The following is a 57,671-nucleotide window of genomic DNA, read 5'->3' as shown; positions in this document are numbered from 1 at the left end:
ATAGGCCGCGCGCTCCCCGAGAAACTCGCGCGCATAGGTCACGAAGCTGCCGCTGGTCGGACGATACATGACCAGTTCGCCCAGGGCGCGCAGGATCAGGAACGAAAAGACGCCGCAGACCGCATAGATGATCGCAAGAGAGGGACCAGCCATCTGAAGGCGTGAACCCGCCCCAAGGAACAGTCCCGTACCGATGGCGCCACCAATGGCGATCATCTGGACGTGACGGCGGCCGAGATCCTTGTGATAGCCTTCCTCGCTGATGGCCCCTGCATGGTGGGTGGGGGTATGATCGGGAGCCGGGCTTGTCGTCATCTGCGCGTCCTGAAAAGTCGTCGGGAAAGGTGTCGGTGAGGCTGAAGGGGCGTGACGAGCGGCGGCGGGAAGGGCCTACGCTTCATGCGCGGCAGCTATGTGTCTCATGCATGGGAACATAAGCGAAAGTCGCCGCATTGCCAACGCGGATTGCTGGCATGGCCGAAACTGGCTGCCGACTGTGCCTTCAATGCCCCGGCGGAACGGCCATGCAGGCCATTCCCTGTCCGGAAAGAGTTGAACAGGCTTCCGCGGCTCCCACCCGGCTGATGCCCGTCAGACGCGCGCGCCAGACCGTGGTGCCGTGGCTCGGTGTGGGATGGACTTCGATTCGGGCAGACTGAAGCGGTGTGAAGGCTGCCTGCCGTGCCATGGTAGCGGCGAATTTGGCCTGTCCGATACTGCCAAACGCTCCCACCTGAACGGCCCAGGACCCATAGCTTCCCGGCCGGTGATAGCCCACGACCACTGTTCTCGATTCCGTAGGCTGAACCGGCAATGTATGCGGTGACGGCATGACTGGAGGGGGAGGAAGCGGTCGGGACGTGGCTGTGGCGGACGGGGGAGGAAGCTGTGATTCGCCCGCGGGCTGGACGGCGCAGGGCACGTCTGGATCGTAGGCGTCATCCGGATTGCAGGGCACGGCGCTGGGGGCGGCGATCGGTCCTGTAATCGGTGTCTGGGCGGCAGCACTCGTGACGTGTCGGCTGGCCCAGACCTGTCCGACACTGCGCGATGCCGTCATGACGGGCGCCGGAGCGGTCTGGGTTGCGGGCAGTCCGGCATAAGAGGCTCCGGACTGCGATGCATTCAGCTGATCGGCGCTGGCATAGGCGGCCAGAGGGCCTGTCAGGGCAATCTGCGTACCCAGATGGGGGGTGATGCTCGCAACGTAATTAACGGTTTCGTTGGGAAGCTGTCGCCCTTCGGAGAGATACTCTTCCAGTCGCTGCGGACCGGCATTGTAAGCCGCCAGAAAGGCCGGTGCGCCGTATTTCCGGGCAAGGATACTGATATAGCCGGTCCCTGCCATGATGTTGTCATGCGGCTCGTAAGGATCGGCCCGCAAGCCATACCGCGCGCGCATGTCAGCATAGGTCTGGGGCATGAGCTGCATCAGCCCCATCGCACCGGAATGGGAGGTGATGGGCCGCCCGTCCAGAAACTGGTGACCGCCCGATTCCTGATGGATGACAGCCCGGATCCAGTCCTGCGGAATCGAAAACCGGCTGGCGGCCTGCAGGATATAGGGCCGCCAGGGATCTCCGGCCGGGCCGGGTGCGCGGTAGGCCCCGCTTGAGGAATAATACCGGTTGTAGGGAGAACGCTGGGACGCACAGCCTGCAAGGGCCACGAGGCTCAGAAACATGGTTCCCGTCTGAAGGAAGACTTGCCTTTTCCTGAGCATCATAAACCCACTGTTAATCTTTTACGCAGATGATGAGCGCTGTCCGAAAGAGAAGGCAGACGAACGGTGACGACGGAGACTCCGGAAAACGAAACCCCGGTCGAGAAGGGGGGTAAGCGCAAGATCATCATCCTTGCAGTGCTGGCATGCCTGCTTCTGGCTGGCGGTGGAGCCTTTGCATGGAAGCATTTTCATCACGCGGCAACCCCGGCCACCAAGACTGCTGCCCAGCCCGTGAAATGGACGACCATCACCATCCCGACCATTCTCTCCAATCTTGATTCGGGGTCTGAGCGGACGCGATATGTCCGGATCGGCGCGCGGCTTGAAGTTGAAGACGGCAAAAACGCCGAGAATGTCGCCGCCCTGATGCCTCAGATCCAGGACGCTTTCCAGACCTGTCTGCACGGTATGCAGCCCTCCGAGCTTTCCGGAAGCGGCATTTACCGACTCAGGGAAACAATGCTGGCGCAGATCACCAACATCGTGGCGCCCCTCCGGGTCAGGGATCTCTTTTTCGTAGAGGTGCTGGTGCAGTGACCGACGACCGACAGGCCGACACCACGTTTGCGGATCAGGATACCGGCATGCCTGAGGCTGCCTTTCCGCTCGCCGGAAACGGTATGGCCGGTTTTGGGGCCGACAATGATCACGTCCTCAGCCAGGCCGAAATCGACAGCTTTTTTGGCAAGGATTCCGCAGTCAGCGGTCCTTCGAACAGCAGTGGTATCGAGCGCGTGGTCAGTACGTCTGGCATATCGTCCGAGCGGCTACCTATGCTCGAAGTGGTCTTTGACCGTTTCACCCGGATTCTGACGACGAGCCTGCGCAATTTTACCAGCGACAATGTTGAAGCGTCCATGGACCGGCTGGGTTCCCAGCGCTTTGGAGATTATCTCGAAAACGTTCCGGGCCAGGCCATGTTCGCGGTCTTCAAGGCGGAAGAATGGGACAATTACGGTATTCTCGTTCTGAGCTCTTCTCTGATCTACAGCATCGTCGACGCACTTCTCGGAGGCCACGTCCGCAGCGACGGTCCGACCGCTGCCCGACAGACAGGGCGGCACCACACCGCCATTGAACGCGCCCTGATCGAGCCTATGGTCAGGATCATTCTCGATGATCTGGAAACAAGCTTCAGCCCGCTCTGTGCGGTTAATTTTCATTTCGAGCGTCTCGAAATGAACTCGCGTTTCGCAATGATCTGTCGCGCTGGAAACGGCGTTGTTACCGCACGTTTTGGTATCGATATGGAAGGTCGGGGTGGGGACGTGGACGTTGTGCTGCCGCACGCCACGCTCGAGCCGGTCCGGGACATTCTGCTTCAGCAGTTCATGGGTGAGAAATTCGGCCATGACGGGATGTGGGAAAGCCACCTGGCACAGGAACTCTGGCGCACGGATCTGACCCTTGATGCCGTTCTGGAAGAGCAGACCGTGAACCTCAAAGAGATCATGAAGCTCGCCCCCGGCGATCAACTGGTCCTGCGTCGAAATCCGGATGCTCTCGTCACCCTGCGCTGTGGCGAACATGCCCTTTTCAAGGGACGTGTTGGACGAAAGCAGGGACAGGTGGCCGTCAAGATTGAAGAAGTCCTCAACCAGAAACCCGGCACGGATCGTGCCACATCCTATAGCTGACCGGAGCATATTTCATGGATAGATTTCAGCTTGGGATCGAGATTGCCCTTTCAGTCCTGCTCCTGGTGACCATTTTTTACAGCCTGTATCTGGGCCGCGCACTGTCCGTGCTGCGGCGGGACCGTGGGCAGCTCGATGCCCTGATCTCCAGCCTTCAGTCCAGCAGTGCCCAGGCTCAGTCCGGCATTGACCATCTGCGCCAGACGACGGAACTCGTAGGCCGTGCTCTGGGAAAGACGGTCGAATCCGGGAAAAGTCTGAAACGGGATCTGGCCATGCTGTGTGACCGCTCGGAGACCCTCGCCCAGCAGCTGGAATCGCTGCTGCCCGCTGGTCGCGTTGCAGCAAAGGCAGCGCCTCGGATTGAAGAAATACCTGAAGAAACGTCCTTCCGCTCGGCGCTTCGCCTGAAGCCGGATGAGGTGCGGACCATGAAGCCCAGTGGCAGCAAAAGCGCTGCCGAGCGTGAACTTCTCCGCGCGTTACGTCAGAAGCAGGGATAACCGGACATGTTTTTCCGTCTTCTGCATCTGGCCTGCGGCCTGATGATTGTTCTTCTCGGGGTCAAGGTCTACGCGATTGCGGGCGATCTTATGGGAGACACCGACAGCTCCTCGTCTGCTCTGACGGCTGTTGCCATGGCCCAGCCCCAACCCGTCGCACCGGTATCTGCGCCTACGCCGGTTGAACTTCCCAAAGCTGCTGACACCCCCTCTTCTGCGGTTGCGGCATCTCCGAAGGTTGACGATTTGTGTGCCAAAGGGGGATGCAAGGGGCCTGCACCCGCAAATGTGCCTGCCTTGGCTCAGCCTGCCGATCCTGCGCTTGCGGAACAACTCGCCTCGCGGGAGAAAGAACTGGATCGACGGGATACAGCGCTGAATGACCGCCAGCGTCTTGTTGATGCTGCGGAGGAAGAGTTGCAACGTCGCATGACTGCGCTTGAGAATTCCCGGACCGCACTTGAAAGCACCGAACAGCACACTGATCAGCTCCGGAACGATGATGCGGATCGCCTCGTCAAGATCTATCAGGCGATGCGACCGGAGGATGCAGCCGCGATCTTTAATATCCTAGACCTGCGTGTTGGAGTGGCGCTGCTGAACAGGATGAACCCGCGAAAGGCTTCGGCCATCATGGAAGCAATGTCGCCTCAGCGTGCCATCCTGGCGACCCAGCTTCTTGCGAACTCCCACGCGCGACCCGCTGCCCGGATCGGCGGCAACGGATGAAAAGGGTAATCCTGGCTGCAGTTCTGGGGCTGTCATCGCTTGGAACGGCGGTGGCCGCACAGACCAGGGCCTCCAGTGTAAAACCCGGAGGAGGAGGGGAAACCCATGCCGGACCGGCACCAGACGACAAGCTGCTGCCTGCTGGATGGTTGTTTCTGAACGATCCTGCGCCCCTTTTCCCGCATCCGGAAAAAGCTGTGCAGGAGAAACGGATTTCGGCGAATTCCGCTCCGGTGTCCGAACCTCGCCCGCAGGTTGTCAATGCGTCTCCCGCAACACCCATGCAGGTTCCCGACGCGACCGGGCTCTGGCTGCCGCTTGGAGAACTGACGCCTGTTGCAGCCTTTCGAAACGGGCAGAATATCGTGCTTGTAGCGGCCGGACGGCATGCTCTCGATACGGCAGGCCTGTCCGGGGTCGGGCCTTTCACGTCAGTGTCCAGCAGACTTCTTCCAGACGTAACGGTTATCACCATTGGGGTGTCTACTGATCGTGATCCGGTCCTGCGTCCGGTTGGAGCGGGATGGACGGTATCTGTCGCCCCCGATGTGAAGCCTCAGGCCGATATGCTTCTGGGGCAGGACGGAAACGCACTGACGTTCATGCCGCCTGTGCAGGAAGGACTGCCTCAGGTTGTTGCATTGGATGATCCGTCCTCGGGTCGGAGGCTTCTGCTTGGAATGACGCGCTCTGGACGCATCGGGCAGCCCATGCGCCGTCAGGGAACCGGATTTTCGGTTCGAAGCAGTCTGATGGGGGTGGTGGTGGCGGCCGATTCTGATGATATTGAACTGCGTCAGGCGGCAGGAAGGCTGGTTCTGGATACGATGGGGCCGGACAGTTTCCCCCTGATGGCTTCCAACCGGCTTCAGCCTTATGGATCGTCTCTAAGTGGTGTCAGTCTGGGAGGCGGAACCCCGCAAGAGCTTCGCGAGGCCCTCAGACGGAGTGTGGCTGCCGCAGCCCTGGCCCCATCGGCTGATCGGTTCGAGGCGCGCATGCGGGTTGCGCAGGCGGCGGCACGCGCCGGGAATGGACCGCTTCTGGGAGAGGTCATGCAGGTGGCCTTGGAGGACTGGCCTGAAGGCGCAGAAAAACCTGAGACGCGCCGCCTGCAACAGATATCGGCCGTGCTGAACCAGCGCGAAGTTTCATCCTATCTGACCGAGGACGGAGGCAGCACTCCTGAAGATCAGCTCTGGCGTGGAATGATGCGTATGCTTATGCCATCCGCCAGCCGGGTTGGGCAGAGCGCGTCCGGGTCTGTGGAAAGCGACCGTAATCATACGGCAGACCTGATTGCGACAGGGCTACCTGTTCTTCAGGCGTATGCAGCGCCTTTGCGGGACCGTCTTCTGCCGCCTGCAGCCCAGTGGGTCGCGCGTTATGGTAATGAAAGCGCGACGAAAATTCTCGGTCAGCTTCCTGAGGGACCGCAGGTGGCTCTGGCAAAAGCGCTTCTGGCGGCTCGTCGGGATGCGCCGGATGCAGAAGAGAAGCTGAAAGCGCTCTCACGTGAAACATCGCCGTTGGTCTGGCCGGTGGCAAGGGAAGCGCTTCTTCGGCAGGCGCTGGAGAAGAAAACGCTGTCCCCGCAGGCTGTCGCCGATCAGGTTGATGGCATCCTGCCGGCTCTTCGGATTGCAGGCAGGGAAAAAAGTGCCCGTCTTCTGCAGATCGAGGCACTGATGAGGGGGGGGAATCTCGCCGCTGCTGCGACGGCAGTTCAGGAATGGAACCGATTGTATCCTGAGGATATGACCGATGTTGAAGTGCAGAAGAAGGATATTATACGGCGGATGGCAGAGACTGTCTCTGCAGATGGGAGTCAGGCTCTGAATGAAGTGGCCTTTCTGAAGGACGCGCTGGCCGAAGCTTCAGGGAATGGGTCGTTACAGCGGGATATCTTCGACGGTCTGGCGCGTCGTTACGAAGCCATGGGGCTGCCGGATCAGGAGCGGGACGCTCTGAGGAAGCTTGTGGACATTCAGGGTGGCGCGCAGGGCATGGCTGTCCGCATCCGGCTGTCCAGGCTTGAGCTCGACATGGGAGATGCCAAAGCGGCCCGGCAGGATCTTTCGGCGTTTGCCGAAGGCTCTCCTGATGCTGCGCTGGCTCTGCCGGGAGGCAGCAGCAGCCAGTCCGTGGAGGTTGCGCTTCTGCGCGCGCAGATTGCGCTGGCCGATCATCGTTCGGATGAGGCCGCGGGAGAACTTGCCACCATTCGGGATCCGCGGGCCTGGACGCTGCGGGCCCAGATGGCGGAAAAGGCGGGAGAGTGGTCCCGGGCGGTGGAGGCACTGACCCCCATGCTGGACGCGCTTACGGGGAATGGCGAAACGGCGAAGGCGCCACTCTCTCCTGACCAGCAGGCTCTCATTCTCCGGGTAGGGGGAGATGCATCCAGGGCGCAGGATCAGCAGACGCTCAGAAGTCTTCAGGACCGGTTTGGGACGATGATGGCGGGGACACCGTCGGAGGGTGTTTTCAGGTTGCTGACGGGGAGCAGAGACGGTGCTGTGACGCCCCCTGTTTCTGCTGGTGGCTAGTGTCTGTTCAGGGGAGGGGTGACAGGGCGATGCCCTTCCAGAAAAACCCTGATGCCGTAAGCCATGAATTCTTCGAGCTTTTCTTTTGAACGGCTCGGTTTGCAATGTGTGAGGCGCCCCAGCGTCGGGCCGCCGAGCGTCATTCCGAAAAGAAGGTCCGACGCCTCCGTAATATCGGGAATGTCCAGTCTGCCTGCTTCGGACTGGATAGCCATCCAGTTCTGGATGGGCAGGACCCGTCCCGAGAGCTGAAACAGGTCTGCGACCAGTTGCCGGACTGCGGGATTGCGGCTCGTTTCCGTAATGACGGAGCGGAGCAGGCTCAAACGTTCATCACAGAACATGCAGGCAGCAATACTGGTCATCAGGCCCAGAAGCTGTTTTTCCATGGAATCCGTGGGGGCCGGCGTATAATTTATGGGGGCGAACAGGCGTTCGAGGATCAGTGTTTCGAACAGGACCTGTTTGGAGTCGAAAAACTGGTAGAGGGTTTTCTTGGACATTCCCGAGCAGGACGCGATGCTGTCCATCGACGTGGCGTGATAGCCATGGGTGATCAGGACCGAACTGGCAGCGTCGAGAATCCGGTTGCGTCTTTCCGCTTCGTCGAGCTGCGCTGGGCGGCCACAGCAGGACTGTTTCCGGTCTTCGGACTGGCTGCTCGACTGACTGGGCAAGATGAACTCCGATATTATTTCACAGACCGAATTGACGTCTGTCAAAGAAACCCGCTAGTTTCCGTCCTCGCGGGAAACTAGCGGGTTTCTGTATCACAGGATAGCGGCCGTATCATGCCTTCTTTTCAGAAAATATCGTTGAATTGTTCTGCTGCCCTGTCTCCGGTTGGTTCGTGGGGTGGGAGGGGCAGTTTTCTGGTGCCGCTTCTGGCACTCCCGCTGCTGGTGGCAGGGTGTCAGAAAAAAACGCCCCCTCCCCAGATGCCGCCCCAGCCTGTTGATGTGGTGACGCTGAAGACGCAGCCGGTCACGCTTGAGACGTCCCTGCCCGGACGGACGGATGCCTATGAGCAGGCGCAGATCCGTCCGCAGGTGAATGGTGTCATTGTCTCGCGTGATTTCGAACAGGGTGCGGACGTCAAGGCCGGACAGCAGCTTTTCCAGATCTACATCGCGCCGTATCAGGCAGCTTACGATCAGGCGAAAGCACAGCTTCTGAACGCACAGGCCGTGGCAGCGCGGGCGAACGGGCAGCTCAAGCGGTATCGTCCGCTGGTGGCGGCTCATGCCGTGAGTTCACAGGACTTCGACAATACGCTGGCAACGGCGCGTGAGGCCGAGGCCCAGGTGGCACAGGCGAAGGCAGCGCTGGAAGCGGCAGCCGTCAACCTGAATTACACCCATGTTCGTGCGCCCATCAGCGGGCGTATTGGCCGCACGCTTTATACCGCTGGTGCGCTTCTGACGGCGGGGCAGACCCAGCCGGTCGCAGTTGTGACACGGCTTGATCCGATTTACGTGGACGTCAATCTGGCTGCTACCGACATGCTGCGCCTGAAGCGTGAACTGGCAGACGGGCAGCTCGAGCGGAATGGCACGGATGCGGCGGCGGTAGGCCTGCGTCTTGAAGACAACACCGAATATCCGGTGCGTGGCAAGCTCCAGCTTTCCGAAGTCACGGTGGATCCGGCGACCGGAACGCTTGTCATGCGCGCCGTTTTCCCGAACCCGGATCATCTGCTGCTGCCGGGCATGTTTGTGAATGCCCATATTCAGGAAGGCATTGATCCGCACGGTATGCTGGTGCCGCAGGTTGCAGTTGCGCGGGATGCCAAGGGCAATCCCTACGTCATGGTCGTGGATGGCGAGAACAAGGTCAGCCAGCGTTCCATTCAGGTCCTGCGGACGGTCGGCGAGTCCTGGCTCGTCTCGGACGGGCTGAAGGAAGGCGAGAAGGTGATCGTAAGCGGTCTGCAGAAAGTGCAGCCGGGTGCAAAGGTGGCGCCGCATGAAGCGCCTCCTGCAGCTCCTGCGGGAAAGGCGGAGTAACCCCGCATGTCATTGTCCCGCTTCTTCATTGACCGGCCCATCTTTGCGTGGGTTATCGGTCTGATTATCATGCTCGTTGGCGGTGTTGCGATCACGCGCATGCCGATTGCGCAGTATCCGAACATTGCACCGCCCCAGATTGCCATTTCGGTCATGTATCCGGGTGCATCTGCCGAGACGGTGAACAATACGGTTGTCCGCCCGATCCTTCAGCAGATGTATGGTCTGGACCATCTCGAGTATCTGTCGGCTTCGTCTTATGCGAGCGGACAGATGGAGATCGACCTGACGTTCGAGCAGGGTACGAACCCTGACATCGCGCAGGTTCAGGTCCAGAACAAGCTCCAGCTGGCCCAGCCGCGTCTGCCGGCGGAAGTCACGGCGCAGGGGCTGAGCATCACGAAGGCGACCAAGAACTTCATGATGGTCGTGGCCTTCATTTCCGAAGATGGCAGCATGTCTGGGCAGGACATCTCGGATTATGTCGCGTCCAACATTTCCGACCCGCTGTCACGCGTTTCGGGCGTGGGCGATCATACGCTGTTCGGCTCAGAATATGCGATGCGCGTGTGGCTGGACCCGTCGAAGCTCTACAATTTCGGCCTGACGGTCGGCGATGTCCAGTCCGCCATTCAGGCGCAGAACATCCAGGTTTCTTCGGGTGAGCTTGGCGGTCTTCCGGCCAAAAAGGGCATCGGGTTCGATGCCACGATTATTGGTCCGACCCGTCTGAGCACGCCTGACCAGTTCAAGGAAATCCTGCTCAAGGTGCAGCAGGATGGCAGCCAGGTGCGTCTGAAGGACGTGGCGCGGGTCGAGCTGGGGGCGCAGAGTTATGCTCTGGGATCGTCTTACAACAACCATCCGGCCGCCGCGATGGCGCTCAAGCTGGCGCCAGGCGCGAACCAGCTCAAGACCGAGGCTGCCGTGCGTGCGCGTCTGGGTGAGCTGAGCCGTTATTTTCCCCAAGGCCTGAAGCTCGTTTATCCGCTTGATACCGAGCCATTTATCACGCTCTCCATTCATGAAGTGGTCGAGACGCTGATCGAGGCGATCGTCCTCGTATTCATCGTGATGCTGATCTTCCTGCAGAACTTCCGCGCCACGCTGATCCCGACGATCGCCGTGCCGGTGGTTCTTCTGGGAACGTTCGGGCTGATGTCCATTGTGGGCTACAGCATCAACACGCTGACCATGCTGGCCATGGTGCTGGCGGTCGGTCTGCTGGTCGATGACGCGATCGTGGTGGTCGAGAACGTCGAACGTGTGATGACGGACAAGGGACTGTCACCGAAAGAAGCGGCCCGTGTCTCCATGGACGAGATCTCGGGTGCGCTTGTGGGCATCGTGCTGGTGCTGACGGCGGTGTTCCTGCCGATGGCAGCGTTCGGCGGTTCCACGGGTGTGATCTATCGCCAGTTCTCTATCACGATCGTTGCGGCCATGTGGCTGTCGGTTCTGGTGGCGATGGTCATGACGCCGGCTCTCTGTGCGTCCATGCTCAAGCCGACCCACAAGGGGCATGATCGTGGACCCGCAGCCTGGTTCAACCGGACGTTCGATCGTATGACGAACGGTTATATCGGGGGCGTAAAATGGCTGATCCGCGTGCCGGTCGTCAGCATGCTCGGGTTCGTCCTGCTCACGGCGCTGGTCGGGTTCCTGTTCATGCGCGTGCCGGGGGGGTTCCTTCCTGACGAGGATCAGGGAATCATCTTCGGACAGGTCACAATGCGCAACGGGGCGACCGAAGCGCAGACGGCGGCCGTCAACCGCAAGATTACCGACTACGTTCTCAAGACCTACGGCCAGTATGTTGAATCCGTCTTCACCATGACGGGCTTCAGCTTCGCGGGTCAGGGGCAGAGTGCGGGTGCGTTCTTCATCCGTATGAAACCCTGGGACCAGCGTCCGGGCACTGCGCACACCACCATGACCGTGTCGCGCGAGATCATGATGCATTTCTGGATGGATCCGGAAGCGCAGATCTTTGCCGTCAATCCGCCTGCTGTGATGGAGCTGGGCAATGCGACCGGTTTTGATCTGGAGCTGGAAGACACCGGACATCTGGGTCATGAAGCGCTGCTGGCCGCGCGAAACCAGATCCTGAGCGAAGCAGCGAAAAATCCGCTTCTGATGGCTGTTCGCCCGCTGGGTATGGAGGATGCGCCGCAGTTCAAGCTTGATATCGACCGTGAGCGCGCCAACGCTTTCGGCCTGACGAATGCGGATATCAACACGACGATTGAAGGGGCGTTTGGCTCCATCTACGTCAACCAGTTCATGCGCAATGACCGCGTCAAGCAGGTCTATATCCAGGGCGAGCCCTGGGCGCGCATGACGCCGGAGGATCTGAACCGCTGGTATGTCCGCAATGCGACGGGAACGATGGTGCCGTTCAATGCCTTTGCTTCGGGGGTCTGGGTTAACGGTCCGCAGAAGGTCGAGGACTATAACGGTCTGAACTCCTACGAAATCCAGGGACAGCCGGCCGTGGGCGCAAGCTCGGGTCAGGCGATGACGGAAATGGAGAAGCTTCTGGCCAAGCTGCCGCGCGGCATCGGTTATGAGTGGACGGGTCTGTCGTTCGAGCAGCTTGCTTCGGGTGGATCGACCGGACCGCTTTATGCTCTGGCCGTTGTGGTCATCATGTTCTGTCTGGCGGCGCTTTATGAGAGCTGGGCCATTCCGTTCGCGGTGCTGCTCGTGCTTCCGCTCGGCGTGCTGGGTGCCATTGCGGCAACGCTGGGACGCGGGTTGGCCAACGACGTCTATTTCCAGGTCGGGCTGCTCACGACGGTGGGTCTGTCGGTGAAGAACGCGATCCTGATCGTGGAATTCGCCAAGGCCTTCTTCGAAAGTGGCGAAACTCTGGAAGACTCGGTTCTGGAAGCCGGGCGTGAGCGTCTGCGTCCGATCCTCATGACGTCGATCGCCTTTGTCTGTGGTGTGTTTCCGCTGGCGATCGCGACCGGGGCTGGCTCGGCAGCGCGCGTGGCGATCGGAACCTGTGTCGTGGGTGGCATGCTCTCGGCAACGCTGCTGGCGGTCTATTTCGTCCCGGTCTTCTTCGTGGTGGTGCTGCGTCTGTTCCGTGTGAGCCGGGTCAGGGACCGCAAGGACCCGTATGCCCATCTGGACAACAAGGCGGCGCCTGTCGCCGAAGGGGAGCACGGAGCATGAAGGCCCGTCTCGGACTGACTTCCGGATTTGCCGGAATGCTGATGCTTTCGGCCTGTAACATGGCGCCGGTTTACCACCGGCCCACGCAGGCCATCCAGAACAGCTACCCCGCGGATACGGCATCGAGGAACACGCCTGCGGCTCAGGCCGCGTCCAATCTCGGGTGGGAGGATTTCTTCACCGACCCGCGGCTGAAGGCGCTCGTGGCGCTGGCGTTGAAAAACAACCGCGACATCGCAGCGCAGCTTGATGCTGTGGGCGTGGCGCGCGGCCAGTACGAGATCCAGAATGCCTCGCTGTTTCCGATCATCTCGGCTGGCGGACAGGGGCTGTTCATGGCGCCATCCGATACGGCAGGTTTCTCCTTTGCGCCTGGCGTTGGCGAGCATATCTCGACCCTGCGTCTGTATCAGACGTCGATCGGATTTTCGTCTTACGAAATTGATCTGTGGGGCCGCATCCGCAACCTGACGCGTCAGCAGAAGGAAACGGTGCTGAACAACGTCGAGAACGCGCGGAACGTTCTCATCACGACGGTCTCGCAGATCGGGACGACCTACATCCAGTGGCTGGCTGATCGCGAGCAGCTCCGGGTGACGCGTGCCACGCTGGCGTCCGAGCGCGATACCCTGCGGCTGACCCAGCTTTCCTATGACAATGGCGAAACGGATGCGCTGACGCTGGCGCAGGTCAAGACACAGGTCGAGCAGGCTTCCGCCTATGAGGCGCAATATACGCGCGCTCTGGCGGATGACGAGCATGCGCTTCAGCTTCTCGTCGGCTCGCCGCTGCCCTCGACCTTGCCGGAACCGGCGCCCTTCGGATCGCAGACCATGATCACGGATCTGCCGGAGGGCCTTCCTTCGGATCTGCTGGAGCAGCGGCCGGACGTCCGTGCGGCAGAGCATACCCTGCTGGGGGCCAATGCCAATGTGGGTGCAGCGCGCGCGGCGTTCTTCCCCCGCTTTACGCTGACGGCTTCGGAAGGCACCAGTTCGCTTCAGTTCCGCAAGCTGTTCACGCCGGGTGCCGAAACCTGGAGCATCTCCCCGTCCATCAGCATTCCGCTGCTGACCTGGGGGCAGAGCGAAGGGAACCTGATGATGGCCAAGGCGCAGTCCCGTCAGAATGCGGCGCAGTATGAAAAGACCGTACAGTCGGCGTTCCGTGAAGTTTCGGATGCGTTGACGGCACGGGAAACCTATACGACCCAGCAGCGCCACATGGATGAGCTGGTGGCGCAGTCGCAGCAGGCATTCGATCTGGCCAACATGCGCTACAAGGCCGGTATCGACAGCTATCTGACCACCCTGACGCAGCAGCGCACCCTCTATCAGGCGCAGCAGAACGACATCATGGTCAAGGCCGCAAGGTTCCAGAATATTGTAACATTGTATCGCGCACTCGGGGGTGGCTGGAGCCAGAAGACAGTTTCGCCTAAGGTGCCCGCACAAACGCACTGACCGGAGAGCATCATGCGCAGGTTGATTGTCCCAGTACTGGCCGTTCTTGCCGTTTCAGGCGCGGCCCTTGGTACGGCCGTGGCGCAGGATGCGGATGACGGTCCCAAGAAGCCGAGCATGCACGACCTGTATCACAACTCGTCGCTGCCCAAGAGCCATGCCGATTTCAGCCGGTATCGGTATCGCCCGGCAGGGGACAAGGTGATCGAGCAGCCGGATGCCTTCCGGCTGCTGTTTCAGACGAAGGATGGTCAGCCGGACGGTTATGCCGAACGGCGGGGTACATCTGTTTTTTATTACGACCGCTACGGCAAGCTGCGTCAGATCCAGCCTCTGCCAGAGGATGAGCCGGCTGATTAATGTTCTGGTCTGAAAAAAGCCGCTCTGAAAATTCAGGGCGGCTTTTTTTTTGATGGAGATTCAGAGGGGGGACTGGATGCCGCTCAGCCAGAGGCTTCGGGTTTCCAGAGCCGGTATCCGTTGATCGCCAGTACGACAAAACCGGCATAAAGCAGGGCTGTCGGATAAAGACCGCGGCTGAGGAACAGGGTCACATAGGCGCTGTCCACCACGATCCATAACAGCCAGGTTTCACGATAGCGCATGGTGTCCCAGTATTGGGCGAGAATGCTGTAGGCCGTGAGGGTGGCGTCCGTGACGGGTGTGGGATCGTTGGTGAAGCGGGCAAGGATGAATGCCCAGACAGCGCTTCCTGCCGCGCCGCAGAGCAGCCCTTTCAGAAGTGTGGGGCGTGTCGGACGGCGGACGTGGATCCTACCATCCGGTTTCGCCATCTGGCGCCAGTGCTGCCAGCCGTAGACGACATACAGGCAGAATGCGATCTGAAGCCCGGCATCGGCATAAAGCCGGGCCTGAAGGAAAATCCAGGAATACAGCCCTGCCGCGGCCAGAGACACGGGCCAGCAGATCATGCTGCGCCGCGATGTCAGCCAGACGGCCAGCGCGCTGAGGACGGCGCCCAGAATTTCGATCAGGGACATGGCGCCGTCTGGAGAAGATGCGTCAGCTTGTGCAGGAACTGCTGGCCTGTGGGAGACGAGAACCAGTGGGCGTGGCCCAGAAGATAGTCCGTATAGGCGGCTTTCACTCCGGCCCTGTCATGAACCAGTGTCTCGTAATAGGCGACTTCGGACAGGGCATATTCGACGTGAACGAGCGGCAGGAAAAGGGGCACCAGACGGCTTTCTTCAGCCGAAAGGGCATAGTGTGTCTGATAGCCTGACAGGAAGGCTTCGAGGCGGTCGAGGCTGACAGGACAGTCGCTTTCGGGTTCGAGCCATGCGATGGCGGTGCGTTCGATGGCGACCGCGAGATCGTAGGCGGCGCAGGTGCGGTCCGACATGCCGAAATCGAGAATGCCGCAGACCTGCGCTTCCGGGTCGGTGCCGGTCCAGAACAGGTTTGACGGGTGCCAGTCGCCATGTCCCCAGCGCGGCTGGATTGTGCCGAGATGCGGCTTCAGCTTTTCATGAAAGGGCAGGAGGGCCTGCGGGAGATCGGCGCGCCAGCGGTGGTGTGTCAGGGCTTCGGTAAGCCCGGCCTGATGGGGGATCCAGCGTTCCAGCCCGGTCATCAGATCGGCAGATGTGATGATCTCGAAGGTGGAGAGAAGCGGGCGGCGGGCAGGGCGCGCAGGGGCGTCGAAGCTTCTTGACGCCTGGTGAAGCTGGCCCAGACGCTGGCCAGCGGAAAAGGCGTGGCGGGCGTTGTGGAACGGTTCCCAGGATTGCACGGTCTCGTACAGGTCATGTCCGGGCATGATGGAAAAGACTTCGTAGGCCGATCCATTCAGATCGAGTGCGGCTTCCCCGCTTTTTGTGTGCCACGTCTTGCCGACAGGAACCCCCTGTTCAGCCAGATGTGTGATGAAGCGGTGTTCTTCCGCAAGGGCTGTTGCATCGCGCAGGCAATGATCGTGGCGTTTGAGAAAAACGCGGCTGCTATCCTCCAGCAAAACGACGCCTGTTGAGGAAAAGGGGCGTCGTCCGTGCCAGATGACCTGCCGCGCGGGGGAAGGAAGCGGAAAACGGGAGAGAACATCGCGGGCTTCGGCGTCCGACAGGGCGGGCCAGTCCCGCCTGCTTTCGGGACCATTGACGCCGAATTGTCCGGAAGCCTCCGCCATGCTCAGAATCCCGTCGAAGCGGTGAACAGGGCCGCAAACCCGCCACCGATGAAGTAGTTCGGGGCACTTCCGGCGATGGTGGTGCCGTACACGCCGATCGTATCCTTTGCATTCATGGTCGGGCTCGCCACGCCGGAAAGGTAGTGTTCGTTCGTGATGTTGATGAAGTTCATCCGCAGGGTCGGCTGATGCAGATGGATATGGTCCGAAAAGCGGTAGCCGATGGCGAGATCGCCGGTCGTGTGATCCGAAACGCGCTCGTCATTCGTGAACGTCGCGTACTGGTGGCCGGTGTAATGCACGGTGGCGACGCCGAAGATGTGTCCGTCGTCATAGCTCAGCCCGGCCGCGGCCTGAAGGGTCGGGCTGCGGACGGCGATGCGGCCGCGGGTGCGCAGCAGGTCGCCGCCCGACATCAGGTCATTGTCGATCGTGGCATGCAGGTACTCGCCTGAGACATAGGGGCTGAAATGATGCCAGGGACGCAGGCCGATCTCCACGTCCACGCCGCGTGAGGTCTGGCCACCTGCGTTCATCGTCGTACTGACGATGGAGCCGTTCTGGACGGCCTGCGTGGAGATCTGGCGGTTGGTGAAATTGTAGTTGAACAGCGTCAGGCTGCCGATGATCCAGCGTCCCGTGCGGCGGTATCCCAGTTCTTCGGAAATGGAATATTCGTTGCGGACATCGGCCGATCCGGTTCCGTACATTTCGCCCGAAGAGGGGTCATAGGTGTTGTACAGCGCGCTCTGGTCCGGGGCGCGGAAATTGGTCGTAGCGTTGAAGAAGATCTGGTTTTCCGCGTCAATGCGCCAGCGCACGCCGAGGCGGGGCAGGGGCTCCATGCTGTTGGAGCCGACATGGTATTGCGGGCCCGGCATGCTGTTCGTGCCATCGCGGCTCATCATGACGGCTTTGAAGCCAAGGTCGATGGCCAGATGGTCGTGCAGCAGGGACATGTGGTCGCCGATGAACAGCGCGTTGGTCTGTGAAATGGTGTGGAAGCTGCCGCCCAGAAGGCGTTCGCCGTTGGACAGGCGGATTACGTCGCGGCCGTTTTGCGCCCAGATGTCCGGCGCATAGCCGTTGGTCTGGACGGCCGTGAAGGGCTGCTGTTCGTTGTCGTCGCCATAATCATACCAGTACCCCAGAACGAAATCGTTCCAGCCGGTTTTGTAGTGAAGCGCACTGGTAAAGCCGGAGCGGTAGCTGCGCTGGGTGTAATCCGCGCGAACAACGCCCACGCCGTCCTGCGCGCCGGGGAGGTTCAGAGTGTCCGACAGGGCCTGTGTGCCTTGGTAAAGTCCGGTTTCGGACAGCGTGCTTCCGCCCGGCCAGTTGCCATAGGCAAGCTGCGCGTAGGGTGTGACGTCCAGGGTCAGATGGTCGGTCAGGGTCAGATGGACCGGCGCGCCGCCATAAAGCGTGCGCTCTCCGTCCCGCCACAGACGCCAGTAATTCGCGCCGTTTTCCGGATTGCTGCTGTCATAATGGGCCAGCAGGTTGTTCTGGCCTTTGATCCCATCCGATTTCCATGTGTCCATGGTGGGTTCGGGATACCAGCTCGTGATGGTTGTGTTGAAGGTGCCGATGAGGCTGGCGCGGTTGCCCTGCCCCCATTCCTTGAGAAACTTGAAATCGACATGCTGCTTTTCGTCGCGTCCCGGCCCGCGCCAGTTGTCGGTCGCGCCGTGGGAGTAGGAGACGAAGCCACGGATGCCGGTATGGGCGATGTCGCCGGTGTCGAGGCGGATGAATTCGCGGTTGGTGTTGTAGGATCCGTAAGACACGCTGGCGTCACCCCCCGCTTTTTTGGCGGGGTCGCGGAAGGTCAGGTTCATCAGGCCCCCGGCGGCGTTCAGGACCGGGCTGTCCAGATCGGCCGAGCCCTGTGACAGGGCAATTTCCTGATAGTTCTCACTGTCTGCGAACTGGCTGGGCGTGCCGGAATAGGCGGCGACATCGTTCAGCGGCATGCCTTCGAGCACATAACCGATGGCGCTGTTATCGAGCCCGCGGACGGTGATGTCGGTATTGGGAGAAAACCCCATTGGATCGGACGAGGACACATTGGCGCCGGGCAGCATGGCGGCAAGCTGGAAGGCCGTGGCCATGGGGGCCTGTTTGGAAATGAAATCCTGACTGACGGTACTGACTGATTTCACGCCGTCCTGCGGATGGATCAGGCCGCCTCCCGGCTGGTTTCCGGGCGCGCTGTCTGGAATTCGGTGGACGACGATATGCTCGGCCACGTGTTCGGCCGGGGCGGTGCGGGGCGCATTCAAGGTGGCTGGGGAGGCGGGAACTGTCTGATGGGCTTTTGGCCCTGTCGTATCGGCCGCATGGGCGACGGACAGGCACACCGTGGTGCCGAGCAGGGCCGGCAGGATGCCATGATACCGCAGGCGGGGCGCAGCAGAATTTCCGTGGTGTTCGTGGGCCATGATGGAAAGCGCCTCGCCTGCAAGCAATGGAAGTTCAGCGCTGACAGGAAAGGTTCAAGCTGCTGGCTGGCGGGATCATGAAAATGCGTCCGGCAGGCAGCGACCACCATCCCTCCGCCAGTGTGAACTGGATCAGGTTCAATGGGTCACTGCGCCCTATGACGGACAAGCGTCATGTCAGCAGAATCTCAGCCCCTTGCCGGGGCTCCCCACGGTGAAGCGTCACAGATCGTCCGGGGACAGGAAATTGTCAATATGAGCAGATTTTGTCCGCGCAGTGCAGCTGGAGTGTTGCAAACAATTTCGAGAGCATTCTTCATTCTTTATTAATAACGACATGTATAGTTTTCAAAAAACATCACGCCAGTGTCCAAGCAGTGCGTGAGAGCTGAGCTCAATAAAGGCGATCATGTTAAACTGGATTGAAAAAACCGCCTACGTCCGACAGAAAATCAAAGTACTGTTTGCGATTCTTGTCATGATTGCCTTGGTGCAGTTCGTGGTGGAGCAGCTTTGCGAGCATCTGTTTATTCATTACCGGCATGAACAGATGCTGTCGCAGTGCATGGGGCTGCTGTTTCAGGTTGGACTGACACTTCTGATCGCCCGGTTCGCCATTCATGTAATTGCCGTGCCTTTCGAGCAGATTACCGCTGCGACGGAGAAGGTCGCGGGCGGCGCTCTCAACATCACCATTCCGTGCCTTCATCACCATGACTGTGCGGGGCGGCTGGCGCGCTCGCTTCAGATGTTCCGTGAAAACAGCCAGAAGCAGTTGAAGCTTCAGGAAAACTCTGCGGAAGAAGCACGGGATGCAGCGCAGATCCAGAAGGAACTGTCCGGCCGGAGCGAGCGTATCCGGAGGGTGCAGGATGAGACGATCGGGACCATCTGTGCCGGACTGGAGATTGTGAAGGAAGGGGATCTGACCTTCACGTTCGGCGACGGTTTTCAGGACCGGTTCGAGGAATTCCGGCAGAATTTCAACACGCTCATCCAGATCTACCGGACGGCAATCGCCAAGATTTCCGATGCGACCTCCGTCATCGCCAACGGCACTTCCGAAATTGCGTCAGCCTCTACGGAACTGAGTGGACGAACGGAACGTCAGGCCATCACCCTGGCCCAGTCTGCCGCCTCCATCAACAGCATCACCCAGACGGTCGGAAAAACGGCGCGTTCTGCGGTGAGGGCGCGTGAAACGGCTCTTGAAACGCGGGGACAAACCGTCGTGGTTTCGGAGATCATGCATTCGGCCAACCGGGCCATGGGCGAAATCCGGACGTCGTCACGGCAGGTCGAGAGTATTCTGGGCCTGATTGAGGAAATCGCGTTCCAGACCAATCTTCTGTCGCTGAATGCCGGGATCGAAGCGGCCCGGGCGGGAGAGGCCGGTCAGGGTTTTGATGTTGTGGCCAAGGAAATCCGGGCTCTCGCGCAGCGCTCCGCCAAATCGGCGCAGGATATCCGCAACATCATCACGTCTTCGGGCCGGCAGGTGGAAGAGGGTGTCCAGCTTGTCGGGGATGCGGACCGCTCGATGAAGGTCATCAGTGAGCATGTGGACGGGATCACGTCGCTGCTTGAAGACATCTCCCGCTCCACGACGGGCGAGGCCGAGAGCCTTGAGACGATTAACAAGGCCATCAACGAAATGGACCAGATGACGCAGCGCAATGCCGCGATGGTGGAAGAGGTCAACGTGGCCTGCCGGAATCTGAGCAACGAGGCGAAGGATCTGTTCGCTGAACTGTCCAAATTCCGTTTCAGCCCGGTACAGTCCGCAGGCAGGAGACCGGGGTCCATACCCCGTGAACTGGTTCCGGCCGGTTTCTGAGGCTTTTTCAGGAAAGTGAAAGACGCATTTTCCTGACATGTCTCGACATCGGAGACGATATTCCCGACACTGACATCCATGGTTGTCAGTCCGCTCTTTCTTTCTGCGCTGAATGACAGGGCCTGCCCATGATGGGCGGGGCCTTCCGGTCTCTGGGGCGGCGGAATTACCGCGTCTGGGCCATGGGGGCGCTGGTTTCGAATATCGGAACCTGGATGCAGATGACCACGCAGGACTGGCTGGTCCTGACGGAACTGACCCGGCAGGATGCAACGGCAGTCGGGATTGTTACGGCGCTTCAGCTTGCCCCGCCCCTTCTGCTGATTTTCTGGACCGGAAAAATCGCCGACAGGGTGGAGAAACATCGCTTCCTGCTTCTGACGCAGGCCGCACTGGGCACACTGGCCATCGCGCTCGGAACTCTGGTGGTGACCGGAATGATCCGGTTGTGGGAAGTGGATCTGTTCGCCTTCCTGAGCGGATGTGTTGCGGCATTTGACAGTCCTGTCCGACAGATTTTTGCTGGTGAACTGGTGGGCGAGGAAGACCTGCCGAATGCGGTGGCGCTCAATTCCGTGTCGTACAATGCAGGTCGCATGATCGGCCCCGCAGTGGCCGGGTTCTGCATTGCGGAACTGGGTTCGGGGTGGTCGTTCATCCTCAACGGGTTTTCATTTTACGGCGTGCTGATGTCGCTTCTGTCCCTGCGGGCGCAGGATTTGCACCGTCTTTCGTCCCGCAAACCGGAAAGCGCGCATCAGGAAAAGCAGGATCTGCTGTCGGGGGTGCGGTATGTCTGGAAGCGCGATGATCTGCGGACCATCCTGTTCATGCTGTTTCTGCTCGGCGCCTTCGGACTGAATTTCCCGATCTATATTTCGACCATGGCCGTCAGTGTCTTTCATGTCGGGGCGCATGGTTACGGGGTTCTCAATTCGGCGATGGCGGTGGGGACGATTACGGGCGCGCTGTTCGCTGCCAGCCGCAGGACCATGAAGTTTTCGGCGCTGCCGCAAGGGGCGGTGGTGTTCAGTCTGGCATGTCTGCTGGGCGCGCTTGCGCCTGGATACTGGGCTTTTGCGGTCACGCTGGTCATGGCGGGCATGGCGTCCCTGACGTTTACGGCGGTGAGCAACAGCTACATGCAGCTTGCGACCGATCCGGGCATGCGGGGGCGCGTGGTGTCGATCCGTTTTGCGGTTTTCGCGGGGTCCTCGCCGCTGGGGGCGCCGCTGGTTGGGATGGTAGCCAATTCGCTGGGGCCGCGCTGGGCGCTGGGTGTGGGGTCTTTGTCCGGGATTTTGGCAGCAGGGGTGGCGCTGCTCTATCTGCACCGTACGCAGGCGGGGAAGGAGACGGTATCCTGATGGGGCACAGGCGCTGGATTGTAAGCGGGTTGACGTTTGGTGCGGTTCTCCCGGGTCTGTTTCTGCTCTGGATGGGGTTCGTGGCGTTTCGGGGGCTGTCAGCCGTACCAGAGCGTTCTGAGATGGCGGTCATTTTCGGGACGGCGGTGACTGCGAAAGGCAAGCCCCGCCCGGCGCTGCGTGAACGGTTGGAAGAGGGGCTGCGGCTGTGGCGCGGCGGCCTTGTCCGGACGGTCATGGTGAGCGGTGCGATCGAGAGCGGCAATCATCGTGATGAAGCCCGGATCATGGCGGACTGGCTGATGGAGCGGGGTGTGCCTGAAGCGGCCATCATTGTGGATTCGCACGGGAACAATACCTGGTTGACGGCCCTGCATGTCGCGCGTCTGCATCCGCAGGGCGCGGTCGTGGTCACGCAGTGGTTTCATATCCTGCGGGCGGAATGGGTGCTGGGCCGGGCGGGCGTATCGCCGGTTTCGGGTGCGGCGCCGTCCCGGTTCCGGCTGGCGGAGCTCTGGTATCTGTTTCGGGATTCCGTGGCGCTTCCGGTCTATGTGCTGACGAAAGCGCCACCCGGCTGACTCAGTAGGGAACGCCGATCTGTTCGATGGCTGTGGCCAGAGACGGTGCGAGGGGCATCATGGGGGCCAGTGTGGACTGATAGGCGTGATACAGATCGCCCTTGCCCTTGTAGATCGTTTCGGTGGGTTCGCCTTCAGGGCTGACTTCGTTGAACCAGCTTCCAAAATCCCGGTCGATCAGGGTCGTGTCGATATAGTCCCAGATCGTGCGGTACCAGTGCTCGTAATGAGGGTTTCCAGTCCGCTTGTAGAGATTGATGGCAGCTGTCAGTGCCTCGGCCTGTGCCCAGTGGATGCGGCTGCGGTTATGGGGGGCATGCTCCCAGTTGATCGTGTAGAGCATTCCCGGTCGGCCATCGGCGTTCCAGCCGGTGTTCATCCCCGTTTCGAACAGCGCCTGCGCGTCGTGCAACATCCAGTCCGGGGCCTCCAGGCCATGACGGAGCAGGGCGACTTCGAGTTTCAGGGTCAGATGCGCCCATTCCACGAAATGCCCCGGCGTCATGCCATAGGGGCGCAGGTCGTCGTTGGGTTTGTCGCTGTGGTACTCGCGCATGAGGGTCCAGTCGCGATCGAAATGCTCAGGCATGGCGAAGCCCTGCCCGGCGGCCAGTTCATGCACGAAGCGGGTGACGATGCGCCGGGCGCGCTGCAGCCACTTCACGTCTCCGGTGACGTCCGCCAGAGCCATGAAGGCTTCGGTGGAGTGCATGTTGCTGTTTGCGCCCCGATAGTTTTCCTCGTCCGACCAATCCGGAGCGAAGCTCTCGCGCATGACGCCTTCGTCCTCGCTCCAGAAATGGGTGTCGATCTGATGGGTGGCGTCTTTGAGTAGTTCGCCTGCGCCCTCCGCTCCGATCAGGACGGCTGAAGAGGCGGCAAGAGCGACGAATGCGTGGAGATAAGCCTGTTTGCGGTCATTGTCCTTGTCCGCGAAATGCTGCCAGCCGCCATGGTCGTCATCACGGAAATGGGTGCGCAGGGCGTGAATGCCATGCGCGACAAGTGGTGCGCTTCCGGGAAGGCCCTGCAGCTCGGCCAGTGCATAGGCGTGAACGCAGCGGGCGGTCAGGGTGGCTTCGGGCTTGGCGTTTTCGGGAAGGGTGCCTTCCAGATCCAGTCCTGCGAAACCTCCATTGACGCAGCCGCCCTTGCTGAAATCCAGAAGACGGCGACCCTGCATTTCCAGCCAGGCCCGGTGTGAGGGGCGGCGGATCCAACTGTCGCGGCTGAGAAGGGTAGGCGAAAGGCGATCGGTCATGAGGCGCTCCGGGCAGGTCTACGGATTTAGTCATCAGGACGTTTCAGACGCGCCGGGGTTCCGGAGCAGCACACACAGACATGAACCTCACGAAGATGCGCACGGATGCGGATGTGGCTTGCGTCGCGCGATGGCTTTGCCGATACATGACAGTATGACTGAGCGTTCTTCGATCATTGTCGCCCCCAGCCTTCTGGCTGCTGACTTTTCCCGCCTCGGGGAAGAGATCGCCTCCATCGCGCGTGCGCCGTGGCTCCATCTCGATGTGATGGACGGACATTTCGTGCCGAACATCTCCTTTGGTCCTCCGGTGATTGCGGCACTGCGCAAACATACTGATGCGAAATTCGACGTGCATCTGATGATTGATCCGGTCGATCCGTATCTGGAAGCGACCGCGAAAGCCGGTGCCGACCATATCACGGTCCATGTCGAGAATGCGCCCCATCTGCATCGCTCGCTCCAGACCATCCGCGCTCTGGGCTGCCGTCCCGGTGTGGCGATCTGTCCGGCGACGCCTGCCGTGGCGCTGTCGGAAGTCATGGATCTGGTGGACATCATCCTGGTCATGACCGTCAATCCCGGTTTCGGCGGACAGAGCTTCCTCGACAGCCAGCTCGCCAAGATCCGGACGCTGTCGGAGATGATTCGCAAGAGTGGACGCGAGATCATCCTTGCCGTGGATGGCGGCATCGACCCGCAAACGGCGCCACGTGTTGTGGAAGCAGGGGCGACCATGCTCGTCGCAGGCTCGGCGATTTTTGGAAAAGAAGACCGGGACGCGGCGATCCGGGCGCTTGAAGGACCGTTCGTGGAACAGACGCCCGGATGACGGGCAGTCGCTGGCTTCGCGGTCTTCGTCTTTCCCTTGCCCGTCTGCCGTTTGGTGCGCCTGCCTCCGAAGGGCCGGTGCACGTGTTTCGTGATCCCTGGAAAGGGGATGCTGAGCAGGGTGCGCGCCTGATTGGCGGGAAGTTCCGTTTCGACCGGCACGATTATGTTCTGCCCAGCGGCAACTGGGAGCGTGGCCCCTGGCCCGAATCGGCGCGGGAATGGCTGCACGGGTTCGGCTGGCTGCGGGACCTGCGGACGCTCGGGAGTGACAGGGCCCGCCTGACCGCGCGCGGACTCGTCAGTGACTGGCTGGCGCATCCGCCAACCGATCCTCTGGTCCGCGATGCCTGTGTGACGGGATCGCGTCTGGCGTCGTGGCTGTCGAACCATGAGTTCTGTCTGGCATCCGCCGATCCGCGGCTTCAGCAGCGTCTGATGGAGCGGATGCTGGTGGAGGGGCGGACCATTGCGGCGCTTCTGCCGCTGCCGCCACAGGGTGCGCGGGGGTTGATGGCCTTCCGTGGGCTTCTGGCCGCCGCGATGGCGATGCCGGAGCAGACGGGATTCATGTCACGCTTTCTGCGCTATCTTCCGGCGGAGCTGGAGCGTCTCGTTCTCGCTGATGGGACCGTGATCGAGCGCAGTCCCGAGGCTCAGTTTCTGGTGGCGCGCGAGCTGGCGGAAATGTCCGTCATGTTCCGCACGGCCCATGCGAGTGTTCCGCCGTTCATCGACCGGGCTCTGGACAAGGTCTGTCCCGTTCTGCGGGCCATGCGGCATGGAGACGGGGGGCTTGCGGTTTTCAACGGGGCGAACGAGCGGCACAGTGCGGCGGTAGAGGATGTTCTGGCTCAGGGATCGCGCCAGAAGCTGATCGCGCCGGCCATGCCGCAGGGGCGCTTCACGCGGCTTGCGCTCGGGAAATCGCTGCTGATTGTCGATAGCGGACCGCCTGCTCCGGCTGGTTTCGATAAAACCGCTCATGCCGGAACGCTGTCTTTCGAGTTCTCGCATCAGCGACACCGCCTGTTCGTCAATTGCGGCAGTGCCGTGATCGGGGCGTGGCGGGACGCCATGCGCAGCAGTGCCGCCCATACGGTTCTTGTCGCGGATGGTCTGTCTTCGGCGGATTTCGGGCCTGATGGCGGCGTGACGCGCCGTCCGGTCACTGTCTCCTGCGACCATCAGACGGACGGGACCGCCCACTGGCTGGACTTGTCGCATGACGGCTATCACGCGCCTCTGGGCGCGAAATGGACGCGGCGTCTGTATTTCGGTGCTGATGGTGAGGATCTGCGCGGGCAGGAACTGATCGACGGCGAACGCAATATCGACTTTGCGATCCGTTTTCACATCCACCCGGATGTGACGGTGACGCAGGATGACGAGGATATCATTCTTCAGGTCGGCGGGACGATCTGGCGCTTCAGGCAGCGAGACGGTGTCGTGCGTCTGGAAAACGACGTGTATCTGGGGCGTGGAAAACGCGAAATCTGCCGCCAGATCATCATCATGCCGCAGCCGGTTGCTGAGGTTGTGGCCCCGCCTGAGGGCGAAAGCGCGCCGGAGCCTGAAAAACCCGCAGCGGAGAAGCCCGTCAAACGGACCCATCAGAGCGTGACATGGCTGCTCGAACGCATTCCAGAATAGGCCGTTTCGTGTCCAGGGTGCAGGCGTGAAGATCCTCGAAATCACGAATGTGGATTTCGCGCTCAGGCAGTTCCTGCTGCCGCTGATGCGGGAACTGCGTGAAGCCGGGCATGATGTTCAGGGGGCCTGTGCCGAAGGGGCCCATCTCAAGGTCGTGCGGGCCGAGGGCTTTACGGTGCACGGCGTTCCGATGGCGCGATCGCTCTCGCCGGTTGCCCAGTACCGGGCTTTTGTCGCGCTGCTGCGCCTGATCCGGCGTGAAAAGCCGGATCTGGTTCATGGCCATATGCCCATCAGCGGGATTCTGGCACGATTTGCCGCCCGGCTCTGCGGGGTGCGGATCGTGGCCTATACCTGCCACGGTTTTCTGTTCAACCAGCCGGGATCCTGGCGACGCCGGATGCTGTCCCTGATGCTGGAATGGGCGGCGGGGCGTATGACGGATCTGTACATGACCGTCTCGCGCGAGGAAGCGCGGGATGCGCGCCGGCTGCATCTGAACCGCCATCCCATCGCCATCGGCAACGGCCGGGACCCGGAACGCTTTCATCCTGACCCGGCCGTCCGGGCCCGGATACGCGAGGAGCTTGGGGTTCCGCAGGATCGGCCGGTGGTTATCGTGGTGTCGCGTCTGGTGCGGCACAAGGGTCATCCCGAACTGCTGCGGGCGATGGAAGATGTTCCGGATGCCGAACTGTGGGTCGTTGGCGAGCGTCTGCCTTCGGATCACGGGGCGGATCTGACGGCGCCGTTTGAACGCGCAGGGGAGCGTCTGGGGCCACGTCTGCGGATGCTTGGATATCGGGAGGATGTGGCCGAGCTTCTGATGGCGGCGGATATTTTCGCACTCCCCAGCCATTTTGAAGGTCTGCCCATGTCGGTCATCGAAGCGATGCTGAGCGGGTTGCCGGTCGTGGCGACGGATGTTCGCGGACCCAGAGAGCAGGTCGTGGACGGGACAACCGGATTTCTGGTGCCGCCGGGCCTCTCCGCCCCGCTTGCCCGCGCCCTGCGTCTTCTGGTGCAGGACGCGGCATTGCGAGACGCCATGGGTAAAGCCGCAAGACGACTGGCTCTGGAGACTTATGACGAGCGTCGTATTCTCCGGCATGTCGTGGCCCTGATGGAAAAGACGGCGTCCGGGCATATTCTGGGCGGCCAGAGAGCCTGAGACTATTTTGTTTTTCCAATTTTCTTTGATGAATACTTGAAAATCATCTTTTCAAATCACGATCAGATATTGGTATTACTATCAGGACTAAAATACTCTGGTTATGATGACTTCGATTCTCCCGTAAACTTGTCTTTTGTTTTTGTGTTGTTTTCATGAGACTGTGATCACACGCGTTGACTGAAGACAAAGGTATTCCCATGAAGGTCGGTCTGTTTGTTCCATGTTATGTGGACATGTTTCACCCCGAGACAGGAATTGCGACTCTGGAACTGCTGGAGCGTTTCGGACTGTCCGTTGAATATCCTGTCGATCAGACATGCTGCGGCCAGCCCATGACCAATACCGGCTGCGAGCGCGAGGCGGCCAAGACGGAAGAACTGTTCGTCCGCAATTTCGGGAAATACGATTACATCGTCACACCGTCCGGAAGCTGCACCAATCAGGTGCGCAACAACATGACGGCCATCGAACAGACTGATGCAGTCAAACACGTTCGCAGCCGCACCTATGAACTGGTCGAATTCCTGCATGACGTTCTCAAGGTCGATGCGTTTCCCTGGGCCGAGTTTCCGCATCGTGTTGCCCTGCACAACAACTGCAACACGCTGCGGAACCTGCGGATCGCCAGCATGAGCGAACGTCGGGAAGAGCCGTTTTCCAAGCCGAAGGCGCTGCTGGGGATGGTCAAGGGCATTGAATTCGCCGATCTGACGCGCCCTGACGAATGCTGCGGTTTTGGCGGAACGTTCTCGGTATTCGAGGAAGGCGTCTCGGCCAAGATGGGTCAGGACAAGGTCACGGACCAGCTCAGGTCCGGGGCGGAATATGTCACGTCCTCCGACAGTTCCTGCATGATGCATCAGGAAGGCTGTGCGCGGCGGATGGGTGCCAATCTCAAATACATTCACATCGCCCAGATCCTGAATGGAGCACGCGCATGACCGCCGAATTGCATGAAGAGCTGACGGACCCGCATGGTGAACAACTCGATCACGGCGCCGCCTCGTCCCGGCCTCTGAAGTCCCGGATTTCGGAACCTCAGCCGCGGGGCGCGAAAATCCGTGGCAACCGGCCCGTTGACCAGTCCGAAGCTGCGAACCGCTTCATGGCCGCGACCGAACACGAAGCCATGCATGACGCGCGCCTGTGGGATCTGCGCCAGAAGCGCGACAAGGAAATGCATGGGATCGAGGAATGGGAAGAACTCCGGAACCTCGCCTCAGGCATCAAGGAACACACGCTTTCGAAGCTCGATTACTATCTCGAACTGTTCGAGAAGAATGCGACGGCCAACGGGATCAAGGTTCACTGGGCGAAGGACGGGGCCGAGCATAACGCCATTGTTCTGGAAATCCTGCGGAGCAGGGGCGTCGAACGGCTGATCAAGAGCAAATCCATGCTGACGGAAGAATGCGGCTTCCGGGAGTTCATGGCCCACAATAATGTCGAGGTCATCGAAACGGATCTCGGCGAACGCATCCAGCAGCTGGATGATGAAGCGCCGAGCCATGTGGTGGTTCCGGCCGTGCACAAGCTGCGAACCGATGTCGCCAGTGTTTTTGCCAAAACGATCGGCTCTGACCCAGACAATGCGGATGCGCACTACCTGACGGAATGTCAGCGCGAAGCCACACGCCCGCTGATTCTCTCGGCGCAGGCCGGGATGACGGGCGGTAATTTCGTGGTTGCGGAAACGGGAACGTTCGTTGTCTGCACCAATGAGAGCAATGCGGATCTGTCCGCCAATACGCCGCCGCTGCATATCGCGTCCATCGGGATTGAGAAGCTCATTCCCGGCCTGAATGAGTTGCCCGTCTTTATCCGGCTGCTGTCGCGGAGCGCTCTGGGGTCCCCGATCACGCAGTATACGTCGCATTTTCGCGGCCCGCGTGAGGGTGGCGAAATGCATGTCGTGCTCGTGGATAACGGGCGTTCCGAGCGTCTGGGGATGGAGAAGTTCTGGCCGGGGCTGAAATGCATCCGCTGTGGCGCCTGCATGAACACCTGCCCGGTGTTCCGACGCAGCGGCGGGCTGAGCTATGGCGCGACCTATGCCGGGCCGATCGGGCTGATTATCGACCCGACCTTCAACGTCCATAAATACCGCAACCTGCCATATTCCTCGACGATGAACGGGAGCTGCACCAATGTCTGTCCGGTGAAGATCAATATTCACGAACAGATTGCGGACTGGCGCAAGACGTTGGCGGGCGAGGGGGAAATTTCTCCGGTCAAGAAGGTCATGATGAAGGCGGCGGGCGAGGTTCTGGCGTCACCTGTGGTCTATCGGGCGAGCCTGCCTCTGGGGCGGAGCGCGCTGCGGCACCTGCCGCATTTCATGCTGTACAACAAGCTTAACACCTGGGGCCGCAAGCGCGACATTCCCGAAACGCCCAAACAGACGTTCAATGAATGGTATCGCCGGAACCGGAAGTCGCAGGGCGAGGGAGAAAACTCATGAGTGGATCACGCGAGGCCATTCTGGGAGCAATCCGCAGCACTCATCTTCAGGGCGAGCATCCCCGCCCTGCGGTGCCGCTGTTCGATCAGGCAGCCCCAGCCGATCTGAAGGCTCTGTTCCAGAAGTCTCTGGAACGTATGGGCGGAAAGATGCTGCTCACGGATGTGGCTGATCCGATGGCGCCCGTGCGGCAGGCCATCGTCAAGCCGGGGCCTGTCGTGTCGTGCGTGCCGGAGTTTGAGGGGGATATGAAAATCACGCCTCACACGAAGCCCACGGATATCGCGCCAGTCGAATATGCTGTTCTGCGCGCGGCGTTTGGCGTGGCGGAGACCGGGTCGCTATGTTTCACGGAAAAGCAGCTTCATGTGAACACGACGGGCTTTCTGCCGCAGCATCTGATCGTCCTGCTGGACCCCGCCCAGATCGTTTACAACCTGCACAATGCCTATCAACGTCCGGAATGGTTGCAGGCCCATTATGCCGTTTTCCAGAGCGGCCCGTCAGCGACGGCGGATATCGAGGGTGTTCTGGTGCATGGTGCCCAGGGTGTGCGGTCTCTGAGCGTTCTGTTCCAGCCCTGATAGCGGCGGGGTGCTTACAGCCAGCCGTTCGCGCGGGCGATCCGGCCGGCTTCTATGCGGTTCCGGGCATCCAGCTTCTGGACGATTTCCGAGAAATAATTGCGGACTGTTCCTGAGGACAGGGACAGTTCTTCCGCAATTTCGCGGTTCGTGCGCCCGGCTTCGGCCAGGCGGAGCATGGTGCGCTCGCGTTCGGAAAGGGGATCGGGCAGGGCGTCCCAGACGGCTTCGGCCAGATCGGGGGCGATGGCCCGTCCCCCGGCGGCGACCTTGCGGATGGCGGCGGCAAGCTGCGTGATGGGGGCGTCCTTGAGCATGTAGCCGCGCACCCCCGCCTGCAGCGCGCGCCGCAGATAGCCGGAGCGTCCAAAGGTTGTCACGATCATGACGCGGCTGGGGAGATTTTCCTGAAGGATTTTCTCGGCAAGTTCGATGCCCGTGACATGGGGCATTTCGATGTCGGTCAGGACCACATCCGGGCGGTGTTCGCGGATCAGGTCGAGCGCCTCGCGCCCGTCAGTGGCGCGTCCGACGATCTGGATATCGTCTTCAAGATGCAGCAGGGCCTCGAAGGCATCGAGGAGCATGGTCTGGTCTTCGGCAAGGATGAGGCGGATCATGGCAGCGTCGTCGCAGTCAGTGTGAAGCCCTGGGGGCGGGGAGAAATGGTCAGGGTGCCACCAGAGGCGGCAAGTCTGGCGCGCATGCCGCGCAGACCGTTGCCTTCGACGATGGCCCGGGCGGGTTTTGTGGCCTGAAGCGGGCCGTCATCTTCGAGAGTGAAGGTGTGGATGTGTCCGCTGGCATCGTACAGGAAGGTCAGGGTGCAGGTCCGGGCTTCGGAATGGCGGATGACGTTCGTAACGGCTTCGCGCAGGGCCAGGGCAAGCACGCTGTTCGGCGGGGCGTCGGCGGGAGGGGCGCGGCCGGTCAGTGCGAGTGTGATGCCTGCGGTGTGCAGGGCCTTGCGGGCACGGTCCATTTCCCGCAGGAGGGACGCGCCGTTCATGCCGGATACGGCTTCGCGCACTTCGCGCAGGGATGTGCGGGCGATCTGGCTGATTTCGTTAATTTCCTGCCGGGCGCGGGGGGGATCAGCCATGAACAGCCGTTCTGAGAGTTCGGCCTTAACGGAAATGACAGTCAGGGAATGGCCCAGAAGATCGTGCAGGTCGCGGGCGATGCGTTCGCGCTCTGCTGTGGTGGCGAGGGTACGGATCTCGTTCTGGGCTTCGCGAAGTTCGAAATTGCGGATGCCGAGCTGCCACTGCACCAGCGTGCCCATATAGGTGATGATGCTGAAAAAGGCGCCGGGAATGACTTCCAGTGTGGTCTTGTGCCGGAAGTGGCCGGAGATGATGAGCACGACCTGCAACAGGATGACCATCGTGATGGACTGTCGCCTTTCGGGAAGGCGTGCACACATTCCGGCGGCGAAAATGCAGTAGACTTCCCAGTCGCCATGCGTCCAGGCACAGGCATAGCCGATCAGATCGGTGAGGATGATTTCGCCATAGCCGTAATAGCGGTCTTTGCGGTAGGGCGCGAAATAGACCAGCAGGAACAGCAGCATGGCCGCTGCCGAGAACAGGACGCCCGGAAGTGTGGGGCGGTGATAGCCCAGCAGCCAGGGAACCGGATAGAACAGCAGGTAGCTCAGATAGGCCACCAGATAATGGTTGAAGTGCGGCCAGGGCGTCTTGCGATCCGCCAGATGGCGGGAGAGGGAATCCGCGGCCATCAGGTGACGGTGATGGAAGCCGGTTCCGCAGGCAGGAACAGGCCGGACCGCCACAGTCGCACCGCGCTTCCTGCCCAGATGGCGAGGGCTGTGCCGAAACCTGCGACTTCCAGATGGTGAGGTTCGGGCAGAAGCATGGAAAGGCCGGAAATCAGGACAATGGCGCCGCCCATGAAGACATGCACCGGTTCTTGCAGGGCGCAGCCCAGCGGGACGTAAGACAGGCCAATAATGGCCCCGAGCATCGGATAGAACAGATCCAGCCGGTGATGGGAATGGGTCCATGATGCGGCAGCGAAAATCCCTACGAAACGCAGGATCTTGATGCGACGGGTCAGCTTCGGGTCAACGGAGATTTCGGGGCGTCGGAGGATGAGGTCGCGGCGGGCGAACCCGAGGACAAGAAGGAGCGTCGGGATGGCGATGAGCGCGACGGTCAAGGCCGGGGGAAGACTGGCCGCCTGTGCGCCGCGCGTGGCCCAGACGGCGGCGAAGGCCAGTCCTGCACAGTCAGTCAGCAGACCACGCCAGTTTTTGCGTTCCGTCATCATCCGCGCCGTGTCTCCGTTGGGCACCCTGCGGCGAGGATGCCCGTTCCGGAGGAGAAAAAACAGGGTATCCTGTCAGGATTGGCGGATGACATTGGTCATGAGGGGTTTCAGACCGGACGGAGCAGGATGTGCTTTTTCTTGCCGGACGACACCTTCAGGACGCCGTCGCGCAGATCGTCGAGGGTGAAGGTCTGGTTCTCGTCCGAGACCACCACGTCATTGACGCGACCGCCTCCGCCACGGATCAGGCGGCGCGCTTCTCCGCCACTTGCGGCCAGTCCGGCTTCCTGAAAGACGCGGAATGCGGGCAGGCCCTCGGCAAGCAGAGTGGCGGGCAGGTCGATCTCCGGCAGGGCAGCCTGTGTGGAACCCTGCTCGAACACACGCCGGGCCGTCTCGGCGGCCTCTTCGGCAGCGGCGCGGCCGTGGCAGATGGCGGTGGCTTCAGTGGCGAGGATCTTCTTGGCTTCGTTGATGTCCGCGCCTTCAAGTGCGCCGAGACGTTCGCACTCCTCGACGGGAAGATCTGTGAAAAGTTTGAGGAAGCGGCCGACATCGGCGTCTTCGGTGTTGCGCCAGAACTGCCAGTATTCGAAGGCCGGCAGACGCTCCGCCCGGACCCATGTGGCGCCGTTGGCGGACTTGCCCATTTTCGCACCTGAGGAGGTGGTCACGAGCGGCGTGGTCAGACCGAAGATCTGCTTGCCATCGGTGCGACGGGCCAGATCAATACCCGAGACGATGTTGCCCCACTGGTCCGAACCGCCCATCTGGAGAACAGCGCCGTGGCGGCGGTTCAGTTCGCGGAAATCGTAGGATTGCAGGATGGAGTAGTTGAACTCCAGAAATGTCAGGCCCTGTTCCCGCTCCAGACGCTGCTTCACGCTGTCGAAGGACAGCATGCGGCTGATGGAGAAATGCGCGCCGACATCCTGCAGCAGGTCGATGTAGGAGAGCTTGTCCAGCCAGTCGGCATTGTTTGCGAGGATGGCGCCGCTGGACGGGTCTTCATCGCTGAAAGTGATAAACTGGCGCAGGGACTTTTCGATCCCCGCAATGTTGTGCGCGATTGTCTCGTTCGTGATGAGGGAGCGGGCCTCGTCGCGGAAGGACGGATCGCCGATCTTGGCCGTACCGCCGCCCATCAGGGCGATCGGGCGGTGGCCGTGTTTCTGGAGCAGGCGTAGCGCCATAATGGAGAGCGCATTGCCGACATGCAGGGAGTCTGCTGTCGGATCGAAACCCACATAGGCGGTGATCGGTCCGGCCAGCAGGGCCTCGTCGAGGGCGTCGAGGTCGGTGCACTGGAAGATCAGGCCGCGGGCCTGGGCTTCGAGAAGGAACGGACTCTTTGTCATGGGTCGGTCTTGCTACGCTACTGCTGAAAAGAAGGGACATAAACCCTAGCATGACCGGGACCGGAGCGGAAACTCCGGAGCCCGGCGAGGCATCGGGCCGGGCGCTTATTTGACGCTTACTCGGTCTCGTAAGGCCAGTCGGAGCGGGCCATGCGCGACGGAACAACAAAGAAGCACAGCGCCCCAAGGGCTGCGAGAGCCAGAGCGATGGGCCCGAAGATGCGGGTTCCCAGAATGAACGGGTTGCAGATCTGGAGCAGGAAGGCCGGGGCGATGCTGGCCGCAACGATAATGCCCTGCGGAGGCTGCTTCATGACGAGAAACGGCAGCGGGCAGCAGAATGTCACCCCGAGCATTGCGACCAGAAGTTCCGCGCCATCCAGCAGGGCATGGGTGGGGGTAAGGGGTTTGAAAAGCGTGACCGGCAGCATGAGGCTCAGCGTCCGGAGCGGGGCCGTCATGAAAATTCTGCTGGCTTTGGCGGCGAACACTGCGCGCACGAAACTGAGCCGGCTGCCGAAACGTCCCGTCGTCAGGAGCAGCGGCCAGTGCTTGCGGTTGCTGATCCAGCCGTCCTGAAGGGCGATCAGGATCGTCATGCCGGGCGTCAGATGGGCAATCCGGGTGCCGAAAGAGCCGTGTCCGAGCGGCAGGCTACCCATGAACAGGATGATGCTGGCAGGCATAATCAGGCTGATCAGCAGGTCGTTGCGCTGGCTGGTCGGGGAGGCTGGGGAGAGGAGCATCTGCCGGAGCTGATAGAAGCTGAGATCCTGCGGTGCGACGCGCGGGGCGCTGTCCGGCATCGCAAATTCCGGGGCAGATGCCGTAACGCCATCCGTGGGTGCCAGCATGGCCGGGGAGTGCAGACGGTTGGGCAACGTCATGATGGCCGCCGTCAGCAGGCTCATCATGGCGAGATCGGCCGGGATGGTCAGGACGGCCGGGCGCGTGAGTGCCCAGAGCGGAAAATCTGTTGCGAAGGTCAGGAGCACCAGGCCGAGCAGCAGGGTGACGCCAATCACCGTCATGATGCCCTTGACCCTGCGGGATGTCTGTTGCGGCGGGGCGTACCACTGGACGACGGCCGGAACTGTGTTGAGAAGGGTGTAGAACAGCGTGTCATGCAGGGGCAGTCCGCTCCAGGCCAGCAGGCCTGCGAGGGCGATGATGGCCACAATGGACGTCAGGGCTGCCGCGCGGGCCTCGGCATGAAGCAGACCGGGGATGGCTGGGGCCTGGGATGCGCCGATCTGGTTGCCGGAATGGGTTTGCAGGCAGTTCTGTATAAAGGTTGCGGCGATGGCGGCGTTGAAGACGTTGGCGTGTTTAAGCGCCTTTCCCAGCCCCTGCGTCAGGAGGGCCGTGTGCAGATCATGGGCCGTCATGCCCGCAAGAAAGATGAAGAATCCGGCCGTGTAGACCATCGGATTGCCGACGATAAAAACGCGTGTGCCGTATAGCCGCAGCGCCCGGATCGTGTCTTTGCGTTCCAGTGCGCCCGAGGGCAGGAAACTCATCATGCCGCGCTGTCCGATCCTTCAGCATGGGCCGGGGTCGTGCGGGGGGCTGTGATTTCCAGAAAGGCGTCCTCGAAATCCGGCACGACTGTCAGGGTATTTTCGGGGAGACTGAGGTCTCCTGTCCAGCCATGCACCAGCAGCGCATCGGGGCGCTGTCCGAGGATCTGGACGTCCGGGGGGAGGAGCGCGAGAAGCTGGGCAGGCGCGGGGTGTTCGAGCCAGCGTGTGGTGGCGCGGAACGTCCCGGTCGGCACGTCCAGCACCACGCGACCCTGCCGGACGAACAGCAGACGCGAGCACATACGTTCAAGATCGGACAGGATATGCGACGAAATCAGGATGCTCGCGCCCGTCCGCTGCGTGTAGGCGTCGAGCAGGTTCATGAAGTCGCGCCGGGCATGGGGGTCCAGGCTGGCGACGGGTTCGTCCAGAACCAGAAATTCGGGATTGTGACGCATGGCGAGAACGATGGCCAGACGCTGTTTCTGACCACCCGAAAGCGCGCGCACCTGTTTTTTCGGATCGAGGTCTGCCCAGGCGATCAGGGCAGGATCAACGGGAGGAAGTTCGCCGTAGAAGGCGGCGATATAGTCCATGAGCTGGCCGACGCGGAAATTGCCGAACCCGGTCATGGTCTGGGGCACGAAGCCGGTTCTGGCCCGGATTTCACGCGGGAGAGCTGCGATGCTGTGACCGAAAATATCGATGCTGCCGCCATCCGCGAGCAGGAAGCCCATGAGGCAGCCAATCAGTGTGGATTTCCCGGCCCCGTTGCGCCCCAGAAGGGCCACGGTTTCGCCCTGCGCGATGGAGAAGGAGACGTCGTCCAGTGCTTTGAAACTGCCAAAGCTCTTGGTGAGGTGCGAGACCTCGACGGGGAGGGACAGGGGAGCGCCGGGGTGCAGAATGTTTCGGTCTTGCATGAAATATCCGGTTACATATTTGTCTGGACAGGGCAAGAAAATCCGGGGGCCGGAATCAAAAAGGCTCTCCGTGAGGGAGAGCCTTTTTGAAGGTGTCTGGTGGGAATTATGTCCCGGATCAGTCTGCGGCCAGAGCCAGTGCCTTGCGGCCGCGCATCGTGTTGACGTGGTCTTCAAGCGCTTCGCCGACACGATCGGCCTGTTTGGCGAAGATGTGGTCGGCGTCGTCGAAAATGCGGTAGTCGACGGTGACGTTCTTCTGGGTGTTGAGCTTGTCCACCAGCTTGTGAATGCCGGGTTCGGGCGCCATTTCGTCCTTGCCGCCGGCGATCATGAGGCCGCCACAGGGACAGGGGGCCAGAAAGCCGAAATCGTAGTCGTTGGCCGGGGGAGCTACGCTGATCCAGCCGCTGATTTCAGGGCGGCGCATCAGAAGCTGCATGCCGACGAAGGCACCAAAGGAATAGCCCGAGATCCACAGTTCGGTGGAGTTCGGGTTCACCATCTGCATCCAGTCAAGGGCTGCTGCCGCATCGGAAATCTCGCCAATACCGCCGTCATAACGGCCCTGGGAGCGGCCGACGCCACGCGAATTGTAGCGCATGACCGAGAAACCCATTTTCTCGAAGCTGCGATACATCGTGTACGTGATACGGTTGTTCATGGTGCCGCCGTGGAGCGGATGGGGATGCAGCACCAAAGCAAGCGGAGCGTTGGGTTCGCTGGAGTGGTGGTAACGACCCTCAAGCCGACCGTCTGGGCCGGCGAACATCACTTCAGGCATGAATACTCTCGCGCTGTGTCAGGCAGGATTGGAACTCTGCCGTCCGGTGGTGCTGTGTATACCGATTCGCAAAAGCCGATTTCCACCAAAATCGACATGCCATTGCGATTTCCACCCGTTTGCCCAATCTGGAAAACATGATGACTGCGCTGAAAACTGTTTCCGGGACGACCTATCTGGACGCCAATGCCACCGAGCCGCTGCACCCCTGTGCGAAGGAGGCGGCGCTGGAGGGGATGATGCTGTCGGGAAACCCGTCTTCGGTCCATGCTGAAGGGCGGGAAGCACGCCGGTTTCTTGAAGATGCCCGCAGCCGGATGGCAGCGGGTTTCGGGCGGATTTCCGGCACCTGCGTGTTCACGTCCGGGGCGACGGAAGCCGATGCGATGGCGGTTCATGCTTTCGGGCAGGGACGCCGGATTTTTGTTGGGGCTACGGAACATGATGCCATCCTCAAGGCCGCGCCCGGAGCTGAAATCCTGCCTGTGAATGGGGACGGGATTGTGGATGTGGAACACCTCCGGGCTCGGCTGCGCGAGAGCGGCCCGGCACTGGTCTGTGTGATGTCCGCCAATAACGAGACGGGGGTGCTTTCGCCGCTTGAGGATGTGCTGGCGGTCTGTCGCGACTCGGGTGCGCATTTGCATGTGGACGCTGTGCAGAGTGCGGGACGGGTGCCGTTCGCGCTGGGCGAGTGCAGTGTTGCGGTGTCGGGGCACAAGATGGGGGGGGCTAAAGGGGCTGGCGCGCTGCTGCTGGCGGAAGATGAGCCCATGGATGCGCTTGTGGCGGGGGGTGGTCAGGAGCGGGGCCGCCGGGGCGGGACGCAGGCGCTTCCGGCCATTCTGGGCATGGCGGCCGCGTTTGATGCGGCGCGTCTGCAGGACTGGGCTCTCATACAGCGTCTTCGGGATCGGGTCGAAGCCGTGGCGAAAGCTGTTGGTGCGCGGCCTGCCGGGGAGGAGGTGGCGCGGCTGCCGAATACGAGCTGTCTGATTCTGGATGGTGTGGCGGCGCAGGTGCAACTCATGACGCTGGATCTGGCGGGGTTCTGCGTGTCTGCGGGCTCGGCCTGCTCGTCAGGGAAAGTGTCGTCTTCGCATGTGTTGCGGGCGATGGGGGAGACGGAGGGTGCCGCGCAGGCCATCCGTGTTTCGCTTCCCTGGAATGTGCAGGAGGCTCAGGTCGAGGCGTTCTGTGAGGCGTATGAGACGATGGCGCGTCGTCTGCGGAAATGATCGGGGCAATGGGTATGATCTATCTCGATCACTTTTCGACAACGCCGTGTGATCCGGCGGTCGTGAAGGCCATGCTGCCCTGGTTCGGGGAAGATTTCGGCAACCCGCACAGTCTGCATGGACCGGGGCGGAAAGCGGCGCAGGCCGTGGAGCGGGCGCGGGAGAGCGTGGCGCGGCTCATCGGGGCGGAAGCGCGGGAGATCGTGTTCACGTCCGGTGCGACGGAAGCGAACAACCTCGCCATCAAGGGGGCGGCGCGGCATCTGGCGCGGCTGGGCGATCCGCGACGGCGGATCATCACAGTCGCAACCGAGCATAAATGCGTTCTGGAATCGGTGCGGGCGCTGGCGTCTGAAGGCTTTGAGGCGGTTGTGCTGGGCGTGGATGCTGACGGGCGGGTTGATCCCGAGGCTTTGCGCAAGGCGCTGGAGGTGCCGACGCTGCTGGTCAGTATCATGGCGGCTAACAACGAGACCGGCGTGTTGCAGGATATTCCGCAGCTTGCGGGGATCGTGAAGGCGGCGGGCGCGCTGATGCATGTCGATCTGGCGCAGATGGCCGGGAAAATGCCGGTATCGTTGAAGGATGTGGATCTGGCGTCCGTGTCCGCGCACAAGATGTACGGACCGAAAGGGATCGGGGCGCTGTATGTCCGGCGTCGTCCGCGTGTCCGGCTGGAGCCGCTTTTTTCCGGGGGCGGGCAGGAGCGCGGGTTCCGCTCCGGAACGCTGCCGACACCGCTGGTTGTCGGGTTTGGAGCGGCTGCGGAGCTGGCTGCGGTGAGCATGGCCGAAGAAGCTGTGCGGCAGGCGGTGCTGCGGGATGATCTGTGGGCGCAGCTTCAGGGCGGCCTGCCGGGGATTGTCCTGAACGGGCGCACCGTGCCGCGTCTGGCGGGGGCGCTGAATGTCTGTCTGCCCGAGGGACTCCGGGCGCTGGACGTGCTGGAAGCCTGTCCGGATGTCGCTGCTTCGACCGGATCGGCGTGTACGGCGGCGGAGATTGCACCCTCTTATGTCCTGACGGCGATGGGACTTTCTGCGCAGAAGGCGTCGCAATGCTTGCGCCTGTCGGTCGGACGCTCTACCTCCAAGGCCGATATTGACCGTGCGGCCGGGCTTCTGATCGCAGCCGCGCGGACGTGCCAAACCAACTGAAACCGGAAAAAGCGTACGACTATGCCCAAGATGACCTTTATCGAGCGTGATGGAACCCGTCGTGACGTGGACGCGCCTGTCGGACTGTCGGTGCTGGAAATCGCGCACAAGCACGACATTGACCTTGAAGGCGCCTGCGAAGGCTCGCTGGCCTGCGCGACCTGCCATGTGGTCGTCGATCCGGACTGGGCCGCCAAGCTGGGCACGCCGACGGATGACGAGGAAGACATGCTCGATCTGGCGTTCGGTCTGGAAAAAACGTCCCGTCTGGGCTGCCAGATCGTCATGACGGATGCGCTGGATGGCCTGACCGTTCGCCTTCCGAAGGCGGGCTGAGCACCATGCGGATCCTCGTTGCCATGTCGGGAGGCGTGGACAGTTCCGTAGTGGCCGCGCTGCTCAAACGGCAGGGCCACGAGGTGATTGGCGCGACCCTCCAGCTCTACGACCACGGGCAGGCGGCCAAGCCGGGCGCGTGCTGTGCGGGGCGTGACATCATGGATGCGCGCGCCGTGGCGGACCGTCTGGGCTTTCCGCACTACGTCATTGATGCGGAAAGCCGCTTCCGAGACAGCGTGGTCGAGAGCTTTGCGGATGCCTATGCGCGTGGCGAAACGCCTGTTCCCTGCGTGGCCTGCAATCAGGGCGTGAAGTTCACGGATCTTCTGGGCATGGCGCGGGATCTGGGCTGCGAGGCCATGGCGACCGGGCATTACGTCCGCCGTATCGAAGGGCCGGAAGGGGCGGAAATGCACCGTCCCGTCGATGCGGAGCGGGACCAGACCTGGTTCCTGTTCGCGACGACAAAAGACCAGCTCGATTATCTGCGCTTTCCGCTGGGCGAGATGCCGGACAAGGCGCATGTGCGTGCGCTGGCCGAAGAGCTGGGGCTTTCCATCGCCGCCAAGCCGGACAGTCAGGACATCTGTTTCGTCCCCACCGGCTCCTATGCCGAACTGGTCGAGAAGCTGCGTCCGGAAGTGCGGGGCGAGGGCGAGATCGTGGACGAGGCTGGCCAGGTTCTGGGCCGGCACGAAGGCGTGGCGCGCTATACGGTCGGGCAGAGCAAGCGTCTGGGGGACATCCACACCGCGACGGGCGAGCGCCAGATGGTGACGCGCATTGATGTCCCGAAGCGGCGCATCGTGGTCGGGCCGCGCGTGCAGCTTTCGGAAGCCGACAGTCGCCGGACCGTGCGCCTGCGCGACATGAACTGGCTGATCGACGCCCCGGCTGAGGGCGTGCGCTGTGGCGTACAGATCCGCGCGCGGGAAAAGCTGCGTGAGGCGCTTGTAAAGCCGCTGGAGAATGGTGGCGCGCTGGTGGAACTGAACGAGGCCGCGATGCCCGCGCCCGGTCAGGCCTGTGTGCTGTATGACGGAAGCCGCGTGCTGGGTGGCGGCTTCATTACTGCGGGAGACGCCTGATGGCGGGTATGCTGCTTCTGGGGTCGCGTCGGTATTCGTCCTGGTCTCTGCGGGGCTGGCTGGCTGTGCGGCTGGCGGGGCTGGATGCGACGGAAGAGGTTATCGCGCTCAAGGGCGGTGGCCGGACGACCGAGATCCATGCGCGCTCGCCCAACCGGATGGTGCCGTATCTTCAACATGACGGCGCGGATATCTGGGAAAGTCTGGCGATCTGCGAATACTGTGCCGAAATCGCACCCTCGCTCTGGCCTGAAGACCGGATCGTGCGGGCCCATGCCCGCAGCATCAGCGCGCAGATGCATGCCGGTTTCCGCCCGATCCGCCAGAACTGCTCCATGGATGTTGAGCGTACTCCCGCGCCTCTGCCGGAAATCAGCGAGGAACTTGCGGCCGATGTGGCGCTGCTGAGCCGCACGCTCGAAGGCGCGCTCCTGCGCTCAGGACAGCCGACGACGTTCCTGTTCGGGGAGCGGATGACTGTGGCGGACTGCATGTATGCGCCGGTTGCCATCCGCATTAACACGTTTGAACTGGCTGTTGATCCGGTCGTGAAGACCTGGGTGCGGACGATGCTCGATCATCCTCTGCTGCGGGAATGGTATGCGCTGGCCGAGGCCGAACCGGCGGAGTGGCGTCTCGTTTACTGAGACCTAGCGGTGGACGAAGCCCATGCCGGTCTGGAGAGCGGTTCTGAAGACTTCTCCCCAGAGATTGCCGTTGCCGCCCATGCCACCACCACCGTGGGTGTGGTCGCTTTTGACCGTATAAGCGGGATCATCGTCGTCACCGCTGGCCGACGTCATGTCGGGCGGGGCGTGTGAGGCGCAGGCTGCGAGCAGGATGAAAACGGCGACGGTGCAGGTCTTTTTCACGAAATCCGTTTCCTCCGATTGCTATTCCGCCGAAGAGTGCGTTCTGCCGTAACGTCTGTCATGTCAGGAACGGTAAGGAAGCGTAAGCGTACGGCCTGTGAGAAGTGACCTCCGGAAGAGCTGTTGCGGTTTTCGGAAGAAACTTCGGTGTACCCCGAGCAGTTAAGCAGGGTGGATCTGTCTGCGTGCGGTCTGTCATGGCCTGAGTCGTTGCCGGAGCAGAGATCGGGGAAGGAAATGCGGTCATGAATTCTCTGGGGCTGTTTGCTCTGCTGCTGGCTGTGGCGACCCTGCTCGGAATCATCAATTACCGGACCCTCAGACTTCCACTGGCCATCGGAATTCTGCTGATTTCGATGGTGATCTCCCTGATCGTCATGCTCCTGAACCCTTTGTTTCCTGGATATGATCTTCAGCAGGTTCCGCAGAACCTTCTGGGAACGATCAATCTGCCCCGGACCCTGCTGGATGGAGCGCTGTCCTTCCTGCTGTTTGCAGGGGCGATGCAGGTCGATCTGGGGATGCTGGTGTCGCGCGGAAAGTCGGTCGCGGCGCTGGCGATCGTGGGGACGTCACTGGCCGTGGCGCTGATGGCGGTTCCGGTGTGGTTTATTTTTCCTGTATTCGGGCTTTCCGTGCCTTTCAGCTGGTGCGTGCTGCTGGGTGCGATGCTTGCGCCGACCGATCCGGTATCGGTGGTGGGCATGCTGCGGCGTCTGGGCCTGCCACCCGCGCTTCAGGCGACGTTCGCGGGGGAGAGCCTGTTCAACGATGGCGTGGGTGTCGTTTTTTATGGAACGATGATCGGGCTGGCCACGGGTGATATTGCGTCCGTTTCGGCCAGTGATTTCGTTTTGCGATTTCTGGTTGAAGCCGTGGGAGGCGGGCTGTTCGGCGCTTTTACGGGCTGGCTGGCGCTTCTGCTGCTTCGCGGCGTGGAGGACGCGCAGATCGACCTGCTGGGTTCTCTGGCGCTCGCGGCCGGGACGTATAGTCTTGCGAACGGGTTGCACATGTCCGGGCCGATTGCGGTGGTGGTCGCCGGAATGAGCCTGGCCAGCAAGGCGGGGCACCGCGCCATCACGCAGAAATCCCGTGAGGAAATGGTGGGGTTCTGGAACCTGATCGACGAGATCCTGAACGCCTTGCTGTTCCTGCTGATCGGGTTCGAACTGCTGGAAATCCGGCCGCATCTGGCGCCGTTCCTGATGATGCTGGTGGCAATTCCGCTGTCGGTTCTGGTGCGCGGCGCCAGTGTTTTCCTGTCGACCATTCCCGTGCATCTGCAACCCGGTGAGCGCGGGCGCGCTCTTGGGCTTCTGACATGGGGTGGGCTGCGGGGCGGTATTTCCGTTGCGCTCGCGCTGGGGCTCCCGGCGGGAGAACTACGCGATACATTGTTGCCCGTCTGTTACGGGGTGGTGGTGTTTACGATCATCGTTCAGGGTCTGACGATGGGGCGGGTGGTGCGCTGGCTCTACCCCGAAAAGCCTTCCATTGATGAAGCGCCGCCTGCCTGAAAGCCCCTTGAAACGCCAGCTCCGCAAAAGGTGTTGGGCAGGGTCTGTGGGTTCCGAAAGAGGGCTGTGATAGGTTCGGAAAACAGAGAGTTCTGCTGGAGCATTTTACAGATGGTACGTTTGAAGCATGTCACGTTAGCCGCGGCTTTGGGAGCGGCGCTTGTTGCTCCGCATCTTGCGTCCGCGACGCCGCTGCCGGGCCAGACGGCCTGCTGGCAGTCGAATGTCGGCGAGGACCCGCGCCCGGAAATCAGCTGCCAGACCCTGTCGCCGGAATTCCTGCGCAAGCTGGAGCATGCCACTCCGGCTCAGGTCACCAAACTATTCGCGGTGCCGGGAAAAGACGGAAAACCGACCTATTTCGAAGGTGTGGGCAAAATCCCGGGTTTCTATAACGGCTATGTCGAACTGGTTTATACCAAAGGCCATGTCACGAATGTGAGCGCGGTGACGACCGAGTTCCAGAAGAACGGCATGGCGGGTGACGAAATGGATTTCCGCTGGGATTCCGTGAAGGGCGAGTGTTCAGACTTCCCCGGTTCGACCCATCGCTGCAACGCGGCCGAATAAGGTCTGGTTTTCAGACCCTGTTTCCTTCCCGTTCAAGGTACGGCGGGAAGGGGGGGCAGACTGGCGGGCGGCAGGACATGAAGCGTTGTCTTGCCGAAATACCGCATCGCGGACTGAACTTCCCATCCGCTTCCACCCACATGGTAGGTGCCCGGCTCCCAGCGCCAGTAGTAGAAGGCGGGTGAAGCCGTGCCTTGCGTATAGGTCATCTCGGTCCCTGCCGACAGGCCTGACGCCCAGACGCGGTCATGAGCGGCTTCTTCCAGTGGCAGACCTGCGAGAGCGAGGGACAGGTCCGAAAGGCGCCACCGCATTGTCCATCCTGCAAACAGCAGAAGCCCTGCGAGCGCGCAGATCTGGAGGGTCGTTTCTCTTTTTCGGTCGTCAGAAGATATCCTGAATTTTGCCGATAAAATCGTGCTGAGTCCCGCAGCAAGCAGCAGGACAAGAAGGATGGAGAAGTCCAGCCGGAAAGTTTCATGGCGCTGACAGCAGAGAAAACCAAATGCGTAAAAAGCGGCGGCGATCGTCAGGTACATTGTGCCCGAAAGTGCAAGGGCTGGGGCCATAAGCGTACGCAAGGCCGGTCGGATGCCACAGACCATGAAGAGTGCAGTAAATGCGCCGGTCAGGATGGCTTTCAGGACCACCCCGCTGGCAAGGGCTTTCCTGGTGAAGAGGCTCCCCGAGCTCATTTCGTCCGGCTGAAGGGCGAACAGCGTTTTCAAAAACGGGCGAAATGCCGCAGCGAGGCTTGCTCTGATATGTCCATGGGTGGGCGTGAAGGGAAATCCACTGCCGCCCATTCTGTGATTGAAAATCATCACCGTAAACACACAGAGTCCAATACCCGTCGGCAGGAGCAGCCATCTGCTCCGCCCCAGCGGGAAGGTCCGACGGCCGCCCAGGCTCTCAAATCCGCGCATTCCCAGCCAGAGCATTCCGAAAAACACTCCGGCTTCGCTTGATGCCAGAGCCAGGGTCAGCAACAGGGCCTCAGCCCGGAGAGACAGGGTGTTGCTGATCTTCAGCAGGATCAGCCCACAGGCGGCGGCGAGGACGGGAAGATGGGCGATGGTTCCCATCGGCCAGTAGAACAGGTCTGCGGAAGGGTGGCCGAGCATGAAAATGGCTGCGAGGGACACGGCAATCAGCAGGCGCATCGGGATAGGTGCAGCGCTTCGACGGAGGAAGGGCACAAAGGCTATCGCAGCACAAAACAGCCATGTGAGGGCCAGAAAGATCCATGCCAGTGGCTTATGCACGGCATTGGCGAGCGTTCCGTAGGCGAATATGACAATTTCCGAGAATGGACGTGGGCTCCAGTGCAGCAGCCTGTCCGACAGGAAGGCCAGACCATGCTCCCGGATATTGGCAAAATAGTCGTATTCGTCTCCCTGCCAGACAGAAGCCGGGAGAATGGCGGTCTGCAGGGCGATGACACTGAGCATCACGCACAGGACAACGCCATAGGCCGTTCCGAGGATGTTCGGTCCAGCGGAACGTGGAGCCGGTGAACGGGGAGGCTTCACGCAGGCTTCAGCCACAGGTGTGGCAGTGCTCTGGTGTGATGCTGCGAAGATATGCTGCGAAATCGCGAAAGACTGGAGCCCGTGGGTCCGATGCGCGCCAGGTCAGACCGATCGTGCGGCGTGCTTCGGGTTCGGGGAGCGGACGGACGGTAATGAGATCCTCGAAATCCACCCGGTTGCGCAGCGCAAGCTGGGGGATGAGGGAAAACCCTTCGCCGGCTCCGATCATGTACCACAGCATTTCAAGGCTGGTGGCCAGGCGCTGCTCGCCTTCGCGCGGAACCGTCGGGCAGATGGACAGGGCCTGATCGCGCAGGCAGTGCCCGTCTTCCAGAAGCAGAAGATCCGGGCGGCCGAGCTGGCTGAGAGAGAGTTTCGGCTTCTGGGCCAGTTCATGCGTGTTGGGAAATACGGCGAGGAACGACTCTTCGAAAATTGGTGCGCTTTCCAGAGCCTCAGAAGGCGCGGGCAATGCCATCAGGGCGACGTCCAGCTCGCTGTTGCGCAGGGCATGCACGAGTGTGTCTGTCATGCTTTCGCGCAGGCGCAGGCTGAGCGCCGGATAATGCTCCCGCAGGCGTGGCAGAAGGCCCGGAATGTAATATGGGCCGAGTGTGGGAATGACGCCGAGCCGCAGAGCGCCTTCCATCGGGCCGGTCTGGGCGCGGGCGACTTCAAGAAGATTGCGCGCCGCCGCGAGAACTTCGCGCCCGAGTGTAAGCAGGCGCTCGCCATCGGGGGTTGGCGCAACGTGACGCCGTGAGCGTTCAAAAAGGGTGACGTCCAGAAGCTGTTCGAGCTTGCGGACCTGTTCGGACAGCCCGGCCTGACTGACGCCGCAGCGTTCGGCCGCACGGGAGAAGTTGCGCAGGTCATCGACCGCGACCACATATTCGATATCGCGCAGGGACAGGCCGGAGAGGGGAACATAGCTCATATTTTATAGATAGGATCGAATAACGTCATGGGGAAGTCCGGTTTTGCCTGTCAGGGAAAAATTGCATCGCAAAAGGCCGTTTCCTGAAGGTATGGCCCATATCATGATCGGCAGTCTTGATATCTTCATCTCACAAGTTCGGTTTTAGCGATCAGTCATATTGACAGGAACTGTTTCCTGTCTCTCTCTTTCTGTGTGACACAGAGTCCGCAACACAACACCAACCCAAGGTCAGGAGACAGTCTGATGGTTCGCATCAACTCCCCGCTGAAGTCCTTCTCCACCGATGCTTTCCGCAACGGTGAGTTCCTCACGGTCACGGACTCCGACGTTCGCGGCAAATGGTCCGTTTTCTTCTTCTATCCGGCCGACTTCACGTTCGTCTGCCCGACGGAACTCGAAGACCTCGCCGACAACCAGGCCGCTTTCGACAAGCTGGGCGTGGAAATCTATTCCGTCTCCACGGACAAGCATTTCACGCACAAGGCCTGGCACGACACGTCCCCGGCCATCGGCAAGATTAAGTACACGATGCTGGGCGACCCGACGGGCGCGATTGCACGCAACTTTGATGTGCTGATCGAAGAAGCCGGCATGGCCGATCGCGGTACGTTCCTGATCGATCCGGAAGGCAAGATCCAGTACATCGAAATCACCGCCGGTGGCGTCGGCCGCAGCGCGACCGAACTGCTAGAGAAGATCCAGGCTGCACAGTATGTCGCAAGCCATCCGGGTGAAGTTTGCCCGGCCAAGTGGAAAGAAGGCGGCGAGACGCTGAAGCCGTCCCTCGACCTCGTTGGCAAGATCTGATCCTTCCCGGATCTGAGGATGGTGGAACCTTCCGGTTCCACCATCCTCCGCCTCCTTTCATGGAGGCGGCTGAGCCGGACAGTCTTCCGGTTCCAAATTTCCAAATTCCGAAATCCGGAGAGAAAAGATGCTTCAGGACGACCTGAAAACCCAGATGCGCGCCTATATGGAGTACCTGCGTGATGCGGTCGTGCTTGAGACGACCCTTGGCGCGGATGCCCGCTCTGCTGAAGTGCGCGGCCTGCTGGAAGATATTGCCAGTCTGTCCCCCAAGGTGACGTTTTCGGACAAGGGACAGGGCCCCCGCACGCCGTCCTTCGTGATCCGCCGTCCGGATACGGATGTGCAGGTCTGCTTTGCGGGCCTGCCGATGGGGCACGAGTTTACGTCGCTTGTTCTGGCGCTGCTGCAGGTCAGCGGCCATCCGCCGAAGATCGAGGCGGATGTGGTCGAACAGATCCGTGCGCTGGACGGCGACTTCCACTTCGAGACGTATTTCTCCCAGTCCTGCCAGAACTGCCCGGATGTGGTGCAGGCGCTCAACGCCATGAGTGTGCTGAACCCGAAGATCCATCACACCGCCATTGATGGCGCGGATTTTCAGGAAGAAGTGGAACGCCTCGGCATTCGTTCTGTCCCGCAGGTTTATCTGAATGGTGAGCCTTTCGCGTCGGGGCGGATGGAAGTGGCGGATATTCTCGCCAAACTGGACACCGCTTCTGTTGCCCGGTCGGCGGAGAAGCTGAACGATATGGCGCCGTTTGACGTGCTGGTACTTGGCGCCGGGCCTGCGGGCGATGCGGCGGCGATCTATTCTGCCCGTAAAGGTCTGCGCACGGGTCTTGTGGCGGAGCGGTTTGGTGGTCAGGTCATGGACACGGCCGGGATCGAGAACTTCATTTCCGTGCAGGAAACGGAAGGGCCGAAGCTCTCGGCCGCGCTTGAAGCCCATGTGCGGCAGTATGATGTGCAGATCATTGCGTCCCAGCTTGCTGCAAAGCTGATCCCGGCTGAGGATGCCGGTGGTCTGCACCAGATCGTTCTGGAAAGCGGGGCCACCCTGCGCTCGAAGACGGTCATCATTGCAACTGGTGCGCGCTGGCGGCATCTGGGTGTGCCGGGCGAGGACGAGTATCGCACGAAGGGCGTGGCCTACTGCCCGCATTGCGATGGCCCGTTTTACAAGGGACGTCCGGTTGTGGTGGCTGGCGGCGGCAATAGCGGCGTGGAAGCGGCGATCGACCTGGCGGGGATCGTGTCACACGTCACCCTGCTTCAGCGCGGCGCGCATCTGAAGGCGGACAAGGTGTTGCAGGACAAGCTTTTGAGCCTGTCGAATGTGACGGTCCTGACCAATGCCCTGACTACGAAGATCGAAGGTGACGGCAAGGAAGTGACCGGCCTGACCTATAGCGACGGCGATGGCGGGCTGCATCAGGTCAAGACGGATGGCGTGTTCATTCAGATCGGCCTGCTGCCCAACTCTGAGTGGCTGAAGGACTCTCTGAAGCTCAGCCCGTATGGGGAGATCGTCATCAACGATCACTGCGCGACATCCGTCCCCGGTGTGTTTGCCGCAGGGGACGTGACGACCGTGCCTTACAAGCAGATTGTTATTGCGATGGGCGAGGGGGCCAAGGCGTCCCTGTCAGCATTCGATTATCTGATCCGTCTGCCGGTTGCGGCAAAGGACGCCTGATAGAAGGGGGGATTGGGGATTTGATAAACCGGGTGTAGGTTTCGATCATGCATCCTTATCTGATCCCGCTTCTGACCTTTGCCGCTGCCGCTGCGGTCTTTACGATCACGCCGGGCCTCGACACGGCTATGACGCTGCGAACCGCCACGACGTCCGGCTGGAAGGCCGGTCTGGCGGCGGTTGTAGGAATCTGTCTGGGGCTGGGGATCTGGGGGCTTGCGGCAGCATTTGGCCTCACGGCTCTGCTGGCGGCTTCGGAAACGGCGTTTACAGTCGTCAAATGGGCCGGTGCGCTTTATCTGGCGTGGCTTGGGATCGGGCTGATCCTGCATCCCCGTGCTTCTCTGGGGACAGCGGATGCAGCACCGGTGCATGACGGCGCCCGTGCGGCCTTCCGCCGTGGACTGCTGACCAATCTGCTCAATCCCAAGGTCGGCATTTTCTACATGACGTTCATGCCGCAGTTCATTCCGCCGCATGTGAATGTGAAGGAATTTTCGTTGCTGCTGACGGCTATTCAGGCCGTACTGTCCTTTTCGTGGCTGGCACTCCTTGTCGCCATGACCGTACCGCTCGGGCGGTTCCTGTCGAGCACGACGGTCGTGCGCCGCATGGACCGGCTGACGGGCAGCATCTTTCTGGCCTTCAGCCTCAAACTGGCCCTGAGCCGGAGGGCCTGACCGATGACCAAAGCCTATCTCTTCATGATCTGCTTCGTCGTGGGAGCAACCTGCGCCGTTGTGTCTTACGGCGTCACCCATCATTAAGATGGCGGGGCCGAAGCCCCGCCATTTCTCAACTCGCTGAAGCCATTCCGCGAAGCACGTAGGGCAGGATGCCCCCGTTGCGGTAATAGTCAGCCTCATCGACCGTATCGACACGGCACAGCAGCGGGACATCCTGCGTGCTGCCATCCTGACGGGTGATCGTCATGGTCAGGGTTGCGCGCGGCGTGAGGGTTTCGATGCCGTGAATGGCGATCGTCTCCGTTCCGTTCAGGCCCAGCGTTTTGCGCGTCGTGCCCGGCTCGAAGGTCAGGGGCAGCACGCCCATGCCGACGAGGTTGGAGCGGTGGATGCGCTCGAAGCTCTCGGCAATGACGGCCTTGATGCCCAGCAGGCGCGTGCCCTTCGCGGCCCAGTCACGGGACGAGCCCATCCCGTATTCCTTGCCGCCGAACACCACGAGCGGCACGTCGTCCTGAGCGTAGCGGCTGGCGGCATCATAGATGGACATCTGCGCACCATCGGGCTGATGCAGTGTGACGCCACCTTCGGTCCCCGGTGCCATCTCGTTGCGGATGCGGATATTGGCGAAGGTTCCCCGGACCATGACGCGGTCATTGCCGCGACGTGAGCCGTAGGAATTGAAATCCTTCACCGCGACCTGATGGTCCTGAAGGTACACACCTGCAGGCGAAGAGGCCGCAATCGCACCGGCCGGGGAGATATGGTCGGTCGTGATGTTGTCGCCCAGCAGTGCCAGAATCCGCGCGCCGGAAATGTCTTTCGTGGGCGCGGGTTCGGCGGTCAGACCGTCGAAGTAGGGCGGATTCTGCACATAGGTCGAACCCGGCTGCCAGTCATAAGTCGCCGAAGTCCCGGCCGAGGCCAGCGCCTGCCATTCCTTCGTGCCTTCCGTAATGTGGCTGTAGCGCTCGACGAAAGCTTCGCGTGTGACGGCGGAGCCGACGAGTTCTGCGATCTCGTGGTTGGTCGGCCATATATCGCGCAGATGGACCGGCGTGCCGTCGGGCGCGTGTCCCAGAATGGCCGTCGTAATGTCTTCGCGCATCGTTCCCAGCAGCGCATAGGCGACGACGAGCGGCGGGCTTGCGAGATAATTGGCGCGGACGTTGGGTGAAATCCGGCCTTCGAAGTTCCGGTTACCGGACAGGACAGACGTTGCGACCAGACCATTGCCTTCAATGGCGTCCACAAGCTCTTTCGCCAGCGGGCCGGAATTGCCGATGCAGGTCGTGCAGCCATAGCCGACCGTCTCAAAACCCAGCGCGTCCAGATCGGCGCTCAGATTGGCGCGATCCAGATAGTCTGTCACGACCTGCGATCCCGGCGCCAGCGACGTTTTGACCCAGGGCTTCGGCATCAGGCCGAGCGCGCGGGCCTTGCGGGCCACCAGTCCGGCCGCGACCAGAACGGCCGGGTTGGACGTGTTGGTGCAGGATGTGATGGCGGCGATGACGATGGAGCCGTGCCCGATCGCATACTCCGTTCCAGAGACGGGGGCGGTCTTGTGGATATCGGCTGGCTTGACGCCGAGCGTCTCCGTCAGGGCTTTTTCGAAAGCCGGGGTGGCAGCGGAAAGCTCGATCCGGTCCTGCGGGCGCTTGGGGCCGGAAATGCAGGGCGTGACCGTGCCCAGATCCAGCGTCAGAACATCCGAAAACACCGGCTCCGGCGTTGAGGCATCGCGGAACATGCCCTGTGCGCGCAGCCAGGATTCCGTCAGCGCAATGCGATGCTCGTCACGGCCGGTCTGGCGCAGATAGTCGAGCGCCAGCGCATCCACGGGAAAGAAGCCGCAGGTCGCGCCATATTCCGGGGCCATGTTTGCAATGGTCGCACGGTCCGCGACCGGCAGATGATCTAGCGCCGGGCCGAAGAACTCCACGAACTTGCCGACCACGCCTTTGGCCCGCAGCATCTGCGTGACGGTCAGCACCAGATCGGTCGCGGTCGTGCCTTCCGGCAGACGGCCGTCCATCCGGAAGCCCACAACATCGGGGATGAGCATGGAAATCGGCTGTCCGAGCATGGCAGCTTCGGCCTCGATCCCGCCAACGCCCCAGCCCAGTACGCCCAGACCATTGACCATGGTCGTGTGGGAATCCGTACCATACAGCGTGTCGGGATAGGCATAGGTGACGTCGCCGACCGTTCCCGTCCAGACCACCTGAGACAGATATTCCAGATTGACCTGATGGCAGATGCCAGCACCCGGCGGGACGACGCGGAACTGGTCGAACGCTTCCTGACCCCAGCGCAGGAACGCATAACGCTCACCATTGCGCTCGAATTCCAGCGAGACGTTCTGCTGGAGTGCGTCCTTGCGTCCGGCGACGTCCACCATCACGGAGTGGTCGATTACCAGATCGACGGGCACGAGCGGATTGACCTTCTGCGGATCACCGCAGAGCGAGACGATGCCGTCGCGCATGGCGGCCAGATCCACGACGGCTGGAACGCCGGTGAAATCCTGCATCAATATGCGCGCGGGCTTGAACGGGACTTCCTGCGTCGAATGCGCGGCTTTCGTCCAGTCAACGATCGCCTGCGCGTCCTCGACGCGATAGGTCGAACCATCCGTGAAGCGCAGGACGTTTTCGAGCAGCACTTTCAGGCTGACGGGCAGTCGTGAGATGTCGCCCAGCTTTTCAGCCGCGACAGGCAGGGAGAAATAGCGATAGGAGCGGCCCTCGATCGAGAGGTCGCGCTGGCAGTCCAGAAGGTCGTGTCCAACCTGTTTCATGATGGGAATGTTCCTTGGAGGGCTGTCAGAAAATTACTGGATGGCGCGCAGAAGGGCCTGCGTGACGTCCTGCGTGGTGGCCTTGCCGCCCAGATCGCGGGTGCGAAGGCCTTCGACCTGAAGGATCTGCTTCATCGCGCCGTCCAGCCGCTCGGACAGGTCCAGCCGTCCGACATGGGCGAGCATCATGCTGCCCGCCATCATCAGCGCCAGCGGATTGGCGATGCCCTGTCCGGCAATGTCAGGCGCGGACCCATGCACGGCTTCGAAAATGCCCATTTTCTCGCCGATATTCGCACCCGGCGCCATACCTAAACCGCCTACGAGACCGGCCGTCAGATCGGACAGGATGTCGCCGAACAGATTGGTCGTGACGATGACGTCGTAATTCTCCGGACGGATCACAAGCTCCATCGCACAGGCATCGACGATCCGCTCTTCCAGCGCTACGCGGCCTTCATATTCCGCAGCGACCTTGCGGCCTTCATGCAGGAACAGCCCGCTCAAGATTTTCAGGATGTTCGCCTTGTGGACGAGCGTCACCTTCTTGCGGTTGTTCTTCACGGCATATTCGAAGGCGAAGCGGACGATCCGGTTGCATTCGGCACGGGTATTGAACCCGGCGCCATACGCCACGGCTTCCGGGTCTCCGTCTACGGCCATATAATGCTCCATCGCGGCATAGAGGCCTTCGATGTTCTCGCGGATCACGACCAGATCAACGTTCTCATACCGTCCGCCGGGAACGATCGTCTGGGTCGGACGGACATTGGCATACAGGTCGAAGGCCTGACGCAGCGTGACGTTGATGGAGCGGAAACCTTTGCCCACGGGTGTGGTCAGAGGGCCTTTCAGCACGAGGCCAGTGCGACGGATACTGTCGAGCGTAGCCTCGGGGAGGGCGGTTCCGTGCTCCTCGAAGGCGCCGACGCCTGCGCTCTGGTGATCCCAGAGGAAAGGGGCCTCAAGGGCGTCCATGACGGTCGTGACCGACTGCATGATTTCCGGGCCAATTCCGTCACCGGCAATAAGTGTGGCGGGAATGGTCTTGGTCATGGCGCGTTCCTGTCCGGTCAAGGAGTGGCTGGGAGTGTGTCTGTGACGCGGCGGACCTTAAAGAAGTTCCGTGTCTGAACCAATGTTTGCGGGAGGGTTTAATCATACTTTAAAGGTATGGAATGATCGAACTCAGACACCTCCACGCCGTCATCGCCATCGCCGAGGAGCGTAACCTCACCCGGGCTGCCGAGCGGCTGGGAATTCAGCAGCCCCCGCTGACCCGGCTTCTCAGGGGAGTGGAACAGGAACTGGGGGTGCAGCTCTTCGAGCGCCACGCAAGAGGCATGCGCTTGACGTCCGCAGGGCGGAGCATGCTCAAGGGGGCGTATGATGTTATCGCGCGTATGGATGAGACGGTCGAGGATGTCCGCCGTATCGTACGTGGCGAGACCGGAGAACTGTCGATCGGGTTCACCAACTCAGCCCTCTGTCATCCCAGCCTGCCGGACATGCTGGGACAGTTCCGCGAAACTTGGCCTGACGTTGGCCTGACGCTGACCGAGGGCAATTCCAGTCAGCTTCTGGGAGGCTTGCGTGAAGACACCGTGGATGTCGCTTTTGTACGGACATCCATTCCAGATGTGTCGGATGTTGTGGTCGAACTGATCGTGGAAGAACCCATGGTGGTGGCGGTTCCCCGGACGCACCGTCTGGCGAAAGAAGCGCCGGCGTCTGGGCTGAAACTTGCTGAACTCGAAAACGAAGACTTCATCCTGTATCAGAGCCAGTATAATAACGGCCTGTACAAAACGATCGTTGATGCCTGTCTGGGGGCGGGTTTTACGCCACGGGTCCATCAGAAAGGTCCGCAGCTTCTGGCAGCTCTCAATCTGGTTGCCGGGGGGCTGGGGATCTCCCTCGTCCCACAGTCCATGCAGCAGCATCATGCTGGACAGGTGGCCTATATCCCGCTGTCCTCCCGCACTGCCCTGACGGCGCCGCTTTATCTGGTGTTTCGTTCTGTCCGCATGACGGGCGCCAAGCTCTATTTCATTCACCAGGCCCGTCGTATCAGGCAGACTTATGGACCGGTAACAACCAATTAAGGTCGTTACCGGTTTTTCAATCTTTTTAAATGGTAGTAAAAACTGCTTTGATTAGCGCTCTTGCGTGTCGGATAGTTCTCCGCAGAGCTCCGGCATCATAGTGTTATCTTTTTTTATTCGGGCCACGTGTTTTTTTTCCACAGCCTCGAAGAATTCAATTATTTTTTCCTCGGACAAATCATAGAATATGTTGTTGTTCTGATCCGTATTCTCGGAATCAGCATAACATATGATGTTATCGTCGTTGTATATACGACCAATTCCAATCTGGACTTCCGTACGAGGATGAATTGTTCCTATTGTCATTCCGTTTGTATTGAAGAGTGAAGAATGCTGTGCAGATCCATGCTCGCCAACCTGGCAAACAGTTTCCTGCATGAGCTTTATCTGCTCCGCAATACTGAGTTTTTCCGGCTCAATGATTTCATAACCCAGCTTTAATGCCATTTCCTCGAAAAATTTCTGTTGCCGAAAAACCCGCTGTCCACGCTTGGTTGGTTCCCAGGTTTTTCTCGACAGGCACACCTTTCGATAAGGTTTGTTTGTATTCATTTTATATTTATCATAAAATTCCTTAATATAAGGGTGGAAATTGTAATTTTTATGTGGATAAGCTGAAATCAGAACCCTGTTAATTTCCCATATTTCTTGTGTGTGCTCGAATAATAGAAAATTATCTTCTGATAGATCAAAGAAATATTTTAAAAGATCTCTTCCCCACGAGGGTGTAGCCTTTGGAATAATGAATTTTTTTTCTTTGAATGCCTGAGGGCCAATATGGTCTCGTATGAGTCCTATCCGCGGAAGATCATCAACAAGATAATGTCCGTAGCACCCGTAACCAGGGCTGAAAGCGATAATACAATCTTCCTCTATTTTCTTTGTGATATTGTCAGAAGTTGGTTTTTTCCAAAATCCAGCACGTGCTTCATTCTCGGCAACGGTACACAAGTCGGATTCTAAATCTAAAAGAAACCCACCGTTCCAGAGGCATGCATGTCCAGAGAGGGCTACATTTGCCATCTCAAATACATCACGACTGGAGAGAGAATAGCTTTTTGTATGTCTCTGGGAGATATGAGGCGTCACATCCAGGCCGACAAGCTGTACATTATGGCTTTTGGGCATGAAGAAATTATTATGGTCAGAATATTTCTTCTTTCCTTCTGGCAAACCATAAGCATCGTTTCGGAATATCCCCTTTAATGATTTTGTTTTTATGTTTTGTTCCTGTTTTTCAAAAATATTTTCTTCTGCTTCGGATGGCGAAACAAACGCTTCAAAAACAGAGTTATGGATGAAATTTATTTTTTTATTTTCGAATCCAAAAAAGCAAAAATAATCCAAGAAAAATTTATTAAACTGTTCACGGTCGGAAAAGCCTGTTCTCTGATCATGAATGCCTGGAACGGTAGATTTTTCGTTTAGATTTTCAAAATATTTTCCAAAAAAATCTTCATACGGCTTCGAAAAAAGGAATTTTTTATTTATTCCCTGTTCGTCGTAAACAAAAGTAATATCCACGCCTTCGATGAGAGGTGTGATATCACACTCTGCAACAGAGCAGACGTCTGAAGAAATTCCACCAGATTTATATAAAATGGCAGAAAGGAAGAAATCAGATTTCGCTTCGTTGCTTTTTATATAATTAAAATTGTTCACAACAACGTCTCCAAATTCTTTTAATAAGTACCTAAATACATTATATTCATCATAGTTTATGTATTCATAAAAAGGATTTTTATTATAAAAACCAATATTTTGATATTGATCAATTGTGTATTCTTTTTTATCTGGACGGCATTGTCTTATTCCAATGCATTCCGTATGAGTATTTTTAAATATTTTTTTGTTTATTAATAATTTTTTTCCAATCACATCTTTTTTTATTGATTGAAAAAAACCCTTCCAGTGTCTATTTTTTTCTCTAAAGCAGGCATAAATTACTTTTTTATTAAAAAAATCCTTTTCTTGTGTTATATTTTCTTCATTAAAATCAAAATAATAGTAATTACCACTTAAGAAATCATTTACATATTGTATAATTTCCCGATCGCAGTTGTTTTTTATATAATTTATATTGTCGATAAAAAATCTTTCTTTGATTTTTTTTAAGTCATTTATAGAGATATTCTTGCATATCATTTAAGTTTTTCCTTGTTTGTTAGGCTCAGGACCCATTGATTTGATTATGGAAATCTGATTCAGGCTCTGCGAGGAGACTGGCAATGAGCGACCTGTTTTGGCTGACGGATGAACAGATGGATCGTCTGCGGCCCTTTTTCCCAAAGAGCCACGGCAAACCTCGCGTTGATGACCGCCGCGTGCTGAGCGGGATCATTTTTGTGAACCGCAATGGGATGCGCTGGCGTGATGCGCCCCGGGAATACGGCCCCCACAAGACGCTGTATAACCGTTGGAAGCGTTGGAGCGACATGGGCGTTTTCATGCGGATGATGGATGGCCTGTCTGCTGCGAAAGCCGAGCCTCAGACGATTATGATTGATGCGACGTATCTCAAGGCGCACCGTACGGCTTCAAGCCTGCGGTTAAAAAAGGGGATCCGGGCCGCCTGATCGGTCGCACCAAAGGCGCTATGAATACAAAGCTGCATGCGGTCACCGATCAGAACGGACGACCGCTGAGCTTTTTCATGACGGCGGGACAGATCAGCGATTATACTGGTGCTGCTGCCTTGTTGGACAGTCTTCCTATGGCACAGTGGATGCTGGGAGATCGCGGGTATGACGCCGACTGGTTCAGGGACGCCCTGGAAGAGAAAGGGATCAGGCCCTGCATTCCGGGGCGAAAATCCCGCGGAAAACCAGTCAAATACGACAAGAGAAAATACAAAAGACGCAACCGCATCGAGATCATGTTCGGAAGGCTCAAGGACTGGCGGCGTGTTGCAACGCGCTACGACAGATGCCCCACCGTCTTCTTCTCCGCCATCTGCCTCGCTGCAACCGTCATGTTCTGGCTATGAGTCCTGAGCCTAGGGGAAGAAATTAAATTTTATAAATACTGGCAAATATAATTTCAGGTGACAATACGCAAACATGAAAATAAGATCCAGATTAATTTGAAAACAAATACTTTTTCTTCTTGCGAAGATTGAAGCAAAAAGCTTTTCAGTTATTTCTTCTCAGAATTAAAAATCATGGGGATGAGCGCCTTTTTTCGCATCTGACCGTCGGATAATTCCGACTATGCAATCGAGAAAGGCGACCTTTTCCATCGACTGTAAGATGGCACAAGCAGCGCCATCGGCGAACAGGTGTTTCATCCATGCCCAACGTC

At 60.0% G+C, this 57,671-nt stretch carries 50 protein-coding genes, 1 pseudogene and 1 riboswitch (1 of these 52 running past the window's edge); of the genes and pseudogenes, 30 read left to right on the top strand and 21 right to left on the bottom strand.

Annotated features, from left to right (window positions below):
- On the bottom strand, window positions 1–315 hold the 5' portion of the coding sequence (locus GAL01_RS05365; RefSeq protein WP_062028654.1) for an amino acid permease. The gene continues 1,104 nt to the left of window position 1, outside the view; 315 of the gene's 1,419 nt are visible here — the first part of the coding sequence; the start codon lies at window positions 313–315; its stop codon lies off the left edge, out of view.
- A gap of 187 nt (window positions 316–502) precedes the next feature.
- Complete coding sequence (locus GAL01_RS05360; RefSeq protein WP_062028652.1) at window positions 503–1,726, bottom strand: lytic transglycosylase domain-containing protein; 1,224 nt, start codon at window positions 1,724–1,726, stop codon at window positions 503–505.
- Window positions 1,727–1,789: 63 nt separating this feature from the next.
- Here GAL01_RS05360 and GAL01_RS05355 point away from each other — a divergent pair, with 63 nt between their 5' ends.
- From GAL01_RS05355 to GAL01_RS05335, 5 genes are read left to right on the top strand one after another with little or no spacing between them, the layout of a single operon-like run.
- Window positions 1,790–2,263, top strand: coding sequence for a flagellar basal body-associated FliL family protein (locus GAL01_RS05355; RefSeq protein ID WP_062028650.1), 474 nt, complete (start codon window positions 1,790–1,792; stop codon window positions 2,261–2,263).
- Window positions 2,260–3,363 (top strand): flagellar motor switch protein FliM, encoded by a 1,104-nt coding sequence (gene fliM, locus GAL01_RS05350; protein WP_077803401.1) that lies wholly within the window; start codon window positions 2,260–2,262, stop codon window positions 3,361–3,363. Before GAL01_RS05355 ends, fliM begins: the two co-directional genes overlap by 4 nt.
- A gap of 14 nt (window positions 3,364–3,377) precedes the next feature.
- Window positions 3,378–3,866, top strand: coding sequence for a DUF6468 domain-containing protein (locus GAL01_RS05345; protein ID WP_062028648.1), 489 nt, complete (start codon window positions 3,378–3,380; stop codon window positions 3,864–3,866).
- Between the two features lie 6 nt (window positions 3,867–3,872).
- Entirely contained in the window at window positions 3,873–4,595 is a 723-nt protein-coding gene (locus GAL01_RS05340; RefSeq protein ID WP_062028645.1) for a MotE family protein, read from the top strand.
- On the top strand, window positions 4,592–7,144 hold the full coding sequence (locus GAL01_RS05335; RefSeq protein WP_062028643.1) for a tetratricopeptide repeat protein: 2,553 nt from the start codon (window positions 4,592–4,594) through the stop codon (window positions 7,142–7,144). Before GAL01_RS05340 ends, GAL01_RS05335 begins: the two co-directional genes overlap by 4 nt.
- On the opposite strand, the gene GAL01_RS05330 is transcribed toward GAL01_RS05335, so the two are convergent.
- A complete protein-coding gene (locus GAL01_RS05330) occupies window positions 7,141–7,821 on the bottom strand; it encodes a TetR/AcrR family transcriptional regulator (protein WP_231865260.1) in 681 nt (226 codons plus the stop codon). The two genes, GAL01_RS05335 and GAL01_RS05330, sit on opposite strands and share 4 nt — an antisense overlap.
- 114 nt (window positions 7,822–7,935) lie before the next feature.
- Between GAL01_RS05330 and GAL01_RS05325 the strand changes: the two genes are divergently transcribed.
- The 4 genes from GAL01_RS05325 to GAL01_RS05310 are packed head-to-tail and all read left to right on the top strand — an operon-like array spanning window position 7,936 to window position 14,156.
- The gene (locus tag GAL01_RS05325) at window positions 7,936–9,150 is read left to right on the top strand and encodes an efflux RND transporter periplasmic adaptor subunit (protein WP_062028641.1); all 1,215 of its coding nucleotides are present in this window, start codon (window positions 7,936–7,938) and stop codon (window positions 9,148–9,150) included.
- Window positions 9,151–9,156: 6 nt separating this feature from the next.
- Window positions 9,157–12,333, top strand: a complete 3,177-nt coding sequence (locus GAL01_RS05320) for an efflux RND transporter permease subunit (RefSeq protein WP_062028639.1) — start codon at window positions 9,157–9,159, stop codon at window positions 12,331–12,333.
- Entirely contained in the window at window positions 12,330–13,796 is a 1,467-nt protein-coding gene (locus GAL01_RS05315; RefSeq protein ID WP_062028637.1) for an efflux transporter outer membrane subunit, read from the top strand. The genes GAL01_RS05320 and GAL01_RS05315 overlap by 4 nt, the downstream gene beginning before the upstream one ends.
- Before the next feature lie 12 nt (window positions 13,797–13,808).
- Complete coding sequence (locus tag GAL01_RS05310; protein ID WP_062028635.1) at window positions 13,809–14,156, top strand: hypothetical protein; 348 nt, start codon at window positions 13,809–13,811, stop codon at window positions 14,154–14,156.
- An 83-nt stretch (window positions 14,157–14,239) separates the two neighbouring features.
- On the opposite strand, the gene pnuC is transcribed toward GAL01_RS05310, so the two are convergent.
- From pnuC to GAL01_RS05295, 3 genes are read right to left on the bottom strand one after another with little or no spacing between them, the layout of a single operon-like run.
- Window positions 14,240–14,797: a nicotinamide riboside transporter PnuC gene (gene pnuC / locus GAL01_RS05305; protein WP_062028633.1), complete on the bottom strand. Its 558-nt coding sequence runs from the start codon at window positions 14,795–14,797 to the stop codon at window positions 14,240–14,242.
- On the bottom strand, window positions 14,788–15,942 hold the full coding sequence (locus tag GAL01_RS05300) for a phosphotransferase enzyme family protein (protein WP_062028630.1): 1,155 nt from the start codon (window positions 15,940–15,942) through the stop codon (window positions 14,788–14,790). Before GAL01_RS05300 ends, pnuC begins: the two co-directional genes overlap by 10 nt.
- Window positions 15,943–15,944: 2 nt before the next feature.
- A complete protein-coding gene (locus GAL01_RS05295; protein ID WP_231865259.1) occupies window positions 15,945–18,386 on the bottom strand; it encodes a TonB-dependent receptor in 2,442 nt (813 codons plus the stop codon).
- Window positions 18,387–18,478: 92 nt separating this feature from the next.
- Window positions 18,479–18,608, bottom strand: a riboswitch (TPP riboswitch).
- A gap of 187 nt (window positions 18,609–18,795) precedes the next feature.
- On the opposite strand from GAL01_RS05295, the gene GAL01_RS05290 reads away from it, so the two are divergent.
- The 3 genes from GAL01_RS05290 (at window position 18,796) to GAL01_RS05280 (ending at window position 22,171) form a co-directional block, all read left to right on the top strand.
- Window positions 18,796–20,223: a methyl-accepting chemotaxis protein gene (locus GAL01_RS05290; RefSeq protein WP_082790659.1), complete on the top strand. Its 1,428-nt coding sequence runs from the start codon at window positions 18,796–18,798 to the stop codon at window positions 20,221–20,223.
- Window positions 20,224–20,351: 128 nt separating this feature from the next.
- Entirely contained in the window at window positions 20,352–21,590 is a 1,239-nt protein-coding gene (locus tag GAL01_RS05285) for an MFS transporter (protein WP_062028628.1), read from the top strand.
- The gene (locus GAL01_RS05280) at window positions 21,590–22,171 is read left to right on the top strand and encodes a YdcF family protein (RefSeq protein WP_082790658.1); all 582 of its coding nucleotides are present in this window, start codon (window positions 21,590–21,592) and stop codon (window positions 22,169–22,171) included. The genes GAL01_RS05285 and GAL01_RS05280 overlap by 1 nt, the downstream gene beginning before the upstream one ends.
- A gap of 1 nt (window position 22,172) precedes the next feature.
- Here the strand turns inward: GAL01_RS05280 and GAL01_RS05275 are convergent, their stop codons facing one another.
- Window positions 22,173–23,432, bottom strand: coding sequence for an AGE family epimerase/isomerase (locus GAL01_RS05275; protein ID WP_062028626.1), 1,260 nt, complete (start codon window positions 23,430–23,432; stop codon window positions 22,173–22,175).
- 154 nt (window positions 23,433–23,586) lie between these two features.
- On the opposite strand from GAL01_RS05275, the gene rpe reads away from it, so the two are divergent.
- The 6 genes from rpe (at window position 23,587) to GAL01_RS05245 (ending at window position 30,135) form a co-directional block, all read left to right on the top strand.
- On the top strand, window positions 23,587–24,264 hold the full coding sequence (gene rpe / locus GAL01_RS05270) for a ribulose-phosphate 3-epimerase (protein ID WP_062028624.1): 678 nt from the start codon (window positions 23,587–23,589) through the stop codon (window positions 24,262–24,264).
- Complete coding sequence (locus GAL01_RS05265) at window positions 24,261–25,916, top strand: heparinase II/III family protein (RefSeq protein WP_062028622.1); 1,656 nt, start codon at window positions 24,261–24,263, stop codon at window positions 25,914–25,916. The genes rpe and GAL01_RS05265 overlap by 4 nt, the downstream gene beginning before the upstream one ends.
- 25 nt (window positions 25,917–25,941) lie before the next feature.
- The gene (locus GAL01_RS05260; RefSeq protein WP_062028620.1) at window positions 25,942–27,087 is read left to right on the top strand and encodes a glycosyltransferase family 4 protein; all 1,146 of its coding nucleotides are present in this window, start codon (window positions 25,942–25,944) and stop codon (window positions 27,085–27,087) included.
- Window positions 27,088–27,287: 200 nt separating this feature from the next.
- A complete protein-coding gene (locus GAL01_RS05255) occupies window positions 27,288–28,031 on the top strand; it encodes a (Fe-S)-binding protein (RefSeq protein WP_062028656.1) in 744 nt (247 codons plus the stop codon).
- The gene (locus GAL01_RS05250) at window positions 28,028–29,551 is read left to right on the top strand and encodes a lactate utilization protein B (protein ID WP_062028617.1); all 1,524 of its coding nucleotides are present in this window, start codon (window positions 28,028–28,030) and stop codon (window positions 29,549–29,551) included. Before GAL01_RS05255 ends, GAL01_RS05250 begins: the two co-directional genes overlap by 4 nt.
- Window positions 29,548–30,135 carry a LutC/YkgG family protein gene (locus GAL01_RS05245; protein WP_062028615.1) on the top strand — a complete coding sequence of 196 codons (588 nt, stop codon included), beginning with the start codon at window positions 29,548–29,550 and terminating at the stop codon, window positions 30,133–30,135. The genes GAL01_RS05250 and GAL01_RS05245 overlap by 4 nt, the downstream gene beginning before the upstream one ends.
- 14 nt (window positions 30,136–30,149) lie before the next feature.
- Here GAL01_RS05245 and GAL01_RS05240 read toward each other — a convergent pair whose 3' ends face one another.
- The 7 genes from GAL01_RS05240 to GAL01_RS05210 all read right to left on the bottom strand — a co-directional run bounded on the left by GAL01_RS05240 (window position 30,150) and on the right by GAL01_RS05210 (window position 37,015).
- Window positions 30,150–30,755 carry a response regulator transcription factor gene (locus GAL01_RS05240; protein WP_062028613.1) on the bottom strand — a complete coding sequence of 202 codons (606 nt, stop codon included), beginning with the start codon at window positions 30,753–30,755 and terminating at the stop codon, window positions 30,150–30,152.
- A complete protein-coding gene (locus GAL01_RS05235) occupies window positions 30,752–31,930 on the bottom strand; it encodes a sensor histidine kinase (protein ID WP_231865258.1) in 1,179 nt (392 codons plus the stop codon). The genes GAL01_RS05240 and GAL01_RS05235 overlap by 4 nt, the downstream gene beginning before the upstream one ends.
- Window positions 31,876–32,427: a hypothetical protein gene (locus tag GAL01_RS05230; protein ID WP_174694449.1), complete on the bottom strand. Its 552-nt coding sequence runs from the start codon at window positions 32,425–32,427 to the stop codon at window positions 31,876–31,878. The genes GAL01_RS05235 and GAL01_RS05230 overlap by 55 nt, the downstream gene beginning before the upstream one ends.
- Window positions 32,428–32,534: 107 nt before the next feature.
- A complete protein-coding gene (tyrS, locus tag GAL01_RS05225) occupies window positions 32,535–33,785 on the bottom strand; it encodes a tyrosine--tRNA ligase (RefSeq protein ID WP_062028609.1) in 1,251 nt (416 codons plus the stop codon).
- 116 nt (window positions 33,786–33,901) lie between these two features.
- The gene (locus GAL01_RS05220; RefSeq protein ID WP_062028607.1) at window positions 33,902–35,308 is read right to left on the bottom strand and encodes a hypothetical protein; all 1,407 of its coding nucleotides are present in this window, start codon (window positions 35,306–35,308) and stop codon (window positions 33,902–33,904) included.
- Window positions 35,305–36,231: an ABC transporter ATP-binding protein gene (locus tag GAL01_RS05215; protein WP_062028605.1), complete on the bottom strand. Its 927-nt coding sequence runs from the start codon at window positions 36,229–36,231 to the stop codon at window positions 35,305–35,307. The genes GAL01_RS05220 and GAL01_RS05215 overlap by 4 nt, the downstream gene beginning before the upstream one ends.
- A gap of 118 nt (window positions 36,232–36,349) precedes the next feature.
- Entirely contained in the window at window positions 36,350–37,015 is a 666-nt protein-coding gene (locus GAL01_RS05210) for an alpha/beta hydrolase (RefSeq protein ID WP_062028603.1), read from the bottom strand.
- A gap of 137 nt (window positions 37,016–37,152) precedes the next feature.
- On the opposite strand from GAL01_RS05210, the gene GAL01_RS05205 reads away from it, so the two are divergent.
- The 5 genes from GAL01_RS05205 to GAL01_RS05185 are packed head-to-tail and all read left to right on the top strand — an operon-like array spanning window position 37,153 to window position 41,484.
- A complete protein-coding gene (locus GAL01_RS05205; protein WP_255308571.1) occupies window positions 37,153–38,253 on the top strand; it encodes a cysteine desulfurase family protein in 1,101 nt (366 codons plus the stop codon).
- A gap of 14 nt (window positions 38,254–38,267) precedes the next feature.
- Window positions 38,268–39,410, top strand: a complete 1,143-nt coding sequence (locus tag GAL01_RS05200; RefSeq protein WP_099253148.1) for a cysteine desulfurase family protein — start codon at window positions 38,268–38,270, stop codon at window positions 39,408–39,410.
- Window positions 39,411–39,431: 21 nt separating this feature from the next.
- Window positions 39,432–39,746, top strand: coding sequence for a ferredoxin family 2Fe-2S iron-sulfur cluster binding protein (locus GAL01_RS05195; protein WP_062027361.1), 315 nt, complete (start codon window positions 39,432–39,434; stop codon window positions 39,744–39,746).
- Window positions 39,747–39,751: 5 nt separating this feature from the next.
- The gene (gene mnmA / locus GAL01_RS05190; protein WP_062027359.1) at window positions 39,752–40,837 is read left to right on the top strand and encodes a tRNA 2-thiouridine(34) synthase MnmA; all 1,086 of its coding nucleotides are present in this window, start codon (window positions 39,752–39,754) and stop codon (window positions 40,835–40,837) included.
- Window positions 40,837–41,484, top strand: a complete 648-nt coding sequence (locus GAL01_RS05185) for a glutathione S-transferase family protein (protein ID WP_062027357.1) — start codon at window positions 40,837–40,839, stop codon at window positions 41,482–41,484. Before mnmA ends, GAL01_RS05185 begins: the two co-directional genes overlap by 1 nt.
- A gap of 3 nt (window positions 41,485–41,487) precedes the next feature.
- On the opposite strand, the gene GAL01_RS05180 is transcribed toward GAL01_RS05185, so the two are convergent.
- Window positions 41,488–41,709, bottom strand: a complete 222-nt coding sequence (locus GAL01_RS05180; protein WP_062027355.1) for a hypothetical protein — start codon at window positions 41,707–41,709, stop codon at window positions 41,488–41,490.
- A gap of 245 nt (window positions 41,710–41,954) precedes the next feature.
- Between GAL01_RS05180 and GAL01_RS05175 the strand changes: the two genes are divergently transcribed.
- On the top strand, window positions 41,955–43,229 hold the full coding sequence (locus GAL01_RS05175; RefSeq protein ID WP_062027353.1) for a cation:proton antiporter: 1,275 nt from the start codon (window positions 41,955–41,957) through the stop codon (window positions 43,227–43,229).
- Window positions 43,230–43,340: 111 nt separating this feature from the next.
- Window positions 43,341–43,799: a hypothetical protein gene (locus GAL01_RS05170; RefSeq protein ID WP_077803381.1), complete on the top strand. Its 459-nt coding sequence runs from the start codon at window positions 43,341–43,343 to the stop codon at window positions 43,797–43,799.
- 32 nt (window positions 43,800–43,831) lie between these two features.
- On the opposite strand, the gene GAL01_RS05165 is transcribed toward GAL01_RS05170, so the two are convergent.
- Window positions 43,832–45,331 carry a hypothetical protein gene (locus GAL01_RS05165; RefSeq protein WP_145995605.1) on the bottom strand — a complete coding sequence of 500 codons (1,500 nt, stop codon included), beginning with the start codon at window positions 45,329–45,331 and terminating at the stop codon, window positions 43,832–43,834.
- A 7-nt stretch (window positions 45,332–45,338) separates the two neighbouring features.
- Window positions 45,339–46,268, bottom strand: coding sequence for a hydrogen peroxide-inducible genes activator (locus GAL01_RS05160; RefSeq protein ID WP_062027349.1), 930 nt, complete (start codon window positions 46,266–46,268; stop codon window positions 45,339–45,341).
- Between the two features lie 246 nt (window positions 46,269–46,514).
- Between GAL01_RS05160 and ahpC the strand changes: the two genes are divergently transcribed.
- The 3 genes from ahpC (at window position 46,515) to GAL01_RS05145 (ending at window position 49,457) form a co-directional block, all read left to right on the top strand.
- Complete coding sequence (ahpC, locus tag GAL01_RS05155) at window positions 46,515–47,078, top strand: alkyl hydroperoxide reductase subunit C (RefSeq protein WP_062027347.1); 564 nt, start codon at window positions 46,515–46,517, stop codon at window positions 47,076–47,078.
- A 127-nt stretch (window positions 47,079–47,205) separates the two neighbouring features.
- Window positions 47,206–48,777 (top strand): alkyl hydroperoxide reductase subunit F, encoded by a 1,572-nt coding sequence (gene ahpF, locus GAL01_RS05150; protein ID WP_062027345.1) that lies wholly within the window; start codon window positions 47,206–47,208, stop codon window positions 48,775–48,777.
- 47 nt (window positions 48,778–48,824) lie between these two features.
- Entirely contained in the window at window positions 48,825–49,457 is a 633-nt protein-coding gene (locus tag GAL01_RS05145) for a LysE family translocator (protein WP_062027343.1), read from the top strand.
- 115 nt (window positions 49,458–49,572) lie between these two features.
- Here the strand turns inward: GAL01_RS05145 and acnA are convergent, their stop codons facing one another.
- Complete coding sequence (gene acnA / locus GAL01_RS05140; RefSeq protein WP_099253124.1) at window positions 49,573–52,266, bottom strand: aconitate hydratase AcnA; 2,694 nt, start codon at window positions 52,264–52,266, stop codon at window positions 49,573–49,575.
- Window positions 52,267–52,299: 33 nt separating this feature from the next.
- Entirely contained in the window at window positions 52,300–53,322 is a 1,023-nt protein-coding gene (locus tag GAL01_RS05135) for an isocitrate/isopropylmalate dehydrogenase family protein (RefSeq protein ID WP_062027112.1), read from the bottom strand.
- A 122-nt stretch (window positions 53,323–53,444) separates the two neighbouring features.
- On the opposite strand from GAL01_RS05135, the gene GAL01_RS05130 reads away from it, so the two are divergent.
- Complete coding sequence (locus GAL01_RS05130; RefSeq protein WP_062027114.1) at window positions 53,445–54,371, top strand: LysR family transcriptional regulator; 927 nt, start codon at window positions 53,445–53,447, stop codon at window positions 54,369–54,371.
- A gap of 51 nt (window positions 54,372–54,422) precedes the next feature.
- On the opposite strand, the gene GAL01_RS05125 is transcribed toward GAL01_RS05130, so the two are convergent.
- Window positions 54,423–56,516 (bottom strand): glycosyltransferase 61 family protein, encoded by a 2,094-nt coding sequence (locus tag GAL01_RS05125; RefSeq protein WP_082790582.1) that lies wholly within the window; start codon window positions 56,514–56,516, stop codon window positions 54,423–54,425.
- An 83-nt stretch (window positions 56,517–56,599) separates the two neighbouring features.
- On the opposite strand from GAL01_RS05125, the gene GAL01_RS05120 reads away from it, so the two are divergent.
- A protein-coding gene (locus GAL01_RS05120; protein WP_099253122.1) for an IS5 family transposase occupies window positions 56,600–57,357 on the top strand; the annotation gives its coding sequence in 2 pieces (ribosomal slippage) (window positions 56,600–56,921 and window positions 56,921–57,357; 759 coding nt in all).
- Window positions 57,358–57,543: 186 nt separating this feature from the next.
- Here the strand turns inward: GAL01_RS05120 and GAL01_RS15960 are convergent.
- A pseudogene (locus GAL01_RS15960) lies at window positions 57,544–57,671 on the bottom strand (IS5/IS1182 family transposase); the annotation flags it as partial.

This window comes from Gluconobacter albidus, from assembly GCF_002723915.1.
Lineage (GTDB): Bacteria > Pseudomonadota > Alphaproteobacteria > Acetobacterales > Acetobacteraceae > Gluconobacter > Gluconobacter albidus.
This window is presented reverse-complemented; position numbering and strand designations above follow the sequence as displayed.

Coding starts and splice junctions, on each gene's coding strand:
- GAL01_RS05230 (WP_174694449.1), bottom strand. CDS start 32,427: ATGATGACGGAACGCAAAAACTGGCGTGGTCTGCTGACTGACTGTGCA.
- tyrS (WP_062028609.1), bottom strand. CDS start 33,785: ATGACAAAGAGTCCGTTCCTTCTCGAAGCCCAGGCCCGCGGCCTGATC.
- GAL01_RS05205 (WP_255308571.1), top strand. CDS start 37,153: ATGATGACTGCGCTGAAAACTGTTTCCGGGACGACCTATCTGGACGCC.
- GAL01_RS05170 (WP_077803381.1), top strand. CDS start 43,341: ATGGTACGTTTGAAGCATGTCACGTTAGCCGCGGCTTTGGGAGCGGCG.
- GAL01_RS05315 (WP_062028637.1), top strand. CDS start 12,330: ATGAAGGCCCGTCTCGGACTGACTTCCGGATTTGCCGGAATGCTGATG.
- pnuC (WP_062028633.1), bottom strand. CDS start 14,797: ATGTCCCTGATCGAAATTCTGGGCGCCGTCCTCAGCGCGCTGGCCGTC.
- ahpF (WP_062027345.1), top strand. CDS start 47,206: ATGCTTCAGGACGACCTGAAAACCCAGATGCGCGCCTATATGGAGTAC.
- GAL01_RS05255 (WP_062028656.1), top strand. CDS start 27,288: ATGAAGGTCGGTCTGTTTGTTCCATGTTATGTGGACATGTTTCACCCC.
- GAL01_RS05195 (WP_062027361.1), top strand. CDS start 39,432: ATGCCCAAGATGACCTTTATCGAGCGTGATGGAACCCGTCGTGACGTG.
- GAL01_RS05250 (WP_062028617.1), top strand. CDS start 28,028: ATGACCGCCGAATTGCATGAAGAGCTGACGGACCCGCATGGTGAACAA.
- GAL01_RS05320 (WP_062028639.1), top strand. CDS start 9,157: ATGTCATTGTCCCGCTTCTTCATTGACCGGCCCATCTTTGCGTGGGTT.
- GAL01_RS05360 (WP_062028652.1), bottom strand. CDS start 1,726: ATGATGCTCAGGAAAAGGCAAGTCTTCCTTCAGACGGGAACCATGTTT.
- GAL01_RS05345 (WP_062028648.1), top strand. CDS start 3,378: ATGGATAGATTTCAGCTTGGGATCGAGATTGCCCTTTCAGTCCTGCTC.
- GAL01_RS05265 (WP_062028622.1), top strand. CDS start 24,261: ATGACGGGCAGTCGCTGGCTTCGCGGTCTTCGTCTTTCCCTTGCCCGT.
- GAL01_RS05220 (WP_062028607.1), bottom strand. CDS start 35,308: ATGATGAGTTTCCTGCCCTCGGGCGCACTGGAACGCAAAGACACGATC.
- GAL01_RS05325 (WP_062028641.1), top strand. CDS start 7,936: ATGCCTTCTTTTCAGAAAATATCGTTGAATTGTTCTGCTGCCCTGTCT.
- acnA (WP_099253124.1), bottom strand. CDS start 52,266: ATGAAACAGGTTGGACACGACCTTCTGGACTGCCAGCGCGACCTCTCG.
- GAL01_RS05160 (WP_062027349.1), bottom strand. CDS start 46,268: ATGAGCTATGTTCCCCTCTCCGGCCTGTCCCTGCGCGATATCGAATAT.
- GAL01_RS05145 (WP_062027343.1), top strand. CDS start 48,825: ATGCATCCTTATCTGATCCCGCTTCTGACCTTTGCCGCTGCCGCTGCG.
- GAL01_RS05285 (WP_062028628.1), top strand. CDS start 20,352: ATGATGGGCGGGGCCTTCCGGTCTCTGGGGCGGCGGAATTACCGCGTC.
- GAL01_RS05340 (WP_062028645.1), top strand. CDS start 3,873: ATGTTTTTCCGTCTTCTGCATCTGGCCTGCGGCCTGATGATTGTTCTT.
- ahpC (WP_062027347.1), top strand. CDS start 46,515: ATGGTTCGCATCAACTCCCCGCTGAAGTCCTTCTCCACCGATGCTTTC.
- GAL01_RS05200 (WP_099253148.1), top strand. CDS start 38,268: ATGATCTATCTCGATCACTTTTCGACAACGCCGTGTGATCCGGCGGTC.
- GAL01_RS05135 (WP_062027112.1), bottom strand. CDS start 53,322: ATGACCAAGACCATTCCCGCCACACTTATTGCCGGTGACGGAATTGGC.
- GAL01_RS05280 (WP_082790658.1), top strand. CDS start 21,590: ATGGGGCACAGGCGCTGGATTGTAAGCGGGTTGACGTTTGGTGCGGTT.
- GAL01_RS05295 (WP_231865259.1), bottom strand. CDS start 18,386: ATGGCCCACGAACACCACGGAAATTCTGCTGCGCCCCGCCTGCGGTAT.
- mnmA (WP_062027359.1), top strand. CDS start 39,752: ATGCGGATCCTCGTTGCCATGTCGGGAGGCGTGGACAGTTCCGTAGTG.
- GAL01_RS05130 (WP_062027114.1), top strand. CDS start 53,445: ATGATCGAACTCAGACACCTCCACGCCGTCATCGCCATCGCCGAGGAG.
- GAL01_RS05215 (WP_062028605.1), bottom strand. CDS start 36,231: ATGCAAGACCGAAACATTCTGCACCCCGGCGCTCCCCTGTCCCTCCCC.
- GAL01_RS05275 (WP_062028626.1), bottom strand. CDS start 23,432: ATGACCGATCGCCTTTCGCCTACCCTTCTCAGCCGCGACAGTTGGATC.
- GAL01_RS05310 (WP_062028635.1), top strand. CDS start 13,809: ATGCGCAGGTTGATTGTCCCAGTACTGGCCGTTCTTGCCGTTTCAGGC.
- GAL01_RS05300 (WP_062028630.1), bottom strand. CDS start 15,942: ATGGCGGAGGCTTCCGGACAATTCGGCGTCAATGGTCCCGAAAGCAGG.
- GAL01_RS05335 (WP_062028643.1), top strand. CDS start 4,592: ATGAAAAGGGTAATCCTGGCTGCAGTTCTGGGGCTGTCATCGCTTGGA.
- GAL01_RS05185 (WP_062027357.1), top strand. CDS start 40,837: ATGGCGGGTATGCTGCTTCTGGGGTCGCGTCGGTATTCGTCCTGGTCT.
- GAL01_RS05240 (WP_062028613.1), bottom strand. CDS start 30,755: ATGATCCGCCTCATCCTTGCCGAAGACCAGACCATGCTCCTCGATGCC.
- GAL01_RS05245 (WP_062028615.1), top strand. CDS start 29,548: ATGAGTGGATCACGCGAGGCCATTCTGGGAGCAATCCGCAGCACTCAT.
- GAL01_RS05125 (WP_082790582.1), bottom strand. CDS start 56,516: ATGATATGCAAGAATATCTCTATAAATGACTTAAAAAAAATCAAAGAA.
- GAL01_RS05290 (WP_082790659.1), top strand. CDS start 18,796: ATGTTAAACTGGATTGAAAAAACCGCCTACGTCCGACAGAAAATCAAA.
- GAL01_RS05175 (WP_062027353.1), top strand. CDS start 41,955: ATGAATTCTCTGGGGCTGTTTGCTCTGCTGCTGGCTGTGGCGACCCTG.
- rpe (WP_062028624.1), top strand. CDS start 23,587: ATGACTGAGCGTTCTTCGATCATTGTCGCCCCCAGCCTTCTGGCTGCT.
- GAL01_RS05210 (WP_062028603.1), bottom strand. CDS start 37,015: ATGCCTGAAGTGATGTTCGCCGGCCCAGACGGTCGGCTTGAGGGTCGT.